The 45,194-nt window shown below is 40.6% G+C and carries 45 protein-coding genes and 1 riboswitch; of the genes, 5 read left to right on the forward strand and 40 right to left on the reverse strand.

The genetic code is table 11. The features are described from left to right. From AB5170_RS06220 to AB5170_RS06240, 5 genes are all read right to left on the reverse strand, one after another. The coding region (locus AB5170_RS06220) for a CHC2 zinc finger domain-containing protein (protein WP_368365049.1) at nt 1-478 on the reverse strand (478 nt) is incomplete at its 3' end. Between the two features lie 47 nt (nt 479-525). Further along, nucleotides 526-1,998 carry a MobQ family relaxase gene (gene mobQ / locus AB5170_RS06225; RefSeq protein ID WP_173700045.1) on the reverse strand — a complete coding sequence of 491 codons (1,473 nt, stop codon included), beginning with the start codon at nt 1,996-1,998 and terminating at the stop codon, nt 526-528. Nucleotides 1,999-2,000: 2 nt separating this feature from the next. Then, nucleotides 2,001-2,318, reverse strand: coding sequence for a DUF3847 domain-containing protein (locus tag AB5170_RS06230; RefSeq protein ID WP_009244701.1), 318 nt, complete (start codon nt 2,316-2,318; stop codon nt 2,001-2,003). Between the two features lie 286 nt (nt 2,319-2,604). Further along, entirely contained in the window at nt 2,605-2,808 is a 204-nt protein-coding gene (locus AB5170_RS06235) for a hypothetical protein (protein ID WP_004614949.1), read from the reverse strand. Between the two features lie 146 nt (nt 2,809-2,954). Further along, complete coding sequence (locus tag AB5170_RS06240; protein WP_120474617.1) at nt 2,955-3,179, reverse strand: helix-turn-helix domain-containing protein; 225 nt, start codon at nt 3,177-3,179, stop codon at nt 2,955-2,957. Between the two features lie 302 nt (nt 3,180-3,481). Here AB5170_RS06240 and AB5170_RS06245 point away from each other — a divergent pair, with 302 nt between their 5' ends. Beyond that, a complete protein-coding gene (locus tag AB5170_RS06245) occupies nt 3,482-4,522 on the forward strand; it encodes a DUF6076 domain-containing protein (protein WP_118392959.1) in 1,041 nt (346 codons plus the stop codon). A gap of 225 nt (nt 4,523-4,747) precedes the next feature. On the opposite strand, the gene AB5170_RS06250 is transcribed toward AB5170_RS06245, so the two are convergent. From AB5170_RS06250 to AB5170_RS06355, 22 genes are all read right to left on the reverse strand, one after another. Next, nucleotides 4,748-7,138 carry an ABC transporter permease gene (locus tag AB5170_RS06250; RefSeq protein WP_178068863.1) on the reverse strand — a complete coding sequence of 797 codons (2,391 nt, stop codon included), beginning with the start codon at nt 7,136-7,138 and terminating at the stop codon, nt 4,748-4,750. 14 nt (nt 7,139-7,152) lie between these two features. Continuing rightward, nucleotides 7,153-7,818, reverse strand: a complete 666-nt coding sequence (locus tag AB5170_RS06255) for an ABC transporter ATP-binding protein (protein WP_368361858.1) — start codon at nt 7,816-7,818, stop codon at nt 7,153-7,155. A 177-nt stretch (nt 7,819-7,995) separates the two neighbouring features. Then, a complete protein-coding gene (locus tag AB5170_RS06260; protein WP_055057048.1) occupies nt 7,996-9,027 on the reverse strand; it encodes a sensor histidine kinase KdpD in 1,032 nt (343 codons plus the stop codon). Continuing rightward, entirely contained in the window at nt 9,024-9,716 is a 693-nt protein-coding gene (locus AB5170_RS06265; protein WP_055057047.1) for a response regulator transcription factor, read from the reverse strand. Before AB5170_RS06265 ends, AB5170_RS06260 begins: the two co-directional genes overlap by 4 nt. A gap of 211 nt (nt 9,717-9,927) precedes the next feature. Next, the gene (locus AB5170_RS06270; RefSeq protein ID WP_226838131.1) at nt 9,928-10,065 is read right to left on the reverse strand and encodes a helix-turn-helix domain-containing protein; all 138 of its coding nucleotides are present in this window, start codon (nt 10,063-10,065) and stop codon (nt 9,928-9,930) included. A gap of 136 nt (nt 10,066-10,201) precedes the next feature. Continuing rightward, on the reverse strand, nt 10,202-10,600 hold the full coding sequence (locus AB5170_RS06275) for a mannose-1-phosphate guanylyltransferase (RefSeq protein WP_117854472.1): 399 nt from the start codon (nt 10,598-10,600) through the stop codon (nt 10,202-10,204). A 46-nt stretch (nt 10,601-10,646) separates the two neighbouring features. Next, nucleotides 10,647-10,886 (reverse strand): hypothetical protein, encoded by a 240-nt coding sequence (locus tag AB5170_RS06280; RefSeq protein WP_117854469.1) that lies wholly within the window; start codon nt 10,884-10,886, stop codon nt 10,647-10,649. Nucleotides 10,887-11,032: 146 nt separating this feature from the next. Beyond that, on the reverse strand, nt 11,033-11,689 hold the full coding sequence (locus tag AB5170_RS06285; protein ID WP_368361859.1) for a DegV family protein: 657 nt from the start codon (nt 11,687-11,689) through the stop codon (nt 11,033-11,035). 782 nt (nt 11,690-12,471) lie between these two features. Further along, on the reverse strand, nt 12,472-13,173 hold the full coding sequence (locus AB5170_RS06290) for a hypothetical protein (RefSeq protein ID WP_313719645.1): 702 nt from the start codon (nt 13,171-13,173) through the stop codon (nt 12,472-12,474). Continuing rightward, nucleotides 13,170-14,495: a hypothetical protein gene (locus AB5170_RS06295; protein WP_215660241.1), complete on the reverse strand. Its 1,326-nt coding sequence runs from the start codon at nt 14,493-14,495 to the stop codon at nt 13,170-13,172. Before AB5170_RS06295 ends, AB5170_RS06290 begins: the two co-directional genes overlap by 4 nt. 2 nt (nt 14,496-14,497) lie before the next feature. Beyond that, nucleotides 14,498-15,169: an ATP-binding cassette domain-containing protein gene (locus tag AB5170_RS06300; RefSeq protein ID WP_368365050.1), complete on the reverse strand. Its 672-nt coding sequence runs from the start codon at nt 15,167-15,169 to the stop codon at nt 14,498-14,500. Further along, nucleotides 15,147-15,875 carry an ABC transporter permease gene (locus AB5170_RS06305; RefSeq protein WP_368362011.1) on the reverse strand — a complete coding sequence of 243 codons (729 nt, stop codon included), beginning with the start codon at nt 15,873-15,875 and terminating at the stop codon, nt 15,147-15,149. The genes AB5170_RS06300 and AB5170_RS06305 overlap by 23 nt, the downstream gene beginning before the upstream one ends. A gap of 18 nt (nt 15,876-15,893) precedes the next feature. Continuing rightward, nucleotides 15,894-16,784, reverse strand: a complete 891-nt coding sequence (locus AB5170_RS06310) for a hypothetical protein (RefSeq protein WP_173767970.1) — start codon at nt 16,782-16,784, stop codon at nt 15,894-15,896. A gap of 1 nt (nt 16,785) precedes the next feature. Next, on the reverse strand, nt 16,786-18,300 hold the full coding sequence (locus tag AB5170_RS06315; protein ID WP_368362010.1) for a DUF6034 family protein: 1,515 nt from the start codon (nt 18,298-18,300) through the stop codon (nt 16,786-16,788). A gap of 99 nt (nt 18,301-18,399) precedes the next feature. Further along, complete coding sequence (locus tag AB5170_RS06320; protein ID WP_368362009.1) at nt 18,400-19,653, reverse strand: sensor histidine kinase; 1,254 nt, start codon at nt 19,651-19,653, stop codon at nt 18,400-18,402. A gap of 167 nt (nt 19,654-19,820) precedes the next feature. Then, nucleotides 19,821-20,486 (reverse strand): response regulator transcription factor, encoded by a 666-nt coding sequence (locus AB5170_RS06325; RefSeq protein WP_148463283.1) that lies wholly within the window; start codon nt 20,484-20,486, stop codon nt 19,821-19,823. Nucleotides 20,487-20,755: 269 nt separating this feature from the next. Next, entirely contained in the window at nt 20,756-21,043 is a 288-nt protein-coding gene (locus AB5170_RS06330) for a hypothetical protein (RefSeq protein WP_195983371.1), read from the reverse strand. Nucleotides 21,044-21,209: 166 nt separating this feature from the next. Beyond that, entirely contained in the window at nt 21,210-22,067 is an 858-nt protein-coding gene (locus tag AB5170_RS06335) for an Rpn family recombination-promoting nuclease/putative transposase (RefSeq protein ID WP_148463281.1), read from the reverse strand. 553 nt (nt 22,068-22,620) lie between these two features. Next, the gene (locus AB5170_RS06340; RefSeq protein ID WP_173774243.1) at nt 22,621-22,761 is read right to left on the reverse strand and encodes a hypothetical protein; all 141 of its coding nucleotides are present in this window, start codon (nt 22,759-22,761) and stop codon (nt 22,621-22,623) included. A 677-nt stretch (nt 22,762-23,438) separates the two neighbouring features. Beyond that, entirely contained in the window at nt 23,439-23,915 is a 477-nt protein-coding gene (locus tag AB5170_RS06345; protein WP_368365051.1) for an IS66 family insertion sequence element accessory protein TnpB, read from the reverse strand. 310 nt (nt 23,916-24,225) lie between these two features. After that, the gene (locus AB5170_RS06350; protein WP_255610632.1) at nt 24,226-24,357 is read right to left on the reverse strand and encodes a hypothetical protein; all 132 of its coding nucleotides are present in this window, start codon (nt 24,355-24,357) and stop codon (nt 24,226-24,228) included. Nucleotides 24,358-24,396: 39 nt separating this feature from the next. After that, entirely contained in the window at nt 24,397-27,462 is a 3,066-nt protein-coding gene (locus AB5170_RS06355) for a glycoside hydrolase family 2 TIM barrel-domain containing protein (protein ID WP_368361950.1), read from the reverse strand. A gap of 218 nt (nt 27,463-27,680) precedes the next feature. On the opposite strand from AB5170_RS06355, the gene AB5170_RS06360 reads away from it, so the two are divergent. Then, nucleotides 27,681-28,571 carry an AraC family transcriptional regulator gene (locus tag AB5170_RS06360; protein WP_173717388.1) on the forward strand — a complete coding sequence of 297 codons (891 nt, stop codon included), beginning with the start codon at nt 27,681-27,683 and terminating at the stop codon, nt 28,569-28,571. A 115-nt stretch (nt 28,572-28,686) separates the two neighbouring features. Here AB5170_RS06360 and AB5170_RS06365 read toward each other — a convergent pair whose 3' ends face one another. From AB5170_RS06365 to galE, 3 genes are all read right to left on the reverse strand, one after another. After that, nucleotides 28,687-30,120 (reverse strand): alpha-L-fucosidase, encoded by a 1,434-nt coding sequence (locus AB5170_RS06365; protein ID WP_368361951.1) that lies wholly within the window; start codon nt 30,118-30,120, stop codon nt 28,687-28,689. A gap of 60 nt (nt 30,121-30,180) precedes the next feature. Beyond that, nucleotides 30,181-31,551, reverse strand: a complete 1,371-nt coding sequence (locus AB5170_RS06370; protein WP_173772794.1) for an MFS transporter — start codon at nt 31,549-31,551, stop codon at nt 30,181-30,183. Nucleotides 31,552-31,794: 243 nt separating this feature from the next. Next, entirely contained in the window at nt 31,795-32,811 is a 1,017-nt protein-coding gene (gene galE / locus AB5170_RS06375; protein WP_173774249.1) for a UDP-glucose 4-epimerase GalE, read from the reverse strand. A gap of 194 nt (nt 32,812-33,005) precedes the next feature. Further along, nucleotides 33,006-33,103, forward strand: a riboswitch (THF riboswitch). 71 nt (nt 33,104-33,174) lie between these two features. Between galE and AB5170_RS06380 the strand changes: the two genes are divergently transcribed. Further along, a complete protein-coding gene (locus tag AB5170_RS06380) occupies nt 33,175-33,741 on the forward strand; it encodes a folate family ECF transporter S component (RefSeq protein ID WP_118583984.1) in 567 nt (188 codons plus the stop codon). A 152-nt stretch (nt 33,742-33,893) separates the two neighbouring features. On the opposite strand, the gene AB5170_RS06385 is transcribed toward AB5170_RS06380, so the two are convergent. The 10 genes from AB5170_RS06385 to AB5170_RS06430 all read right to left on the reverse strand — a co-directional run bounded on the left by AB5170_RS06385 (nt 33,894) and on the right by AB5170_RS06430 (nt 44,200). Continuing rightward, on the reverse strand, nt 33,894-34,049 hold the full coding sequence (locus AB5170_RS06385) for a helix-turn-helix transcriptional regulator (RefSeq protein WP_173719500.1): 156 nt from the start codon (nt 34,047-34,049) through the stop codon (nt 33,894-33,896). A 155-nt stretch (nt 34,050-34,204) separates the two neighbouring features. Beyond that, the gene (locus AB5170_RS06390) at nt 34,205-35,590 is read right to left on the reverse strand and encodes a DUF4179 domain-containing protein (protein ID WP_368361952.1); all 1,386 of its coding nucleotides are present in this window, start codon (nt 35,588-35,590) and stop codon (nt 34,205-34,207) included. Continuing rightward, nucleotides 35,587-36,144, reverse strand: coding sequence for an RNA polymerase sigma factor (locus AB5170_RS06395; RefSeq protein ID WP_148463265.1), 558 nt, complete (start codon nt 36,142-36,144; stop codon nt 35,587-35,589). The genes AB5170_RS06390 and AB5170_RS06395 overlap by 4 nt, the downstream gene beginning before the upstream one ends. A 349-nt stretch (nt 36,145-36,493) precedes the next feature. Next, the gene (locus tag AB5170_RS06400) at nt 36,494-37,363 is read right to left on the reverse strand and encodes a hypothetical protein (RefSeq protein WP_368362019.1); all 870 of its coding nucleotides are present in this window, start codon (nt 37,361-37,363) and stop codon (nt 36,494-36,496) included. 18 nt (nt 37,364-37,381) lie between these two features. After that, nucleotides 37,382-38,206, reverse strand: coding sequence for an AraC family transcriptional regulator (locus AB5170_RS06405; RefSeq protein WP_173772789.1), 825 nt, complete (start codon nt 38,204-38,206; stop codon nt 37,382-37,384). A 410-nt stretch (nt 38,207-38,616) separates the two neighbouring features. After that, nucleotides 38,617-38,952, reverse strand: coding sequence for a hypothetical protein (locus AB5170_RS06410; protein ID WP_173717381.1), 336 nt, complete (start codon nt 38,950-38,952; stop codon nt 38,617-38,619). Then, entirely contained in the window at nt 38,916-40,799 is a 1,884-nt protein-coding gene (gene asnB, locus AB5170_RS06415; RefSeq protein ID WP_173772788.1) for an asparagine synthase (glutamine-hydrolyzing), read from the reverse strand. The genes AB5170_RS06410 and asnB overlap by 37 nt, the downstream gene beginning before the upstream one ends. 231 nt (nt 40,800-41,030) lie before the next feature. Then, nucleotides 41,031-42,779 carry a M56 family metallopeptidase gene (locus AB5170_RS06420; protein WP_173717379.1) on the reverse strand — a complete coding sequence of 583 codons (1,749 nt, stop codon included), beginning with the start codon at nt 42,777-42,779 and terminating at the stop codon, nt 41,031-41,033. A gap of 6 nt (nt 42,780-42,785) precedes the next feature. Further along, the gene (locus AB5170_RS06425) at nt 42,786-43,175 is read right to left on the reverse strand and encodes a BlaI/MecI/CopY family transcriptional regulator (RefSeq protein WP_148463261.1); all 390 of its coding nucleotides are present in this window, start codon (nt 43,173-43,175) and stop codon (nt 42,786-42,788) included. A gap of 134 nt (nt 43,176-43,309) precedes the next feature. Further along, a complete protein-coding gene (locus AB5170_RS06430) occupies nt 43,310-44,200 on the reverse strand; it encodes a hypothetical protein (protein WP_173717378.1) in 891 nt (296 codons plus the stop codon). 178 nt (nt 44,201-44,378) lie between these two features. Between AB5170_RS06430 and AB5170_RS06435 the strand changes: the two genes are divergently transcribed. Both AB5170_RS06435 and AB5170_RS06440 read left to right on the forward strand, forming a co-directional pair. Beyond that, complete coding sequence (locus tag AB5170_RS06435) at nt 44,379-44,672, forward strand: autorepressor SdpR family transcription factor (RefSeq protein WP_173717826.1); 294 nt, start codon at nt 44,379-44,381, stop codon at nt 44,670-44,672. Beyond that, nucleotides 44,647-45,194 (forward strand): SdpI family protein (locus AB5170_RS06440; protein ID WP_368365052.1); only part of this gene is annotated, 548 nt, incomplete at its 3' end. The genes AB5170_RS06435 and AB5170_RS06440, both read left to right, overlap by 26 nt.

Genomic DNA, 45,194 nt, shown 5'->3' on the forward strand with positions numbered 1-45,194 from the left:
AGCTTATCCTCTGCAACGCTTCCACAAAAAGAGGATGCCAGATGGCATCCTGCGGCTGTGGGGCGTATGCTGTTTTCCAATGCTCCAGCAGGCGCAGATAATCGCATAGCACCCGGAAACAATACCGTTCCGTTTCCTGAAATCTCTGCTCCGCTGATTTTTGTCGGGGCTGTGACCTGTTGTGACGCTTCCTATCTGGCGGCGCATTGCCGGATTTCTCATAGGAAACGCCGAAGTCCTCCGCAAGCCTGACCGCAGCTTCCCGTTTCCCCAATCCATGCAGCAAAGCGGCAAAGTCGATCACATCCCCGGAAGCCCCGCAGCCGAAGCAGTAAAAGCGGCTGTCCACTTTCATGCTGGGCGTGCGGTCATTGTGGAATGGACAGCAGACCATGCCGTTTCTCCCCACCCGGATTCCATAGAATGAAGCAGCCTGCCGGGTGGTAACAGACTGTTTCACCGCTTCAAATACATTCAAATGCTCCCTCCATAAAAATACTGGTAGCGGTAAAGCTGCCGGTTATATCATAGCTCCATCTCATGTTTCTTTCTCTGTACTGCCTGTGGCTGCTCCCTCCGGCGCAGTGCGGTATCTACGGCGTTCTGCACCTGCCGTAGCCGTATGACTTCCTCCCGGAGTGGCTTGTGCTGCGGAGACAGTTCGGCATACTCTGTTTTTAACTGTGCGTATTCCTGTTTCCATGCTTTCAGGGCAATGGGTTTTCCGTCCAGTTTTTCTTTCAAAATACGGCGGGCGGCATAAAACAGCCGTAACTCCGCATCGTGGGATGTTTCAAATTTCTCCCTCTGTTTCTTAAACTTGATATTGTTCAATTCCGTATGAACAGGTTTTAGCCGCTGGTAATTCTCGCCCTCCCGTATCAATTCCTGCAATTCCTTTATCCGGGCAGATTTCTTTTTCATGGAGCCGCTTAACGCTTCAAATTCTTCGTTGACAGAGGAAAGACGCTCCTGCAAATCCTCTAATGTGAGCAGCTTATTTTCCGTCAGATAATTAACGGCTTCGGCAAACTGCTTTAAGTTTCCAGTTCTGGCTTTATTGCTCCATGCCCCTGCGTTGCGCTGGTTGTAATAAGCGATCAGCAGGTCGGCAAGGTTCGGTGTCTGCGGTTTGGAAAGTTCTTCTTTTACCTCTGCCATCCAGACAAACAGGGCTTTGATCTTCTTCCTCACATCCTGCATGAGCCGGTTGGTAGCTTTAATCCAGCGGTTCAGTTCCCCTTTCTCGGTGCGAATGCCCTTTACTTCCATCTGCCGGACATTAGCTCCCTCGTGGACAGTAGGTATCAGGTCAAGTCCCTGCCGCACATAGGAACGGTGGTCGATACGCACATCCAGCCCTTTTTCCTCAAATTTTGTATTAACGGCAGCCGCCCACTGCTCCCGCCAGTGTTCCAGCGTTTCCGGTTCATGCCAGTCTGTTGTATGGACAGCGTTAAACATATAATCGCCGTTTTTATCCCGGATTCGGTTTCCATCTTCATCAAGAAGATATTCCCGCCGCTGTTTTTGTCCCCATGTGCCATCCGGGTTCAAAGGGCGCATGGTTGTCATCACATGGAAATGCGGGTTAGGGATGCCGCCGTCCTCTTTCTCCGGGCTGTGAAAAGCAAGATCGGCAATCATGCCTTTTGCCACAAACTGCTCCTGCACAAACTTCCTCGCCAGTTCCATGTTTTCTTCCAGCGTCAATTCATTCTGCATGGCAATATCAAAGGAATAGGCAAGCTGTGCTTTTGGATGTTTCTCGCAGCTCTCCACAGCATTCCAGAGAGTCGCCCGGTCAAGATATATTTCCGGCGCATGGGGCGGCAGCATGATTTCCGAAGCGATCACGCCGCCCTTTTTGGTGTAATCGCTGACTTCTCCATAGTAGCTGCTGTAAAGACGCTCCCCGGCTCGGTAGGCTGCGCTGGCAATGGCGCTCTGACCGGCGCTGCGCTTGATCTGTGCGATTGAAAAATGATAAAGTGCTATCCTTAGTCACCGCCTCTCTCCTGCCCGGAAATACGAGCGTGGTTTTCTACGGCAGACCGGATGAAATGCTCCGCCTGCGGCAGATTCAAAATGCTTTCCATGAGGGAATAAAATTCCGTTTCGGTCAGCTCCTTTGTCTGTGGCGCAATGCTCTCAATGGCTGCCCCACGGGTAATCAGCCGGTGCGTCCTCTGTTTCCGGGAACCGCTTTCCAGATACGCCTGCCGGTTTTTCAAACGCTGCATTTTCCGTTTTTCCCGTTCCAGCAGGACAGTGGTTTTTTTATATTCCTGCTTTAACTGTTCCAAAGATTTTTCCATGTTCTCACATCCTTTGCCTATAAGATAAAGAAAGACCATCCGCAGACAGTCCGTGTGTCAGTGCTTCTATAAAACCCGATGGAAAGGGAAAACCGCAGAGCGGATTTCTCTTTTCGGCGGGTACACAGGGGATAGCCGCTTTAGCGGCGCAAGGGGGTGTAGCCACCTTGTCGGAGCGAAGCGAACGCAGACCTCGGATTGCTGATTTTATCAGCGGCAGAGGTAAGCTCCGCAGGACGCACGATACATGGTCTTTAGACTATGTATAGAAGTGCGCCCTTAGTTCCTAAGGGATTTTGCCGTTTCCGGCAGTTTTGTCCTTTTTCTTGGAACGCTTAGAAAGGTACTTCGGGCAGTCAACCACAACCGCCCGGAAGCTCTGTTTACATTCGTGCTGGCATTTCCGGCACAGTTCGTTGTAAGTGATACGGCTGCGGTCATTTAAGAAGAACGACCATTCCAGCCGCCGCTTGTTGCTCATTCTTGCCATAACCGGCTCCTTTCTCCGTTTCTATCTGATGTACGCAGATAGGCTGTTTTGGTGTAGCGTTTCGGTATCATTTTTAAGGTTTTTTCCCTCTGTATACCCCTTTGGAAAGGGCGGCAGTATTGCAGTCAGGGAATGATAACTCACGCTTATTTGTCGCTTCTCGGTACGGTTTCGGAGCCTTTTGCCATCCATTCAAAGAAAGCAATTTTGCTGACCTTGATAAGTCTGCCCCTGCGGAACGCTGGAAAGCCGGGTGTGTGTACCAGCTCATAGGCGCTCGCTCTTGAAATTCCCATAATCTGCTGAATGTCCGCCACATCCAGAACCAGCGGTAAATCCTCGTAGCTGTTCAATCTCTTTTTATCGTTCATTCTGTTCCTCCCATAAATCAAATAGGTTAAAATGCTTCCTGTTGCCGTTTTCCCCAAAAGCCGTTTTCCTGCCCCATTCCTGCGGTGTTTCCCTGCATTGGTGCGCCGGATGCGTCACTTCTCCTGCCGGTCATATCCCTTTTGGACGGTCATTCACTTGTCAAGGTACTGCGCGGTACGAAATTACCAACTGCAATCATCATAGCGTACTATCCTTGACAAAACAATGATTCTGCGATACCATGAGTGTAACGGATATAACTGAATTATATAATTACCATAAGCAAAGGCAGGGGATAGGGATGGAGAATCAGTTTATACGACATGAGCCATGTTTTGAGAGGATTTTGTTTGTCCTGACGCTGGACAGGAAGAAAATGAAAGAGCGGATTTTGATTGGGGAAGAACAGCAGATCCGCTTCCGGCTGAACGGGAGCCAAAACACAGAGGTGCTTTGTGATATGACACGCCCGCTGGGAACTTTTTTGATAAACTTTGAGCGTGACACGGACAGAGATTGGAACTTATACGGGCTTTCTCCACTGCGGCAAGCCCTCCACTCCAACCGATGGAAACAGCCGGAGCTGGAGCAGGCGGCAAGCGAATTTCTCTGGGGAAAATATCTTAGCAATGACCCTCTGAAAATGTATGTGGCGTTCCGTATCTGGAACAGCTATCTGCTTTCCAGAGAACCCCGTGACCGTAACGCTGCCTGTGACCGCTTCATGGATAAAATGAGCAGCCTGACCGGGGTATTCCATAACGAAGCCATGAGCTTTGACAGGGAGACAGGAAAACCGAAACATTTTCAAGCTGGCAGCCTTTATTTCAAAGGCGCACCATCAGAAGATACCCGGCTTGACCTCTGGTTCCCGGACAACCGTCGCACAGAAGAATGTGTGTCTGCCTATGCGTCCCTCTACCCGTTGATTACCTATTATCTGAACAGGCTGAATGACTGGGGGCTTTGCTTCCGGCAGTGCAAGGTCTGCGGGAAATATTTTCTGGCAAAGAGCCAGCGGTATGAGCTGTGCAGCGACAAGTGCCGCAAAGCACAGGCGCTTCAAAACAAGCGGGAATTTGACGAGAGGGCAAGAGAAAATAACTATGACCTGCTTTATAAAAATGAATGCCAGAACTGGCGCAACAAAATAAACCGGGTAAAAAATACCGCAGGCTTTCCGGCTGACTGTCTGGAAAAAATACAGGCTGCCTTTTCCGACTTTAAGAAAGAAGCCTTACAGAGAAAAAAGGCTGTAAAAACAGGAACAGCCAGCCCGAAAGAATTTGCGGACTGGCTGTATCAGCAGAGTAATGTAATTGTTGAGCTGACCGAGATATGAAAAACTTTCTATCGTCAATTTCGCATTATTGCAATAACAGATTGCTTCTTCCATGAATGGTAATATTATCATCAAACTTTTGGAAGAACTATAAATGTCCGAGGTGCCTTTGATTTCGACAGAAAAACAGGCTGAATTGTTACAACGCTCGGACATTTCAAAAATCTTTTTGAGAAATGGCGGAAAAAGCGGGGCAGCATACGCCGCCCCGCCGATCTCAAAAGGTCATTCCATTGCCCGCATTTGTTCTGTTAATGAACGCTTTTTCAAATCCCGTATTTCCCATACAGAAAGAATCAACTGTAAAAGAATCAATATTAGTAGATATCCACCTATCTGCATTGTTGGAAATTGATATGAGAGATTTGGCATACCGAATAGAATACCAACAGCTTTGCTCACAGGAATAGCTATGGGAATACCAACCAAAAGAACGATTCCAAATGAAACAAGTACATATAGCAATCCCTCTGTTATGAGAGAACGATATAATTGTTTTAGGCTTAATCCAACAGAGCGTAATGTACTGATTTCCTGTTTACGCGCTTGATGGTTAGAGAGCGTCATATTGATTAGATTGATTATTCCAAACAGCAAAATTAGTAATGACAGCATTTGCAAACTTCCAAACAATAAGTTCATAGAAGATTCCATGTACTCTACAACATCATTATAGCTGCAAATAGAAAGCCCCTTTTCTTTAGAGGTAATTTTCTGCTGAATGGCTGATTCTATTTCATCATTATAAGTTTTATCAGTTATGATCTCCCATGAGTAAGCAAAATTTTCTGTGTTTGTGAATAGTTGTTGTGCAAGTTCTTGTGTAATTATAAGATTCGCTGGATCAATAGCATCTGTACCGTTTTCGGTTCCGACAAAGCTCTTATCAAAGAAACCGGAAACAATACATTCTATTTCCTCTCCACTATTTGTAATCTTTATAGGTGTCCCTTTTGTAATCCCCAGTTCCATATATCCATCTGTCAATAAAACTTCAAACTGGTTCTTAGGCATTTGTCCATCTATCAAATGTTGTTCAACAAAGCTAAAATTACCTTCTGTACTTTGAACCGAAATTATATCACACATTCCCTCAGTAGCATTTCCATTGATAGAATAATGACACATTCCTACCGAATCTCTAAGTGGTATAATCTTTTGGATTCCTTTAGTATTCAAAAGTTCTTCTTTCAAAGATTCATTTAGCGGATTATTTGTTTCGTTTTTTCCAACTGATTCTTCAGAAAGATATATACGGAAGCTTCCGCCGTTTACAAAAAACTTTTCACGGACAAATTGCTCTGGCGTATTACTAACTGCTGCGGATGCAGATATAAATAAGAGTAATCCTCCAAATATCAAGGAAAGCAATGTACTGGCTGTCTTTTTCTTATCGCGTCCAAGATTTAATAGAGCTAAAGAGTAAGGTGAAATTTTCTTATTATGTTTTCGAGATTGCATCGGAGCATTTCGATAAGCTATATATCGTACTGCCTCAATAGGGGAAGTAGTTGCCGCAATTTTAAGCGGCTTGCGAACAGATAATTTCACCATAAGAGTGCAAATGATGGAAACACCTATCATTACAAAAGGAATATTGATAGGAGAAAATCCGCTGGAAAATTCATTACTTCCCAAAACAGTTCCGACAATCGCACCCAAAACAATACCCGGAGGGATTCCAAGCCATGATAAATATCTACTTTCATAGTTTATCATTTTCTTTATCTGTAATGCAGTTGTACCTAAAGTGCGTAACTGTCCGAAATTTCTTATTTTTTCATTGATAGAAATTCTGAAAATACTTTGGATTACCGTTATACCTGCAAATAATACCAACACGGACAAACTTACAAAAGTTAGTATATTTTCAAATGACAATCCCATATTCTCTCTAAAAAAGAGAAAACTTAAGCTATAATCAGCACCAATTTCTTTTCCAATAGAAGCAATTCTTTCTTTTAGAATTTCTTTTGATGTTGAATCTGCATCAGCAAAACAAACATAGCTTTGGTATTTTGCAGGATTATAATTAGAGCTATTTTCTACAAACGATTTTGATATATAGCACGAGTAATTGCCCTGTGATTCAGTCGAGCTTTCCGTAATCCCAGAAATCACAAAATCTTGTGATTTTCCGTTTATTTGAAAAGAAATTTTATCTCCGATTGCAGTATTAGAAAAATATTTGTTCACCATTTCACGGTCAACTGCAATTTCATTTTCTTTAGATGGCATAGTCCCATCTTTTAGTGTAAATTGATTTCGGGCAATATAGCATGCCGCATCATCCATATATGCCAAATACAATGAATATCCCTCTGGCATTTTTATTTCTCCCAGATTGTAAAGCGACGCTACCATTTCGATTTCTGGTTGATGACGAAGTTTTTCAATTTTATCCTCTGTCAGATTATCATAGCTGGCTTGAAAAGTGGCCATATTATTTTGAGATTCCTGAAAAGCAAAAAATAATGTTCCACACATTGACATCAAAAACGCTGCCAGTGAAATAGCAATTATTATCATAAAATTCCGGCGCTTCTCGCTTTTCAAACTCTCCTTTGCCAGCTTCTTTGTAATGGCGCTGGTATCATTTTCAAAAGGCCATGTCATAGCTTGCCACCTCCTTATTCCACAATCTTGCCGTCCTCAATGCGGACAATCCGATCTGCAAGACGGGCTATGTCGTCATTGTGGGTAATCATCACAACAGTTTGCCGGAACTCCGCACTGGTACGCTTGATAAGTCCCAGCACCTCGGCGCTGGTCTTGCTGTCAAGGTTGCCGGTTGGTTCGTCGGCCAGCACAATAGCCGGTTTGGTAATCAAGGCGCGGGCGATAGCCACACGCTGTTGCTGGCCGCCGGAAAGATTGTTCGGCATATTTTTCAGTTTATCTTCCAGTCCCAGCAGGTGAACGATCTCGTCCAAAAACTTCTGATCCACCGTGTCCCCGTCCAGCTCCACCGGCAGGACGATGTTCTCATACACATTCAGGATGGGAACAAGGTTATAATTCTGGAAGATAAAGCCGATGTTGCGGCGGCGGAAGATGGTGAGCTGTTCGTCGTTCTTCTTTGCCAGTTCTTCGCCCCGGACGATCACGGTTCCGCTGGTGGGAGTGTCTAACCCGCCCATCATGTGAAGCAGGGTGGACTTGCCGCTGCCGGAGGTTCCCACAACAGCCACAAACTCGCCGTCCTCCACGGAAAAGTTCACGCCGTCAAGGGCGCAGGTGATGTTCGGCTCTGTGCCGTAATACTTTTTCAGATCAATCGTCTGCAAAACGCTCATACTCAAAACTCCTTTCAAGGCTTTCTGCCTGTTGATAAGGTCATTGTAAAACCCAAATGTCCGCGAAATGTTACAGCGGCCAAAAAATTTCATTGAAAATCGGGGTGAAATGTTACAATGCTCGGACATTTCAAAAAAATTTACGGCGGGCAGCCGGAAATGGCCGTCCGCCGCGTTCTATTTTGTAGGCAGCATAATGGAAAATTCCGAACCCTTGCCCGGCTCCGAAAACACTTTGATATAGCCGCCCTGCCGCGTTACGATCTCGCGGGCCAGATACAGGCCAATGCCCACGCCCTGCTGTTCGTGTACTTCTTCCTCACGATAAAAGCGCCGGAAGATGGCGGCCTGATTGCTTTCGGAAATGCCCTTGCCGGTGTCGGTCACTTTGATCTCCACATACATTTCCCACAGCACCACAGACACCGTGATTTTCCCGCCTGCCGGGGTGTACTTCACTGCATTGTCCAGCAGGTTAAAGAGGGCTTCGGATGTCCACTTGCTGTCATGGGAAACGGTCAAATCCTCCGGGCAGTCCACGGACACGGCGATTTCCTTTTTCTCCGCTGCATACACGATCCCACTCATGGCCTGCGCCACGGTATCAAAGAGGCGGCCCGATTTCTTATCCAACTGGATCACGCCCGTTTCCAGCCGGGAGGTTTTCACAAGGGCCTGAAAGAGAAAGTCCAGTTTATCCGTCTGGCTGCGGATTCCCCGGATAAAGTCGGTGCGCTCTGCCTCGGTCATAGGCTTTTCCAGCAGGGTGTCCGTCGCCATTTTCAGATTGCTTACCGGCGTTTTCACCTGATGGGAAATATCCGATACAAGGGTCTGTAACTCCTGCCGTTCCTCGTCCACCCGGCGGCGGTTCTCCTGCATGATCTGGTAAAGCCTTGCCAGCCGGTGTCCGATTCTGGCAAGCTGGGTTTCGCTGTCCTCCGGGCGCTGGGGCGCTTCATTCCCGGCGATCATGTGGTCTAAAGTCTGGCACAGGTCAGCGGTAAACTGCGACAGCCGCTTTCCAAACGCCTGCGTCAGTACAAAAATCCCCACAAGGGCGCACAACAGCAGCGCCCCGCCCGTCAGCAGCACCGCAATCTGTTTTGTCACAAGAAACAGGGCTATGGTGATTCCGGACATGGAGAGGACAAGCCCCATTGCCACCCGGCCAAACAGCCGCTTTACCGAGAGGTTCTTAACCTTCATTTTGCCTCGCCTCCTGTCCATTGATAGCCCATGCCGTAAACGGTCTTGATGTAGGGCGCACCGCCGTCGGATTCGATCTTGCTGCGAATCCGGCTGATGGAGGTTGTCAGGGTGTGTTCGTCCACAAACCTCTCGTCTATATCCCACAGCTTTTCCAAAAGCTGCCCACGGGTCAGCACTTGCCGGGGATTTTTGCGGAACAGGTTCAGCATTTTATACTCCATCGGGGATAGGGTCAGGGGCTTGCCGTTTAGGGACGCCGTCTGCTCCGAGAAGTCCAGAAACAGCCGCCCGTCGTCGTAAATGTCCTTGGCTGGTTTGTGGTGTTCCAGCATAGCGAACATGGCTTTGATTTTTCGCTGCAAGGCCCCGATCACAAAGGGCTTTGTGATGTAGTCCACCGCGCCCACCTCATAGCCCCGTATCTGGTCGCTCTCCTGATCGTTGGCGGTCAAGAAAATTACAATAGTGTCCGGGTGCTGGGGCTTTATCAGCTTGCACAGCTCAAACCCATTTCCATCCGGCAGGTTAATGTCCAGCAGCACCAAATCAAATTCCCGCTGGCGGATGGCGTCGGCTGCGGTTCTGGCATTTAGAGTAGAAGTCACGCCGTAGCCGTCTGCGGTCAGGTTATAGGCTAACATCTTATTCAAAAAACTGTCGTCCTCGACAATTAAAATCTGCTTCATATCCTCACTTCCTTTGCTTTTTGCAGATAGTATAACAGGCAAATGTCCGAGAATTGTTACAAGGACAAATATATTTATCATTTTACAGCTTTTTTATGTGTACTGCAATTTTATAAAAGAAAGGACAGCAGTATCATCAAATTGCTGTCCTTGCGGTTTATTATAGCTGGTAGTGTATAAGCGTGGGTTCATCATATTTGGTGTGGTATCTTTAACTATGGGAAACTCCTGTTTCCCATCTGGAAACTGTTCTTGCAGACACTCTGAATTTCTCAGCAAGCTGCTCTTGTGTCAGATTTTTTTCCTTACGACATTGCTTTAAAAAAGCTCCGATCTTTTTTGTGTCCATGTCTCTACCTCTCTTCCACTTACAGTTTACCAATATGTAACAAAATTACCACGACATAAAATGAGAATCCACGAATTTTCAACCAGACATTGTATGTCTACGATATTCAAAGATACTTTCAACATCAAAAGCTGCTTTATGGACATTGAAAATTATCAATCTTTGGGTTCAACATCCGATTTACCCTTTCAATCGGGAATTTATCTTCAATATCAGTCACTTCAAATAAATTTAACGGTAGCGATTTTTCCCCAATCAGAGAAAGATATTCCTTAACAGCTCTGCGGTCGATCATGATTTTTCCATGCCCATCCCAATGACGATTACTCTCTTTCTTCTTCAACCCGGAAATCCAATATTCGTCGCCATTCTCAATATCTATATAATTGGAATAATTGCCATTATATTTTTGAAAAGCATGGTTATTAAAATAGATTGTTTTCTTACTCTTTGAAGTTTTCACATATCCGATCCATGCCGGACCATCATCTGAATATCCCGTTTTAAGTTCAATGTACATTAAATCATGAATCATTTTTAACATCTCCACCTAAAGGAACAGTTTTAGCCATTCTCATTTTTTAATGCTGCTTAATAAGCTCCCGGATTCCACAGATAAACGATAAAACAATTACTATAATGTAACAACTCCGGTTTACAACCGTATTCTCAGCCCAGTTGCTTACTGCGATCACAGTCCATAAAGCTCCCTGTACAACCATCAGCATTCCATTTGTTTTTGGATTACTTTTATTAGCAACCAGTAAGAAAATGTAAACGGCTAAAATAATGAGTGATATAATGATTGTTAATGTTGGCATAGGCTTGTTCTCCTTTGCTGTCCTGTTTTTTATTATTTCTGAGTCAGAATACCATTTTCTTCCAGTGCTTCTGTAAATACGAAATATATTCGTGTTACTGCGGGTTTATAGTAATGAAGCATATAGCAGATATCGCAATGCATTCTTTATTTTGCAATATACAAAACACCTAGCGTACCAGGTCCGCAATGACTTGATACAACACCGCCAGCCCTGGTTTCCAGTATCTCATCAAAAATGTCAAGTTCTTTCAGATAAGCCCTCACTTTTTCTACAGTTTCCTGTTCACAGCCAGAATGTGTTATAAATACGCGTTCAGGTCTCGCTTTTTTTAAATCTTTTTCCATATCTTTTACATAGTTCATGACAACAGAAGCAATTTTTCCACGGTATTTCTTAGATGCATTCATTGCACCATCCTCCACTACAATCCTGGGATGCAGTTTTAAAACACCTCCGGTCATAGCCGCTACTGCATTGCAGCGTCCGCCACGGTATAAATAAGTAAGGGTATCTACCACAAAGCTTGCTCTCACATTTGGTTTTAACTTCTCTATCTCAGAAACAATCTGGGAAGCTGTCCGGTTATTCTTTGCCATAATTGCAGCTTCTACTACAAGAAGGCCGATACCGGTAGAAAGGTTTGCAGAATCGATTACTTTTATTCGGTCAGAAGCCCCCAGTTCTTCAGCAGCAAGGCGCATCACATTTCCAGAAGTGGACATACCTGCTGAAATAGAAAAGCAGACAATTTTCCTTCCAGCCTCTGCATAGGGGCGAAAAAGCTCCATGGCATCTGCCAGGGCAGGTACTGTCTGAAATAGTTTTTACCATATATTCACACCCTTTTCCCGAACAAAGTCTGGGATATTTTCGGCTAAGGCAGGATAAAAGTTTCACTCTTACGCATAAATCCCGCCAGCTATTTCACTACTAATCGATATATTGTACCAAAAAACAATCGCAATTTCTACTCATTTACTATAAATTACATTCTTTCCCAAAACGGAAACAAGAGTGGGTATTGTTTTTGAATAAAAAAATCGCATTACCTACAACGAACTTTGCAGAAAATACAGCAAGGCGAATTGTTTAATTATATGACGGAGCGAAGGCTCAAAAGTTTTCAGCGTGGCAAATACGGAAGTACCGCATTGCATTTGACTTCCCTGCAATATCAAATTAAGCAAGACAGCCCAGACCTTTTTATTGGTGTTGATCTTGCTATAATTCATAAATGAAGTATAGCATGAAAAAGTGGTTTTTTGTATTGGATTTCCATCATATAAAAAAAACTGCTAAATTGTATCTAAAAGATCACAATTTAACAGTTTTTCATTATATGGTACAATTTACAAAAATACCAATTTATTATGATTAATACGTTGGAAGAAGGCCTCCATTGCCTGTCATGCAGACAATGGAGCAAGCCTTAGGGGAATAAAATACTTTTATTTACAAGAATAAAGTATATACTTTTCTTTTAAATAAGTACATGGATAAAATTACATAAAACATGCACAAAATACAATAGTTAGTCAAATGAATACCAGAGATTGATACAAATTAATTTTGCAAGAATACCTTATTCAAATAATTTTTTTGCCTTCTCCAGATTCATTTTTCCATTCACTTTCAAATAAATTTTTGTAATTTTAAGCGGCTCACCCATCTCACTGCAAAGCTCCTGCGCCTGTGATAAAGGAATATAGATATCTTCATTTTCCGTTACGGCAGTTACTTTACATGGAAGATAAACAGTTTGCTGTTCATTTTCTTCGTGCCCAGTCAAGGATACCGGATGATCTGCCGCGCCAGAAAGCTCTTTTGTATTTTCAGCAAGTGCATAAGAAATGGTTAGATTTTCTCCCATTTGCAGGAATTTTTCCTGTTGTTTTTTTGAAATGGAATGATTATTTGAGTCTTTCATGTTTTGCAATGATTTACTTCCAAGCAACAACACCGGTGTATTTCCTAAATCATTCTGCTCTGGATTTTCGCCAAACGCATTCAGATCTATTCCCAAAAAGGTGGCTGTTTCCGTATAATCTTCAATCTTGATGGTTACTGGAATTTCCACAACGGGCCATATCTCTTTTATCCCTTCTATTTTTTTTGCCTTTTTCAAAAAATCATCATCATAAGTAAGGACTCCAAGGGAAACCAGTGCTGAGTATTGTTTTTTCCCGTCCTGTATTCCTGAAAAAAGCTTTATAGAGAAAAATAATGCCAATATCAGAAGAAAACCTACAAAACAGGTAAAACTGTCTATTCTATTCTTTTTCAATGGGCATCCACCTTTCTGGTTTCTTCCAGAAGTATGTTTTTCTTATGAAGCTTACCCAAAAGAAGTAGGATCACAGAAACAAGCAGTACTGCAATAACTGCAATAACGGAATACCACCAGCTGTTTGTTTCTTCCTGGTCATCCTCTATTTTTAAAGACTGGATTTTAGCTTCTTTAATCTCAGACTCAAACTCTGTACTTTCCTCATAGGAATTGCCGGCTGCATCCTCATAAGTAAGAATCAGTTTTCCGGTAATCCTGCCAGGAAAAGAACCGTCCTCTTCTTCTGATTTTCCTTTTACATACACACGGAGACTTCCCTGTACTGCGGTTCCAGCTTCTACTGTTCCTAAAAAAGCGGACTCTTTTGGGTTCAATCCGTCTGCTTCCAGCCGGACACTTGCATTATATATCTTATCCCTTCCAAGATTCATTGCTTTCACCGGAATTTCTACCGTATCCATGGTATATAAAACGGAAGGAATATCAGAAGCTTCCAGTTTTGCACGCGCCGACTGAGTGATCTGAAAGGATAGCGTTTCTGTACCTGTCGCTCCCGTCGCTTTTGAATCTTCGTAATCCAGAGAAAAAGAAACTGTTGCCTGACCTGGAGTACAGTCCTCTGCTATAGTGACCTTTTGCTTCAGGGTAATTGCTTCTCCTGGAGTCAGTCTCTGAACATAAAAAGAGTTTCTCTCAAATTCAATTCCCTTTGTATCCGCAGAAATAGAAATCTTTAGACCAAATACATTCTGGCTACGGCTTTTATTCCGGAATGTCAGTGACATTTCTGTGACAGAGCCTGCTTTTAGATTTTGTCCGGAAAGATTGTTATCCTCTAAAAGAACCTGCGGTTTATGTAGTATTTTCTCACCAGACGAGCTGGCAGAAGAACCGCCTCCACTATACTCTCCAGCAGAATAATCCCCACTATCTATAACAGGATCTGTAATCTGTGTTCCATTATCTGTATCAGTATTTCCATTTTCTATTATGACATGGATTGTCTTCTTTTCGTCCTCAGCAGAAGCGTCTCCTGATATAAATCCATCCAGGTCAGAATTTTGATTTTCCGAATCCGTTTTTTCAGGAGTCTGTTCCTCAGTTTCCGGAATCTTCTCATCTGTAGGATTGTTTTTTTCCTCTTCAAAAGGCAATGTACTGTCTGCATCACTATAAGAAGCTGACTGATCTGCTTCCAGAACAGACTCTCCCACAAAAGCAGCTTCCATATTCCCTGCATCTTCTGCAAAAACAGATGTCGGCAGAAGCATCATGAAACTTAATATTGCGAATGTGGTTTTCACAAATTTTTTTCCCATTTTCAGGCTGTCCTTTCTCTTAAAGCTCCGCCATCCATCTCATATACGTGATCACATAAAATCCGGATATCCTCATCATTATGGCTTGCCAATAAAATGGTTTTTCCAGCTGCCTTTAAATCAAGCAAAAGTTCCCTGATCTCTGCCACGCCGTGTTTATCCAGACCGTTAAATGGTTCATCCAGAATCAGGAAGCGAGGATCTTCCATAATGGCCTGTGCAATTCCAAGGCGTTGCCGCATTCCAAGAGAGTACTTTCCAACCGGCTTTTTCATACCCGGATCCAGTCCTACTTTTTTTAGGATCAGGCGGATATCTGCCTTTGAAATCATTCTTTTCATATCTGCCAGTATTTCCAGGTTCTTTACACCGGTATACTGGGTAAGAAAGCCAGGCGTCTCAATGATGACACCAAGGCTTTCTGGAAAATCTACATCACGACCAATTTCTTTTCCGAAAACACGGATGGTGCCTGTGGTAACAGGAAGGAATCCGCAGATACATTTCATAAGTACTGTTTTGCCAGAACCATTATTTCCTACAACGCCGTAAACCTGTCCCACATTTAAGGTAAGATTTACTTCTTTTAATACCAGATCTTCCCCGAACCTTTTGGTTACGTGTTCTATTTTCACACAGGTATTTTGAAATTCAGATTTCTTCCACTTTTCCATTTAAAACACCTCCAAAAATTCCCATTAACACCAATAAAAATAATAGCAGAAATAACCACAATCCCGCTTTATCCGTTCCCCAGTTTCCATCTGCCAGAATCCATTCCACTGGGTAAAACCAGATCTGGTCTTTGAAATAGCGTTCATGAAGTATAATTCCAAAATAATAGCTGACAAAAGGAATCCCATATGCCATATAAGCTGAATTCCATAAGGTACCACAGATTCCACCAAAAGTGCTTAGAATACTTCCGATCAGTCCCATCCTAAGAGCTTTCATAAGCAGCTCCAGAAACTGTTCCTTTGGAAAGCTGCCTTTTATTTCCATAGGATAAAATATAACAAAATTAACAAGAAGTATGGTGCTTATAGCAAATATCCAGACTAAAAATCCAGATGTCATAACAGAAAAAACTTTTCCTTCCACATATAGCCTGCGGTTTGTCCTGGGAAATGCAGCTTTTAAAAATCCACTTTTATACTCCTGTAAAAAAGAATCACTCCACGGCAGTACCGCAGCTACAGGGATGGCAAAAGATACCATCTGACTTTTCAATGAACCATCCAGCAGGCTGATAAAAGTTCCACATGTTAATGCTTTTTTCAAACTTGGATAAGTCTGACCTGCTGCGATAGAAAAGCAGGCAATCAGCCATGCCACCAGGAAACTCCTGCCAAGAAGCATACGTTTTGTTTCTACCCGCATAGATATTTCCCTTTCTGATTATGTTTTTTCTCCCAGAAATTCAAAGGGATATTTTTTCATCCTGCGAAGTGCCAGAACCATAAGAACAAATAAAATACCTGCGAAGAACATACAGGATTGCCAGATGGTCGGAAGTAATGGATCATAGCCAAGGTTATGTTTTCCATATACAGCCTGGTTCAAAGGACTGATCCAGCAGATCAGTACATTCACCTGATACATTTCATATTTTTCCTTATGCAAAATTGCGGCTACCACACTGGGTTCCAGTAAAAATCCAAATACACTATAAAGTAGTCCAAACACCATGCCTTTTGTTTTTCCTTTATAAAGATTTCCAACAAGGATCACAAAACCAAGTGTCAGGGAATAGCAGAATAACAGGAGAAAAACCTGCAGCATACAGCCATACGGAGAGATACTCTCCATGACTCTTACTGTAGAGGGGACCTGCAAGTTTTTCCCCAGTTCAGAATATCCGAGCATGGCAGCAGTCTCGCTCCACAGGTTGCCCGGATAACTGTCCTTCATACACAGTACAGATGTAAATAGCAGCATCAATACTGTATAAAGAGCAGTCACAAGAATAATATAAATAAACTGTCCCAAAAGCCATTTTTTCTTTGTTGTTCGAATTAACTGATATGGAGTAACTGGTGTCATCTTTGGCAGGTCTGAGAACAGAAGAAGCAACAGAAGAGAACTGAGCAGTACTGCTGTTCCATCCCCAAAGGTCCAAAGAAATGGCTCTACGGCCTGTACCGGTGTATCATAGTTTTCCATAACAACCATGATTCTTCCAGTGAGAAGAAAGCTAAGTACAAATTCCAGAAGGAAGGTAAAAATGACTTTTGGATTTCGAAAATAGCCAAAGAAATTGTAATGTACAATTCCAAGTACCTGCTTCATATCAGTAGCCCAGATCCCTGTCTATAATACTGCCATCCACGGCGTTAATGGTAAGGAAACTCCAGCTTGGATAGTCTGTGATGTCCGAGTAACTATTCCCATCATAGTCACCTTCCACTTTTCTGCTTCCAAAGAAATCCCAAACGGGAACCAGAAGACCTGTATGCGGATCTGTGGATGGTTCATAAATTCTGGCATAGCCCAGAACAATCCGGTCAATGTCATAAACTCTTGATTTTTCATATTCCATATTATCTGCATTGGTCACTACCATCATTTTTTCATATGTTTTCATAATCTCAGAAAATGGAAGAAGGTTTAAATTTTCTGTTTTTGTCTCTCCTATGGTATAAGGGTTTGAATAAGACATGCTTTCAATTCCATCTTTATCGACAAAGAAATAAAGACTTTCATAAGACCAGGTTTCCATAGTGCTGTCCATATCTTCCAGAGCACCGCCATCTGCCATTGTCTGAGTAATCGGAACACCGTTTATAGTACGTGTGTAATAAATCGCATATCCGCTTCCAAGATTACTTAAACTATTATCCTCTTCAAGACTATTGCACAATGCATAACTCCAGTCTGAAAACTGCAGATCTGTAATCCCCATTTTATCTACTTTTTCCTGTACCATTTTTTTTGCTTCATCTAATGAAATCCCAATGGACTCCTCAGTAGGTTTTTCTCCTTCACTGAAAGAAGTATACTCAGACCAGGTCGTGTCCATCGGCAGCTTTTCCCCGCCAGATTTTGCCGTTTTTCGGATTTTGACAGATAAGGTATCGGATCCGTAGGAAGATGTCTTGTAAAAATATTCCGTTCCATCCGGCATCTGTGCAACACCGGAGAAGTCATTTTCCGCAGTACCATTTTCTGTCTCCTGGGAGCCTGCAACAGGTCTTCCTTCTACCAGAGTCTTCGTTTCCGGAGCAGACTCATATTCCTGCTCATACATCTCAATTTCTCCATAAATGTCATAAATATAATTTCCATCTTCATCTGTTCCATAGTTATAGGGATCCAGATTTCCGTTTGCTACATCTTCTTTTAGTTCATCCAACGTTTTTTTGATTTCATCCTTTGTCTGGGTATAATAGCTTTCCGCTATATACAGCTTTGCCTCTGAGAAAAAGGCATCTGTAATACGGTCAAGAAGATCCTGGGTAACTTCTGCAGGCGTGACAGAAATTGCGGATATCTTTTCTACGTCCGGTATTTCTACAGTGGCATCCGTGTTCACTACAAGTTTTGCACTATCATCTGTAGTCTGACTTTTATAGGTTTCCGGAGCATTGAGCAGGTCTCGAATAGTTGTTCTTACCGCTGTGTTCTTATCCTTTGTATTTTCAGAAGAGTCCTCCTTCACCATATCTACGTCTTCAGCTTCTGTATAAGCATCTTCTGCCTTGCTCCCTTTTGGTTTTACAAGGGAAGATTCCGGGGTCTGGGCACATCCTGTGAGCATTCCTATACAAAGTGTTAATCCTACAATTTTATTTATGTTTTTTCTCATGTTGAATAAATTCTCCTTCCTGTTTATGTCCACAAGTATAGCATCTTTCATTGCACCAAATCTTCCGCAAGTTGTAACTGTTCTGTAAATTCCAATTATTTACCATAAAACAGATACGATCGTTCCTTTTCCCAGATGACTTGTAATTTCCAGCTGAAATCCATGTATATCTGCAATTTTCTGGCATAGCGCAAGACCAAGCCCAACACTTCCCTTTACTCTGGAACGTGATTTATCGACCATATAAAAAGCTTCTGTTACTCTTTTCAGATCCTCCTTTGGAATTCCCTTCCCATAATCCTGAACAGATAAATGATTTTGGGTTGCCTCCAGTACGATTTTTGAATTCTCATCGGAAGCCTTGACTGCATTATCAATAAAATTTGTCACTGCACTCATCATAAGGTCCGGATCAAAAGTTTTTCTAAGCTCCTCTGGATTACAATGTATTTCAAGACAAATTTTTTTCTCCTGAAGCCTGTAAGTAACAAGTTTTTTTACATCTTCCAGAAATTGATTCATCTGAACTTCCACTGGAACAAATTCTGCTTCACCTGTTTCATATAATCCGGTAAGTTCCAGCATTTTCACTGAAAGCCTGGAAAGCCTTCGGCATTCATTTCTAATATAATCAAGCGCTATCTCCTGCCTCTTGGGAGATAGGCGTACCGTTAGAAGTGTATCTGCATATCCTATGATTGCAGTCATTGGGGTCTTTAATTCATGGGCCAAACTTCCAAGCAGCTGTCTCTGTGCCTGGTTTACGGAAGAAAGCTTTTCAATCTGCTCCCTTACTTTACCTGTCATAAGATTAAAGCTTTTCCCAACCTGTGCCAGTTCCGTTTTTCCCTCTGCTGGCACTTTTATCTCATAATTTCCATTTGCCACAGAAACAGCCGCTTCTTTTAGTCTTGTGAGCGGTTCCATAATTTTCCGCAAAGTCAAAAACAGGAAAAAGCCAACAAACAGAACCAGAAACAGGGTAAACCCTCCTGCCTGATAAAACAGTGTCTGACTCTGTTTTTGTACACTGGTAATATCTTTGTAGGTGACAATCTGATAGTTCATGTCTGTAGAAATGTAACTGGAAAAATAAAAGAGCAAAAATACGTTGCCATTTGTTTTGCTGAGCAGTGGTTTATCACAATAGATGTCATTTTCGAATCCATCATGTTTGTTTTTTGTTAGGTTTCTGATATTTTGCAGATCAAACTCATATTTTGTCCCATTATATTGTTCTTTTCCATCCTGATATAAAACGGCGCTGTCGTGGAATACCTGACGAAAAGCATAAATAATCATTTTTTCCCGGATTTTATCATCAGTGTCCTGTGTTTTACTTTTAATCCGCATTAGCATGTTTTCAAACTTAGAAATATTTGTTTGAAACCTGCTATTTTCATAACTGTTGATATTCTGTATGCTCTGATTTTTCCACCTGTAAGTTGTATAGAAAAAAATTCCAGATGACAGCAGAAGCACCACGCAGATTACCTGTAAAAAAATTTTTGTAAATAGCTTCATAAATCCACCTCAAGTCGATAACCAATTCTAGGAATGGTTTTGATTTTATCCTGCCAGCTTAGTTTTTTTCTGATGCGTCCAACGTGTGCATCCACAGTTCTTGTTTCTCCGCAGAATTCCTCCTTCCACAGTTCCTGCAAGATCTGGCTTCTGGTAAGTGCTTTATTTGGGTTTTTTACGAACACCATAAGGCAGTTATATTCCATAGGTTTTAAATATATTTCTTCTCCATTTTTCGTAACTATGTGACTTACGGTATCAATTATGACATCGTCTATCTGAATCTGTTTCGGTGCCGTTCCATAACGATCTAACACTTTTTCCAAACGCACCATTACCTCCAGCATTTCAAAAGGCTTTACTATATAGTCCTCGGCTCCGTCTTTTAACCCTTTTACTTTACTTGTAACATCAGCCTTTGCCGTAAGAAATATAACCGGAATACCAAACTTTTTTAATTCCGGTAAAAGGGTATAACCATCCTTTCCCGGAAGCATAATATCCACAAGTGCGCACTGAAATTCATGGTCCTGTACGACGCCTTCACTTGCATCATTTCCATCCAGATAACCTACTGTTTCATAACCAGCAGCTTCCAGATTCATACAAAGCAGATCATTGATTGCCATTTCATCTTCTATCACCAGTATTCTTGCTTTCATAATAATGTTCCTTTCATTTTACACAAACCCGATTATTTCTTTATTGTGCGTGATTTTTACTATTACAATTATACACTAATTTCAGTACTGCGAACGTAACCGATTTGTAAAGAAAAAGGAATCAAGAACGATCCATCTGGAAGTCGTTTTGATTCCTCAAATCCCACTACATTTTTGATTTCATTTTGTTAATTGTGTTTATATGAGTCACACCCTCCCTCTCTTAGAACTGTCTATTTCCCGACAGCCTCTTCCTATAAAATCATATGTTACACAAGTGTCTGTCCCATTGCCGCTGCAATTTCCTTTAACTTGTCGATAGCATAGCCTGTATATTTTGAAATCTTATCGACAGGTTCCTTTTCCTCGATCATCATCTGGGCCAGGGACATTTTTTCTTTTTCAACTCCCTGTTTCATTCCTTGTTCAATTCCCTGGTCTACAAGAGCTCTACTTAGATTACACATGTCTCTCACCTCACTCTCGAATTCTTCTGTCATGGCAATATCAAAATCTTTATGTAACCGCTTCTTTTTTTCTTCTGGCGTGGCGCTCATATATTATTTTCCCTAGCGGTAATCAACATTTCAAGTAATCCCTTTGGCTTGTTGTGTCCACCTTATAGGGTACATTATAAAAATCTTCATTTTGTGAAAGATTAGTAAGTTCTTTGAAAAATGAGCAAGCCCGAAACAGACCTGCCCATCAACAATATTATCCTACTTATTTCATTATGCACAAATTCTCATCAATCCATTTCTGGACATCTTTTTCGCTGAGATTTACGGCTTTCGCAATTTTATCAACTGGGATTCCCATTTCAGCCAGCGAAAGGATGGTTTCTTTTTTGGCTTTTAACTCGCCCATTTCTATACCACGTTTCTCTCCGCTTTCCATTCCTTCACTATAAATTTTCTCCATTTCATGGCACATAAGTTCCACCCCTTTCTGCGTCTCCTTCAATTCATATACTCGTTTTGCAAGAATCGGACTGTGCATCTCATCTGCCTTTTTACAGTGTAGATCATGCATCAGTCTTCCAAGTTCTGTATCATCCTGCTTCCTGGAATTTACATATATGATATGTGCTTCATCTTGAAAAGCCTCGTTCAGTTCTTTAATCTGCCGGTCAATGTGGTAAATGGGAAGTCCATATCCAAGAATATCGTCCCGAGTAATAAAAATTACATAGCTTTCCGGCAGTTCCTCAAAATCCTGTCCGGGATTTAAGGTATTCATATCCATCAGTCCACTATGGTACCGGGCTCTTTTGGGGGAAGCTCCTTCATTATCCTGCTGGATTTCCACATCAAATTGTTTGCTTGTGGAATCCCTGGCAACGCAGTCCATTACTGCGGAGCGTCCCTGCAAATTTTTATAATCTTTTTGGATTACCTGATCAATCACGTATAAATCCTGTTTCTCCATAATGACCTGCAGAACATATTCCAGACATTCTCTTTTCTTGAACACGTTTCGCATAAATATATCACTCATGAGTGTAAAATTCTTAATAATGCCTTTGTATTTTTCGTAGCGTGACTCTAAATCACTGTTTAATAGGGTGTTTTCATCAGTCATTTACAGCAATCACCTCCTGGCATTTTCGATTGATGAATGTGAAAGTGCTTTTATCTGATTCTATCTTAACATTAATGGAATTCCTTTACAAGATACTTTTTATGATGAGTGAACAGATGCAATAGAAAATAAATTTTAGTAACACTTTCTCGTATAAATACTATTTTGCGTTATTTGCGCTCAAATAGCACTATGTAACACAGTATGTAATTCCATAACACTATAAGGAAAATACCAGCAATAGCCGTCTGGAAACCGAACTGTAACCATAAGAAGTATTATTAGATAACTGACAGATTGCATAAAAACCTGTTTTTTACAAAAATATCAAATTTTGTCATATAAAAGGGCATGATCCGAAAGTATGAAACAGAAAATTGATTGCAAAAGGTGGTCAAAAATGGCCTTTTGTCAAAGGCTTATTTTGTGTTATTGAATCCCTTTTAAGCTTAAATAACACGAACTAACACAAAATAATACAGATAAAAAGGTAGGAAATAACGGCAAATAGCACTAAGTGATTTTAAAAGGGAGTAGGTAAAAAAATCGTGTCTTAGACATCCGGAAAGCAAAATGCGACCCGGGTGGTCACCTCTTTTTTATCCTTCATTATGGAGTTGACTTCACCGCCAATATATCTTGCAGCCTTATCAACCTGAAGTAAAATTTCATCACTTAGTGCTAATTTTCTCATATTTTTCCTTTCGTATTTTATATATATCTTACAATAAAGGCGGCAGAGTTTGCAAAACATAGATTGCTGCCATAGAATATCTGCCTGATTTAGAGCTTGTTGATAATCTGTAAAAACAAGCCCTATTTTTTAGCTCATTATGGGGCTAAAAAGTGGGTTTGGTCACTTTTTCGGTAAGAAACAGCTTCCTTATTTAGAAAATTGCAAAACTATTTCCCATATAATGATAGTAATGACCGTTAACAGTACCTTTTATTATATAACAGGAGGTAAGGGAAGCGCAAGCTTTGTTTGTGAAATCGGCTTGAATATAGAATCATGCTGGAAATATTATAGAAAAAGAGGCTTTTTTTAGCTTGCGATAGGATCAGAAGCCAGCCTTGGTCACTTAATATGGAAAAAATTCAAGTGTTTTTAGCTTGGGCATACAATTATAAACCAGTTTGGTCACAAAAATAGGGAAAGCCCTATTGATAAACAGAGATTTTTTTGCCTGACATGGAAAGAAAAACAGGTATGATTTTGGTAAATATGGTCTGTTTTTGTAAGAAAACATTTAAAACTTGATAAAAGGACAATCTGACTGGAATTAACTGTTCATGGGATAAAAGAAAAGGCGCACAATGCAATAGCTACATTATGCGTCTCATGAGAATAATTTGTTTCAAAGGATGTGCCTATTTAATAAAGAACCATTTTTTATAGATAGAGTCATCCGGAAGAAAAAGTATTTTGGGGTCGTAATCTTCCGGATGAAGGTGATTGGCAGAAACATACAGAAGTAACGGTTTGATTTCATTACTCATTCGTATAAGCAATCCGTCTGCTTCGATTTCAATTGTATGTGAATTGTCAAGGTGCATAGGTCTGTTCCCATTATCTGGGATCAGTCCTGCCGGAGAAGACTCCGGTTCTATAGCAATCTGGACTACATCCTGTTTATGGGATGTAAGGTCAAGAGAGCTGTCTTTGGGGGCTGGATCCGGTATCTGACAGGTTTTTTTGTGGAGACGGGTAACTGCATTGTAAAAACAGCTGGGAGATATCCCATGCTCATTACACCATGCAGCATCTATCAGGCCACTTTGTCTGCATTCGGTTATCAGTTCCATCCATTCGTCCAGGGAACGCCCTGGAGCACGTTTCTTACTCATAATGAAACCTCCAAATGTAGTAAATTTCTATCTCCTATCAAGCGGAGTGTAGTAAAAATCTATTTACTATCATTATGAGTTTAAAAACGTAGACAGCAAAGCTACCCAAGATCTAAGCGCTTACGGATATCGTGCTCAGATGAGCCGGAATTTGCACTCCAATTCATACTCTGTTGTTACAGAATTTTTTATGGATAAATTTTTACAGCAACTATCTGGTCAATATTTTATATGCAGCATACTTTTTTAGTTTGTAATACACAAATCCCCGGCATCTGTCATTATGATCGAATGCCAGGGATTATTAAAGTCAGCCTTTTACAGCACCCACCATAATTCCTTTTGAGAAATACTTCTGCATGAATGGATATAGCGCGAAGATTGGCAGAGAAGCAAGTACAGTAATAGTCATTCGGATTCCCTTCTGGGAAATGGCTGCCATAGCCTGCTCCGTTTAAGCTGGCAGTTTCTTTATTCTGTATTATTTAATTATCATTTTAATTTCAAAATTGAACTGTTCTGCATCAAGGCGGTACTGTTCTGACAACTCAGGCCCGCAACTGTTAGAACCAATTCCGTTTTGGACATAATCCAAGCACACGACCGTACTTCCACAAGGCTGTAATTCATAGCTATGTCTTTTTGCTGTCAGTTCCTCTTGAGTATATGGTGATACGTTAAAAGAAAATGTCCTTTCTCCTGCTGCTGCAAAAGTATTTTCCTTTCCTTTTAAGATAAGGTAGTCACAGTCGGTATGACTTCCATTTTCCTGTGGACGCAGGTAATCTTCATGCATTTCAAGTACATTAGCATCATATTTTCCATGACTGCCGGCTCTTCTCTTATCTGCGTAACTTTCCTCAGGTCCTATTCCGTAATATTCTACGTTGTCAAAATCTCTGTTAAGGAATAAACGGATTCCAAATCTCGGAAGCATTGGAAATTCCAAATCCCTCTTTACATCCATTTTTACCTGGATTGCGCCATCCGAAGTAATAATCCATTCTGACTTCACATCAAGAATTTTTTGTACGGTAGGTGCAGAAACACTTAACGTTCCTAAGATGTGTAGTTTCCCATTTTTGGTAATGCAGGAAGTTTCATATGCTCTTGCATAGCTCTGGTCATAATGAGCATTCATCCATTCTAATTTGATTTTCCGGTCGTTGTCAGTTGGTGCTCTCCAGATATTTAATTCCATAGGACGAGTCAGAAGTTCTTTTCCCTTTACAGTAATGCTTTCAAATAATCCTGTCAGTCGATTGAAGCGATAAGTATTTTCCTGCCCTACATGAATTGTAAAGTATCTGTCACACTCTTCCACAGTAAAACTATTATCAGTATTCATTTCAGCAAGAAGTTCAATGGCTTTCTGATTTCTTCCATCTATGTTCTTTAAAAGGATTTCATCAAATCCAAGAGACTCATCCGAATGTAAAATCTGAGTATTATTTTTCAAACAATAAGATACTTTTAGGTAACATTTTCCACTATCTGGTATTGAAACAGGAAGTTTGATTGTTTTTTCTTCATGAGCTGGTATACTTTCATCTAATTCAATTTGTCCTACACAGTCAACTTCTCCGTCAACGCTCACCTCGTATATAAGATAAATATAATCTTTAAGATCAACATAATTCATATAGTTATGAAGAACCATATCTCCAGTTTCCTGATCATAGTGAAGAACCCTTGCCGGTCTATATATATTTTTGTATTCTTTTAACCCAGTATGTGGTGTTCTGTCAGGATAAACCAGTCCATCCATACAGAAGTTTCCATCGTGAATTTCTTCGCCATGATCTCCTCCATAATAATAGATTCCCTTGCCATTTTCAGCCTGGCCTTTGTAAATAGCATGATCACACCACTCCCATACGAAACCTCCACAAAGACTGTCGTACTTCTGGATCAATTCAAAGTAATCCTCCAGGTCTCCAGGTCCATTTCCCATGGCGTGGCAATATTCTACCAGAAGAAGAGGTTTATCCGGATTCTTTTCCATGTATTCATCAATCTCAGAAAAAGCTGGGTACATTCTTCCAACTACATCAATATTAGAATAGTCATACTCACGGTCTGTACTCTGATAGAATGCACTCTCATAAGTCGTAAGACGGGTTGGGTCAAATTCCTTGGTCCATTTTAAGGATTCCTCAAAGGTACATCCATATCCACATTCATTACCCATAGACCACATTACAATACATGGGCGGTTTTTTTCTCTTTCCACACAAAGTCTGGTACGATCCATGGTTGTAGGAATGAAATCCGGGTTATTTGCAATTCTTTTATTCCACTGCTCAACTACATTTTCCCACTCTGAATTTTTCAAGTACTGTGTCTGGGTTCCATGGCTCTCATTATCAGCTTCTGCGATCACAAATAAGCCATACTCATCACAAAGCTGATAGAAATAAGGAGAATTCGGGTAATGGCTGCTTCGGACTGCATTAAAGTTGTGCTGTTTCATCATGATCAGATCTTTTTTTATCTGCTCCATATTTACTGCGGAACCGGTTATCGGATCGGAGTCATGACGGTTTACACCTTTAAATTTTGCTTTTACATCATTAATATAGATTACGCTTCCCTCACAGTGGATTTCACGGATACCGATACGGTCTGTGATCACCTCATTCTCGGAAAAGAAAAGCACCTGATACAGATATGGCTGTTCCTGATTCCAGAGTACAGGGTTTGTGATATCTAATACCGCTTTGTAAGCAAAATTTTCATCGTCACATTTCTTAAATGTACCTGTAGCCACCGTATTTCCCTCATGATTCCGGATTACAATTTTAGTATTTTCTGCTGCATTGCTCTCCCCAAGAAAATTCGCACGAATTTCAATTTCTGCACCATTTTCCCCTATAGATGTAGTGGTAAAATAATCATACAGTACACTTTCTGGTCGCTTTAACAGATATACATCACGGAAAATTCCTGTCATACGGAATTTGTCCTGGTCTTCTAAATAAGTTCCATCACACCATTTCAGGACAAGTACCGCTAAAGTGTTTGTTCCTTCTTTCAGATGATCGGTCACGTCAAATTCACTGGTTGCATGAGCCACCTGGCTGTAGCCTACATAGACACCATTGATCCATACATAGAAGCAGGAATCTACACCCTCAAAATTCAAGTATGCTTTTGGTGCTTTGGAATCTTTCTTATATTCAAACTGGTGTACGTACGCTCCGCAAGGATTCTCCTGTGGTACATATGGCGGATCAAGCGGAATTGGATAACGGACATTGGTATACTGATGGCTGTCATAGCCATAGTTCTGCCAGATTCCCGGAACTGGAATTTCGTCGAAGCCCTTAGTGTCATAACCTGCTTCGTAAAATTTTTCCTGAAGATCATAAATGCTCTTATAGAACTGGAATTTCCAGTTTCCATTTAAAAGCTCCATACGGTCAGATTTCTCTCTGTCATGTACAAGAGATCCCATATCCTTTGATGCAGGCATGTAGTATGCTCGATGGGGCATGGTGTTTTCATGTAACACATTCAGATTTTCGTAGTGTTTTGGTACAATCATATTTGCTCCTCCAATATTATATATTTTTCTGTTTTAACATCTGATATGATTATACCTGTTTTTTAAAAAATTTACATAAACTCTGTTCGACAAAACATGCACAAAATGATATAATTTAACAAGTAAAGACACAAAAATATACACTTTTTTATTAATTTTGAAATATGCACAATCTGTTCCGATAAAAATTGTGCATATTTACAAGGAGGTAATTTATATTGTACACAAACTCCGCTTACTGGCACCAGACACGCTTGGATTTTAAAGATAAAAAACATCCTATTTTTATAGGGAGCTGCGGTACTTACCGTCTGTACACAATAAAGAAGCTGCCAACGCACCGGCCGCGAGGTCGGCTTGATTACCAGCTTCTTTACGTCGCTTCTGGAAAAGCACATTTCTATTTTGATGGAAAAGAGGAAATTGTTTCTGCTGGAAACATGGTTTTGTACCGTCCAAAAGAAGAACAGCGCTACTACTATTATGGTGCCGACCATCCGGAAGTGTACTGGGTTCATTTTACTGGGAATAACGTCAAAAATATCCTCCGCAAATACGGCATTGTAGATGGCGTTCATGTGATTTATTCCGGGGTCTCCATGGAATACAAGCATCTGTACATGAACATGATTGAAGAACTGCAGCTACGGAAAGATGACTATGAAGAGCTTCTTGTGTATTACTTTATGCAGCTTTTAATCCTTCTTCACCGCCAGATTCTTGTAAAACCTCACAAGAAGAATCCGATGATCATGGATGACATGGCGCAGGCAGTTGATTATTTCCGAATGCATTACAATAAACAGATTAATATTGAAAAATATGCAGCTTCGAAAAATATTAGTGTTAGCTGGTTTATCCAGAACTTCAAACAATATACTAATACAACACCCGCCCAGTACATACAGAACCTGCGTCTTTCAAATGCGAAATCTCTGTTGGAAACCACAAACTACAATGTTACAGAAATTTCGAATCTGGTTGGATATGAAAATCCATTATATTTCAGCCGCTTTTTCCGGAAACAGTTTGGCGCTTCGCCGTCACAGTTTCGGAAACAACTGCGGCAAAATGAAGAGAATCAGATGACTGAACCAGAAAAGAAATGATCTGTATACGAAAGCCCAGGTTCAAAAACTGCCTGGGCTTTTAATTGATTTATTTTTATTACTAATATTCTACATACGCTCTCCCCTAGTCATATGTACTTCTTATTCTTCTATTTTAATATACTCCCACAAATGCCATCGCAGGTGCAACTCTGGAATCTTCAATTACGATTGCCAGACTATCTGTATGGATTCCCTTCAAATCGACGATTCTCTTATATCCGATAGTTGTTCCTTCATAGCATTTTTTTATGCTGCCGTTTTCTTCATAGCAGACATTAAATGCCTCAACTCTCTGGCTAAGCGGAATTGCTTCTTTCAGAACAAGATAATGTAGTTTTTTTCTTTCAATCCATTTGATCTTGATAACCAGTTTATTGGTTCCAGCCTCATTCAGGAAATAAGTCTCATAATCATCGGTTCTAAGAACTTCTGGGGACATCTCCCGACAGTCAAGTGGTGGAATGGTTGTAATACCAGCTTCTTCCACTAAATTATTGGAAAAGCTTTCTTTGATAAAGTCACCTAACTGCCTCAGGTTCTGAATATCCGTTGGATGGATCTTTCCGTTTTTCATCGGAGGGATGTTTAACAGAAGTGTAGTATTTCCACCAACTGATTTTAAGTAAATATCCTTCAGATTCTCAAAAGAACGTACCTTATCATCCTCTTCTTCGTGATAGAACCAGCCCGGTCTGATGGAGACATCTGTCTCAGCCGGATACCAGGCAAGTCGTTCTTCCTTCGCAAGACGTTCCCTGCTTCCCAGATCAGACTGTGTTTCATCCAATGGTCTTTCACGGAACTCTTCATTATCCTCCTGCTGGCTTAACTCTGCGGTCAGAGCCGGATCTTTCATATCTGCTGCTACCACGCTCCATTCACTTGGGCGTACCTCACCAGCTTCATTTCCACACCAACGGATATCAGGACCAGAAATAGAGATCACAGCATTTGGCTGCAGCTTGCGAACTACCTGGTAGTATCTTTGCCAGTCATATTTCTGTACCTTTCCGTTTGCGCCTTCCCCACAGGCACCGTCCAACCATACTACAAAAATATCACCATACTCTGTCAGAAGCTCTGTAAGCTGATTCACATAATAGTCATCATACTCTTTTCCTTTTCCATAGGATTCATTGTTTCTGTCCCAAGGAGAAAGATAAACACCAAACTTCAGGCCATATTCTCTGCAAGCCTCCATTGTTTCTCTTACAATATCACCCTTTCCATTTTTATATGGAGAGTTTTTGATACTGTGTTCGGTGTATTTTGATGGCCATAGGCAGAATCCGTCGTGATGTTTGCAGGTAAGGATCAGTCCCTTCATACCGCCCTCTGCGGCTGTTTTCGCCCACTGTTTTGCATCCAGCTCTGTCGGATTAAAAATAGATTCCGGCTCTGTTCCATCGCCCCATTCTCTTCCGGTAAAGGTATTTACTGTAAAATGAATGAAACAGAAAAATTCCATGCTTTCATATGCAATCTGTCTTGCGGTCGGTACTGCTTCAATTAATCTTTTGTCTTCTTTTAAGCCGCTATAGTTCATAATCATCCTCTAGACATTTTTATTGTTACATCCCATTGCTATATTTCGTTATTTTAATGCTTATTTTGTTTTCAGCATTTTACTGTTCTTTAATTCTTCATTTGCCTTTTCTACATTCATCTGTGACATAATAAAAGTAATGATTACACAAATCACAACTGGAATCCACAGATACATAGTATGAAGCATGCTAAGGCAGGAATCCGGCTGTACAGCAAGTGAACTGTTAAAGTGGCTGAATTCCAGAAGCCAGCCTGTAATCGCAGTTCCAAGTCCTCCTCCAAGTTTCACACCAAGGGAAGTACAGGAATACATGGTTCCGTCTACACGTTTATGCTTTGTCAGATAAGTATACTCTGAACAGTTAGCAATCACCGCATTCATATCACCCTGCCATGGTCCCATACCAAATGCAGCAACGGCTGTAAAGGCAATCATAAGCGGTACGCTTCCCATATAAGCAGCAACTACTACAAGGGCACGTCCAATGGTTCCAATGGTATATCCAACCAGATTCAGCTTATATAATCCTTTCCATTTTGCTACTAAAGATGGTGTAATAACCAGTGCAATGATTAACGGGATATTGATCGCCCAGGAAAATACCGGGAACAGATCCTCGTTTTTCAATACATACATCATGTAATAAATACCCATACTGAGCATTGCGGAATAAATCTGCTGCAGAATGTAGGTTACGCAGATCATAATATAAAATCTGTTGGAAAATAACAGTTTTGCAGCTTCAATAAGGCTATATTTTTCATCTACTGCGCTTGATGCATCTTCGTTTAAGACTTCTTCTGGAAGCTCTTTTACAGATAATGCAGAAACTGTATTTATAATAAGTCCAATGATGGCATAAATGATTGCTACAATTCTCCATCCAGCAGCTCCCCCTCCCATAATCTCAACAAACTTGATAGTAACAGACTGGATCAAAAGACTGGTAGAAAATGCAAAGATAAAACGGTAAGATCCCATTTCTACACGTTCTTTGCTGTTTTTGGTAATCAGAGCTGTAAGAGCTGAATATGCAATGTTATTTGCTGTATAGAACACTGCATTTAACAGGGAATATGCAATAAAGAACCACGCATACTGCGCTGTCTGTCCAAGACTTTCCGGAATTGCAAATACACCGATCAAAGTAACTGCACAGCCGATATAACCATACAGCATCCAGGGTTTTGCTTTTCCCATTTTTGTTTTTGTCTTATCAATCATAGAGCCGAAGAAAATATCGGTCACTCCATCAAACAGTTTTGATACTGCAATCAATGTTCCTACAATACCCGGGTTCAATCCAACAGTATTGGTCAGATAGAGCATTACGAAGGTGGAAAGGAATGCATATACCACATTTCCAGCCACATCTCCGGAACCGTATCCGACTTTGTTGTACCATTTCAAATATCTTTTTTCTTCCATGTTTTCCTTCTCTTTCTCCTGTTTTTTCAGGTTTATTTTCGTACTTCCTTAATCCGAATATAATTATATCTTTATCTTTCCCAAAATTACATAAACAACATTTAACAAAACATGCACAAAATTGTAGAATTTAAAAAAATAGAACATTTTAGGATAAAAATGCGTTCATTTATAACATAAGGTCAATTATTCAAAAAAATAAGAGGGCTGCATCTCACAGCTCTCTTATTTTAAATATACATCCTATTCTTCATATCCCTGCGGATTATTAGACTGCCATCTCCAGGAATCTTCACACATCTCACGGATACCGTTTTCTGCTTTCCAGCCAAGCTCTTTTTCTGCCTTAGATGCATCACAATAACAAGTTGCAATATCTCCGGCTCGGCGAGGTTTGATCACATATGGAATTTTCACACCAGTTGCAGCTTCAAAATTCTTTACAATATCAAGAACACTATAGCCCTTTCCGGTTCCCAGATTGTAAATCGCAAGCCCAGGATTTTCCTCGATTTTCTTAAGCGCTTTTACATGCCCCTTTGCCAGATCCACAACATGAATATAGTCTCTTACACCAGTTCCATCCGGAGTATCATAATCATTTCCAAATACACCAAGTTCCTTCAGCTTACCAACTGCTACCTGTGTAATATATGGCATAAGGTTATTGGGAATGCCATTTGGGTTCTCTCCAATTGTTCCACTCTTATGTGCGCCAATTGGATTAAAGTAACGAAGAAGCATAACATTCCATTCTGGATCTGCTTTCTGGATATCGGTAAGCACCTGTTCCAGCATGGATTTTGTCCAGCCATACGGATTCGTACACTGTCCCTTTGGGCATTCTTCTGTAATCGGAATCTGTGCCGGATCTCCATATACAGTTGCTGAGGAAGAGAAAATAATATTTTTCACATTATGTTTTCTCATTACATCAACCAGGGTTAAAGTGCCTGCTATGTTATTTTCATAATACTCCCAGGGCTTAACCACAGATTCTCCAACTGCCTTCAAACCTGCAAAATGGATGCAGGACTCAATAGTTTCCTTGTCAAAAATATCATTTAAAGCATCTCTGTCCAGAATATCTGCCTTATAAAACTTCACTGGTTTTCCTGTGATTTTTGATACTCTGTCCAGTGCTTTTTCACTTGCATTGCTTAAATTGTCCAGTACCACAACATCATATCCTGCATTCTGAAGCTCCACTACCGTGTGGCTTCCAATATAACCAGCACCACCTGTAACTAAAATTGCCATAATGATTCCTCCTGAACGGTTTTTTCTTTTATTATAGTCTGATTTTTGTAAAAACATATGGACAAAGTTTTAGAAAATATGGAGAAAATGCCACGATTTCTTGTCTGTTTTCTTAATTGCAAAAACTTATATTTTTATATATTTTTTTCTTGCTTTTTCCAATAATCTGTTATATACTGCCCCATGTAAAGTAATGCAGAGTAAATTCATGAGCGTAAAGTGCCTTCCGGATGGAGAGTTGCCGGAGGACGAAAAGAGAAATCTTGCGGTTCGTGGATTGCTTCTCGCTGCAACAGAAGATAAATATGAATCCATAAATTATCTCCTATTGTGAGCGAAAAAAGAAAAGGAGGTAATTTTTTTATGGAGAAAACAAAGAACATGTTTCTCACCTCAGCCAAAGAGCTGAAAACCACTTCTACACTGGCAGTCTGTGCAATGCTTGCTGCCCTGGCACTGATTTTAAATTCAGTTGCTTCTATCAATATCGGTCCCTATGTAAAAATTGGATTTTCCGGTATCCCAAACCAGATTGCTGATTATCTGTTTGGACCCATTACCGGATGTCTGTTTGCCGGTGTGCTGGATATTGTGAAATTCTTTATCCGCCCTGATGGTCCATTTTTCTTTGGGTTCACCTTTAACGCAATGCTCGCAGCATTTATTTATGGATGTTTTTACTACAAACATAAGCTCACCTTCCGCCGCGTGCTGATTGCAAAATTGGTTGTCGTTCTGATTGTAAATGTTCTGTTAAATACCTTATGGCTGGACATGCTCTACGGAAAAGGATTCCTTGCAATCCTCCCAATGCGTACTGTAAAGAACTTGATCATGTGGCCAATCGATTCCTTTATCTTCTTTACCATCACAAGATTGATTGAGCAGACAGGAATTTTTAATCTTTTTAGAAAACCGGCTGCCAACTGATTACATATATTTGAAAATATAAAAACTTTGCGATATCAAATAAAAAACGCGAATATTCCAGTACTAAATAAGCCACTGATATTCGCGTTTCTTATTATCCTAACCACTTAAAAGAAGGATAGTATCTTACAACAGCTTTCCCCACAATCTGGTCAAATCGCACGAATTTGTTTTTCCATGAACGTGAATCTCTTTTCATTCTCCCAATTAGACACAGTCTGTCTGGTAACATGAAATATTTTTCCAAATTCCTCCTGAGTCAGCGCCTTTTCTTTTCGTATTTTTAATATCTGCGTTCCAATGTTCATATTTGCTCTGCTCCTGTTCTTCCAATCGGTTTTGCTTCTCACTTGGATTATATAAAAAATTCTGCCTAATGAAAAGCAATTTACCTTTTACAGTGGAAAAAACAGGTATGCAAAGCTTCTTTGACATGGTATTTTTTAAGAAGATTCACGTTTCTCTACTTAATCTGAATCCTTATTTTTTCACCGACAGGTGTCCAGTCAGATTCTGCAGTGATTTCACCTGTAGTTCCATCATATGCGCTTTCTTCGGTTCCATAATCTTCATCCGTTTTATCTGCTGCGTCGGTATTTTCTTTCTGGTCTGTATCGTCTTGAAGCCTTACTTCTGTGGGAGCATCTGCCCCTCCGATAATTTGAGTTTCAACCGGCTCCTCTGCATCTGACGGATTTTCTCCCTCCAAAGTATCCTCTGGAACTTCTTCTACTTCTTCTGTAGTCTCACCAATTTCTACAAAATCGTCATCAACCCAGACAGTGTCTGCAGCAGCCATGTAAGGTTCTCTGGTATAAAGCTGTAATTCCAGATAATCGCTGTCAATATCCGGGAGCAAAAGAACCGGGCCGTCAGAATCCAGCTGATACATACCCCAGAAACTGGTTTTAAAACTCCATTGAGATTTACCATCTGCTGAATTACTGCGCAGTTCATACTGTACCTGATTTCCTTTACTGTCTGTCCCCATAAGCATCATCTCATTACCATTATACAGCTTTTCCTCAAGTTCTTCCGGAATTTCTGCCGTAATTATACTTTGCAGTTTATTCATGGAAAAGTCTGTTAATTTTACGGTTCCTTCTTTTGTTTTAATAGAAACATCTTCCAGCTTTTTATGAACTGTCTGTTTCATAAGCTCCTCATGGGGAATAGAAAAATCAAACTCAAACTCTGCGAAATAATCTTCGCCAAGATTTTCATTTTGATAGGCACCGAGTACCAAATGTACTTCCGGATTTTCTCCCAAATCACCATCAAGGGAAAATCGAGATTCCAGAACAGCATCATAGACATTTTCATCCAGTCCAATATTTAGCAAATCCTCATCCGAATACGGCAGATAGTGTCCGCTTTCGTATTCTTCAATTTTCTGTCCATTTATTGTAGTTTTCTGATAATCAATGTCAAGCTGTGTATTGGCAAAGGTCCAGGCATCCTGACCATCATCCGTGCCCTTTTGCCCGGAAGATGTTTTTTCTGCATGCACCTTTGTTAACAGAACCCCATTATCCAAAACAACTTCTTTTAATGTTACAGTAATTCCTTTGTCTTCTTTAGAGGTATTCAACACTTCCGTATAAGATTCAATGCTTTTGGGGAAACCAAGGGTTTCTCCTATGGACAATGTAATATTTTTTATTGCAGCCTGGATATGTGGATTAGAAAAGATAACAGAACCCAAGGTGACGATCACGCAGGCAGCTGCTGCTTTGCTCCACCCTTTCGGTCTCCGGTTTTCCTTTTTTTCACTCCATTCCCGCTCTGCTTCCTCTATATATTTCGGATCAATATTACCAAATTCTTTTGAAAAATCAAACTTTTTCATATGCGTCCTCCTTCTTTTTCCAACAGTTTCAACAGCTTTTTCCGGTTTCTGTATAAATTCATTTTCACGCTTCCCGTTGACATATGATGCCTTTTGGAGATTGCAGAAACAGGATCTAAAAACCAGTATCTTCGTACAAAAATATTTCTGTCCTTTGGAGACATTTCTTCCAAAAAACGATTTATGGTTTCCATCAGTTCTTTTTCCGCCAGCTGTTCTTCCACGGTATAAGTTACATTTAGCTGATCCATTTCCTCTATAACATCTGCCATATGAACATCCGGGCGCTTGCCTGCAAACTTTTTCCTTAAACGGTCGATACTAAGATTTCTTGTAATCCGACCGCAAAAGTGTGCCAATACAGGAGGATGCGTAGGAGGAATCTGTGACCATACTGAAAACCAGGTATCATTCAGACATTCCTCGGCATCTTCTCTATTTGCCAATAAATTCCAGGCAATCTTGTAGCAATAGGGATGATACTTAGTACTCAATTCTATAATTCCATTCTCATCTCTTTTCAAAAACAGGTTTATAATTTCATCATCATTCATTTACAGGTTGTCCTCCGGGTTTCTTTAAGATAAAAGTCACTGTCCATAATCTGACCAGCAACAGATAAGGCGCCTTTTTGAATAAAAATATTTCCATTCATATTATATATCGTAAAAAATAGTGGATGGTAACAGAAAAATTAAATTTTTTCAGTTGAGATCCAAACTACAGTTTTGGTTTTCAGCAGATTACCTTTTTAGGGTAAAAATAAATAATGAAAAGCAGCCGATATTCTCATTTTATATATCATGAGATACCGGCTGCAACTGCTGTTATAAAATATTTTCTTGTTCTGTAGTTTTGAACTTCATACCACAGCATTCATTATAATCACGGTCAAAATACGTCCTATAAACTGTCCACAAAACGCATAAAATCTTCTCTTCCTTTTGGTGTGCATTTATAAACTCCGGCATCTTCCAGCACATGTACAAACACTAGTCCTACTTCTTTTTGAAGAATTGCATGAATGTTCTCTGCATTAATATCCGGATATTTTTCCAGCAATTCCTTCACCCAATCCTCATGCTTTGCTATTTTTTCATTTGAAGAAATATCTTTTCCAGATAAAATGTGTTCCTCTAAAAGCTCCAGCTCTTCTTTTAATCTGGCCGGAAGAACTGCAAGCCCCATTACCTCGATCAGCCCGATATTTTCCTTTTTAATATGATGGTACTGTGCATGTGGATGATATACACCAAGTGGATGTTCTTTCGTCGTAATATTATTGCGAAGTGTCAGATCCAGCTCGTATACATCCCCCACTTTACGGGCAATTGGGGTTATAGTATTATGTGGCTCTCCGTCCGTATTGGCAAATACAAAGGCTACTTCATCTGTATAACCTCTCCATGCCTGCAGCACATGTGTTGCAAGGTCAATCAACCGTTCTGGATTTTTATGACGGATACGGAGCACTGATAACGGCCACTTTACAATTCCCGCTTCCACATCCTCAAATCCAGGAATGGTCACATGCTTTTCAATCGGTGCCTTAGCCATTGCGAAGGTATAATGTCCTCCCTGGAAATGGTCATGGCTTAAAATAGAACCGCCTACAAGCTGCTCAATGTTCTGAAATTCCTGTTCCGGTGCAGTGTAATCATCCTCGTAAAATACATCCAGCAGAAGATTTGTTGTGTAATTTCTCTCACATTCTGGTATCAGTTCCGTCTCGACTCCATACTGTACCAGTTTTGCAATACTCTCACTCAGCATATTTTTATCCTCTCTTTTCTATATGATTTCATTTTGCAGAACAAACTTTTCTCTGTACAGATTCCGGTATTCTCTTGGTGTCATTTTGTAGCGTTCCCTGAAAACCCGGTTAAAAGTCCGCTGACTTTCAAATCCTGCATCCATGGAAATGTCCGTAATGCTTTTGTCAGTACACTCTAAATGAACACAGACATAGTTTAATCTCTGTTCATTTAAATATTGGTTAAAATTTCTATGAAAAGTTCCGGAAAAGACACGCGAAAGTGTAAATTTACTTACTCCCATATCTCTTGCCATCTTTTCCAGGGACATTTCTTCTTTAAAATGTTTTGCAATATAGGAGACCGTCTGATAAATGATATCATTGCTCTCCACACTGCTCTTTTCCTGTAAGTTAAATACCGGGATACTTCTGGCCAAAAGGATCTGCACATAAGCCTGTTCTACAACAAGGTTAGGATTTTGCTCCTTTTTATCGAGCTTCAGGCACCGAATTGCATTTACAATATCCCGGTGGACCTGCGGCTTTTTAATCACAGGATTTTTCGGACAGTATTTCTGCATAACAGAAGCAAATTGTCCGCAAAGTATGGGCTGCGCCCACAGATAGCATGCCTTATTATTCTCTCCTGAAAAGACCTGGCAGTGATGGATCACTTCCGGAAAAAGGACTGCAAAATCACCTTCCTCCATGTGAAAGAGTTCCTGGCCCATTCCAAGCTCCAAGCATCCTTCTGTAAGATAGATGAATTCAACTGAATTGTGCAGATGAGGGGATTCATGTCTGGCAATGCGGGAATGTAAATGCAGGTTTTCTTTTTTCTCTTCATAAACCGGAAACATAATTTCTCTCCTCTGCAAATTTTGTCTGTTTTTTCTTTTCATTTGGCACGTAATCCGCTTTCAGGTGATCTATAATGCACTTGTAAGTTAAGAAAAGAGGTGAACGAAATGAAAAATTTAAAAGCTTATATCTTATATGTGATGAATTTCTACGCAAACTATTATAAAGTTTGCCGCTAATGCCAGAAGAGAATTCCGGTATTCGGCCGGATTTTCTTCTGCATAAACTATCACATCCGCTTTTTATTAGTATAACCAACTAATGAACCCCTGTACATGAACAGGATTCTTTAAAATATAGACAAAATGATACAAAAAAAGATATGCTGCAAAAAATGACTGTATTTCCTGCCTCATATCTTTCCTTAATCCAATGACAGACAGCCCGAAAATATCGGGCTGTCTGCTTTTTAGATGGTATCAATCAGATCACTTCCACTAATGATCTGGCTCCAGCGGTTTTCACGTTTGTCCGCATTTTTCTCAAAGTATGGAAGTCGCGTTTCTTCCAATTCCTCCAGGCATGGGATGCTTCCATCCAGATACTTTTTGATTCTCCGTATGGTACTGTTAAGTCTGGTAATCACAGCTCCAAGTTTAATCTGTTTCTCAGCTTCTTCTACAGGTACAAATTTATTTTTCTTAAATTCTTCCAGACACCTAATTAGTGCATTATTATGAATATAAAAAAGAATATATTGAAGTTTTATTATTGCAGCCTTGTAACCAACTCTCCCTTCGAACATGTAGCAAAAAATCTATCGTACCAGATAAGGAATGTTAAAACTGTCCAGATTTTACGACTGTTATCTGCCTTTTTATTTTTATGGTCCTTCAGAAGCTGAAGCAGTTCCTCTGTACGAAAAAATTCTTCTGCCGCTTTTGAGGTAAATAAATCCGTTACCATCTGATACCAGTCATCCTGCCGCAGCCACACACGGATTGGAATGGGAAAACCAAGTTTCTTACGTTCATCGGTTTCCTGTGGAAGAAATTTTGAAACAGCTTTACGGAAAATATATTTGGTTGTACCTGCTGCAATCTTAGTTTCTTTCGGAAGCTTTGCTGCAAAGTCAAAAACTTCTTTATCCAGAAATGGTACCCTGACTTCCAGGGAATGTGCCATACTCATTTTATCTGCTTTCTGCAAAATATCGCCAGGAAGCCAGTAGTTCAAATCTACAGACTGCATTTTTTCCATGTCTTGAAGTGATCCTCTGTTTTCTGCCTCAAGCTCTTCATAAAATGGTCTTAAATATTCCTGCGTGGAAGGTCCTGTTACTTTATTTTTCAAAATCTGCGCTTTCTCTTTTTCACGGTAGATATACGCATTTCCAATGAAACGTTCTTCCACTTTCATTCCCGCGCGGATAAGAAAATCCCGACCTTTCACATCTGGCAGCTTTGCGGCCAGTTTTCTAACAGCACGTCTAAGCCTGAATGGAATCCAGGCAACTTTCTTTAATGCTTCCGGTTCTCTGTAAATATTATATCCACCGAAAAGTTCATCTGCGCCTTCCCCGGAAAGGACTACCTTGACATGCCCTGCGGCCTCTTTGGAAAGAAAATAAAGTGCAACTGCAGAGGCATCCCCAAGGGGTTCATCCATATGATACATCACATCTGGAAGGGCATCCCAGAATTCCTGCTTGGATATGATTTTCACATGGTGTTTCAAACCTGCTTTTTCTGCCACTTTGGCAGCTTTGTTTACTTCACTATATCGATCTCCCTCATCAAATCCCACTGTAAATGCCTGATCTGCACCGGAGGAAGAAGCCAGATAACCGGAATCCACTCCACCTGATAAAAATGCGCCGACTTCCACATCACTTAACATATGATGCTTCACTGAATCCTTTAAAATCTCGGAAAGCTGGCTCCGCAGCTGCGCCATATTCGTCTTATGGTTCCACTGACCTGGTGTAAGCTTTGGTTTGAAATAAGTCTTTATTTCATAGCTTCCGTTTTTATATAAAAGCATATGTCCAGGCATCAGTTTATAAATTCCCTTAAAGAAGGTCTCTTCCAGAGGAGAATATTGAAATGACAAATACTGCTCCAGTGCCTTCTGATTTACTTTCCTTTCATAGCCTGGAAATGCAAGGATACTCTTAATTTCAGAAGCAAATACAAAGTGCCCATCTATTTCGGCATAGTACACAGGCTTAATTCCAAAGAAATCCCTTGCAAGCATCAAAGTCTGCTCTTTTTCATTCCATACTGCAAACCCAAACATTCCCCTGAGTTTATCCAGTGCCTTCTCCCCATACTGCTGAAGGGTATTTACCAGAACTTCCGTATCGGAATGGGTGCAAAAAGAAATGCCGAAAGTCTCAAGTTCTGCCCGCAGTTCTTTATAATCATAGATTTCTCCATTAAAAACAATATGCAGATTTCCATCCGCACTTTCCATAGGCTGCTGCCCATCTTCTAAATCAATAATACTAAGTCTTCGAAAGCCCAGCGTAATCTTCTCCCTGCAAAAGGAGCCCTCACTGTCCGGGCCTCTATGCTCAATGGCTTTCATCATCCTTTCAATTACTGTCTTCTGATCCTGTCTGTAACCTGTAAATCCACAGATCCCGCACATTTCTTCCTCCGTATCCATTTGATGTAGTTTAGACACTGCAACGACTTTTGTTACAGTCCAAAATTTTTTTCCGATATTTTATCATAAAAATATCTGTTTGTTGTAAAATAAAAATGTCTTTCTTATCAAATAATTATATTTCCAAATAGCTTTTATATCTCATATAACATTTTACAAGAAAAGAAACGTTTTCCAGTCTCTTATTTGCTTCCGGAAAACGTTTCTTTTCATTTACTCTTCATAAAGATTTCCGTTCTCATCGGTCCAGGTTCCGTCACCATTATCTGTGTATCCTACACCTTCTGAATCACAGTAATAATAATCTCCGTTTGTAGTCTCTTTTACATTAACGGTGCCGCTGCTGCCCTTGAGTTCATGCTTTTCCAGCTGTGTTCCGAAATTATAGTCTTCGTCATTCCAGGTACGATATGAATTTCCATTGGCATCTGCCCAGTTTCCATCTCCCTGATAACTGTATCGGCTCCCATAAGCATCAGAATAGGTCCCATCTCCGTTATCGTAAAGAACTCTGGATTCTTCATCTCCTCCACCCGGTGCTACAATTGATGCTACACCGGAAGCAGTAGTGAATCCACTGGTATATGGTACGCCTGCTGGCAGATTCTCATAAGATGAAACAGACTCGTTGTTGTCAGAGGTAATTCCATCATCGGTCGTTTCACTTACCTGTCCGCTGTTTTCCATGGCAGGTTCATCGTTTGTTTCCGCATCTGCTTTTTCCTCTTCGTCTACAGAATCCTCTGTATCTGCATTCTCTGTCACTCCTCCTTCGTCCTGTGTTTCAGCAGCTTTCTGCATAGTTACCATTTCAGAAAACGGTGCATAATCCGGTACATTATTTTTCTCTGGATCTGCATTTTTTTCAATACCAGACTTCTCCGTCTCTACTGAAACTGTATCTGTCCCGGCAGAGACATTAAATACCAGATTACCGCCTGCAAGCAGCAGCGTCACAAGAATTCCCGGAAGAATCCCTCTGCGGAGTTTCCGAATGTTCACCATATACAGAATCCGATCTTTAAACACCATTTCGCTGTCATTAAGACTTGCTGTCACATATGGAATCTGATTTTCCATGGCCACTGTCCTGAGAAGCAGCTGTCGATATAATTTATGTTCCTTTTTATTAACTCTGCGAACAACTGCTGTATCACACAGATTCTCAATATCCTTATCCGCTTCTTTCAGCATGATAAGAAGAAAGGGGTTGAACCAGTATATTGATGCACAGATTCGAAGGAGCATCTTATACCAGAGATCCCGATGGCAATAATGTGTGAGTTCATGGTAAAAAATAAGTTTTCTTTCTTCTGCTGAATACCCGGTTGCTGGTAGATACAATTTTGTATGTAAAAGTCCTGCAAGAAGCGGTGTGGTAAGACCTGCGTTTTGCCTGAGCTCCGGTATTCTGCGTACGTGCTTCTTTTGACACGCTGCACGGTACATCTGAATACTCACCGTATCACTTACCTGCAGACTCATCCGTTCCAGATTCCTTATAGAAAAATAATATGCCAGCAATTCTCCTGTCAGTTTAAGTACCGCTACGCTCGGCCAGACAACAACAAAAATCACAGCCACAATTCCCAGCCATTTATCTGATTCGTACCTGACAGTTCTCTTTTGTTCCGGAATTTCTGTCAGATTTTTCATGTCATTGCTCGCAGATGATACGGTTTCTGTTATCTTCTGACTTTCCTCTGGTCTGACTGCGTAATCCGTTATCTTCGGGTTTTGCGTATTCTGTTGACTGCTTCTAAGTACTTTGAAATCCACCAGTGCCAGATTCTCCGGAAGGCGCACCGGAACACAAAGGCTTATCGTAATCAACAGCCAGATAAAGTACTTCCATCTCGCTGATACACGTCCTTTAAACAGAGTCGCAAGCACTTTTACCAGTAAAATTACTATTGCTGCAATAATGTTCAGTTTCAGAATGTGCAGAATGAAAACCTCCATAATTAGCTATTCCTCCCTGTCCTCCAGGTTCTTAAGAAATTCACTGAGATCCTGGACTTCTTCTGAGCTGATCTTCTTTCCATGATAAAGTGAAGTTACAAACTTTTTTAGTGAATTCCCATAAAGTTTCTCAAGAACACTCTGGCTTTCATGTGCCTGATAATCTGACTGCGAAACCATGGGTGTATACAGATTCATTTTTCCCTGTTTCGTCACTTCCACGAAATTTTTGTTCTCCAATCTGGTCAGCAATGACAAAATTGTTGTTGATGCAAGCTTTTTCTTCATATTGATCACTTTCTCAATCTCCGGTCTGGTCATCGGCGGAGTATTATTCCAAAGAACGAGCATAATATCCAGCTCTGAGTCCGGAAGTCTCTGGTAAGTTTTTTTCACTTTTTCATACCTCCCCTGTTACATATTTTCTACAAATGTAGGAATGATTCTATTTTACCACGGTTCACGGAAATGGCAAGGGCTTTTGCACAATTTGCAAATGCCCTTGCCATTCCTGCAGCTACTGACCACTATCAGTCTATTTCTGTATAGCTGCTGCCATTTTCATCACTCCATGTCCCGTCTCCGTTGTCCGTAAATCCTGTACCATTTTCGTCCTGGAAATAATAATCACCATTTGTAGTTTCCGTAACCGTCACAGTATTACCGTTTGCATCCTGAAGGTCATGCTGTTCCAACGTATGTCCCAGATGATGAGTGTCATCATTCAGAGCTGAGTAGGTATTTCCATTTTCATCGGTATAAGTTTCATTCCCATTATCAGTATATTTCATTCCATCATCTCCACGGTATTCGCAAGAATAATCTTTGTGAAGAATGTAATTGATCTCAATTGTATTTCCATCACTGTCAACTAATGTCAGTGGTGAGGTGGAAATAATATCTGAACCATCACTGTTATCTGCGGAAGCATTCACTTCTGTATCGGAAGAATCTGAATCTCCCTTGCCTCCCGGATTGGAAGTATCGGTATCCTCCTGATCAGAATTCTCTGTTGAATCTTCATCTGCCTGTCTGGTAAGGGAGGGATTTCCTGGATAGGAAATATATTCTACGAATTTTCTGACATCACCGATATCATCTGCATCTTTTGCATATCCCACCGTCATATATAAACTGTTCCCCTCTGAATAAACTGTCTGATAGCAGGCTTCATACGTATCATTGCATTTTGCAATTGCTATATTGACATCATCAAGTGAATATTTGTAAATGTTTACATAATCACTTCCATTCGTGTAGCTGGCATAAGTACCTTCCGTATCTGCCTTTTCCCAGTCGGAATCTGCTGGCGGCTGTGTATAAAAGTCATTATTTTCTGCTGCCAGAACCGTTCCTGCTGAAAAAGTTCCCAATACCGCCGTAGTGATAAGTGTCATTAACTTTACTGTTCCTGTCTTCATAGTGCATTCTCCCTGTTTATTATTTTCTACTTTTGTAGAAGTTGTTTATATTCTACATCTGTAGAATATAAATGTCAACCATATTTTGAAGTAACTGGTTCTTGACACATAATATTCCTTGCATTATAATACGTTTAACAATTAGGTTAAATGTTAAATGAAGGGATGTGATGAATTATTGGGTATACAGGATACATTAAAAGCACTGGCTGATCCAATACGACGTGAGATTTTGAACTTATTGAAAAATGGGCGGCTTTCAGCCGGAGAAATATGCGAACATTTTTCAGTGACGGGAGCATCCATATCAAGACATCTGGCAATATTGAAGGAAGCTGATTTGATCCGAAACCAAAGAGAAGGAAAGTTTATTTATTATGAATTAAACACTTCCGTATTGGAAGATGTCATGTTGTGGATCACAGATTTGAAAGGAGCATCGAACGATGAAGGAAATGATAAAAAAATATAGAGGTTCATTAATTAGCTCTATACTGGTAATTCTTGCAGGAGTCCTGGTGGGTTTTACGAGTACACACGGTAAATGGATAAATGTATTTTTTGTAGTAACGCACTGTATATTTGTAGCAATCATATTTTATGATAACAGAAGCCGACAACAGAGTCCAAAAGTTATAGGAATGACTATATGGATGATACCTGTTATTACATTGCTCTATAATGGCATTGCCAGATTGGTAAATACCGGAGCAGGCATGGAGAACCTGTTCATGGCATTCATGTATTATGGAACAGGCTTACTATTCATGGTTATAGGAAATTATCTGCCAAAGGTAAAGCAGAATAATACGATAGGAATCCGGGTTATATGGACATTGCAGGATGAGGAAAACTGGAATGCAACTCATAGATTCAGTGGGAAACTATGGATGGCATCAGGTATTCTGTGTATGCTCTGTGGTCTTTTTGAGGAAAGTATGGCTGCTCTTGTTTTGTATATCGTAAGCATTATGGCAGCTGCAATCATCAGCAT

The sequence above is a fragment of the Ruminococcus sp. RTP21484sp1_RTP21281st1_A8_RTP21281_210402 genome, from assembly GCF_040914025.1.
In the GTDB taxonomy this organism is placed as follows: Bacteria; Bacillota; Clostridia; order Lachnospirales; family Lachnospiraceae; genus Blautia_A; species Blautia_A faecis.

What these genes read in the sequence shown, in the direction of transcription:
- AB5170_RS06230 (WP_009244701.1), bottom strand. Translation starts at nt 2,318, where the DNA reads ATGGAAAAATCTTTGGAACAGTTAAAGCAGGAATATAAAAAAACCACT.
- AB5170_RS06235 (WP_004614949.1), bottom strand. Translation starts at nt 2,808, where the DNA reads ATGGCAAGAATGAGCAACAAGCGGCGGCTGGAATGGTCGTTCTTCTTA.
- AB5170_RS06240 (WP_120474617.1), bottom strand. Translation starts at nt 3,179, where the DNA reads ATGAACGATAAAAAGAGATTGAACAGCTACGAGGATTTACCGCTGGTT.
- AB5170_RS06245 (WP_118392959.1), top strand. Translation starts at nt 3,482, where the DNA reads ATGGAGAATCAGTTTATACGACATGAGCCATGTTTTGAGAGGATTTTG.
- AB5170_RS06250 (WP_178068863.1), bottom strand. Translation starts at nt 7,138, where the DNA reads ATGACATGGCCTTTTGAAAATGATACCAGCGCCATTACAAAGAAGCTG.
- AB5170_RS06255 (WP_368361858.1), bottom strand. Translation starts at nt 7,818, where the DNA reads ATGAGCGTTTTGCAGACGATTGATCTGAAAAAGTATTACGGCACAGAG.
- AB5170_RS06260 (WP_055057048.1), bottom strand. Translation starts at nt 9,027, where the DNA reads ATGAAGGTTAAGAACCTCTCGGTAAAGCGGCTGTTTGGCCGGGTGGCA.
- AB5170_RS06265 (WP_055057047.1), bottom strand. Translation starts at nt 9,716, where the DNA reads ATGAAGCAGATTTTAATTGTCGAGGACGACAGTTTTTTGAATAAGATG.
- AB5170_RS06270 (WP_226838131.1), bottom strand. Translation starts at nt 10,065, where the DNA reads ATGGACACAAAAAAGATCGGAGCTTTTTTAAAGCAATGTCGTAAGGAA.
- AB5170_RS06275 (WP_117854472.1), bottom strand. Translation starts at nt 10,600, where the DNA reads ATGATTCATGATTTAATGTACATTGAACTTAAAACGGGATATTCAGAT.
- AB5170_RS06280 (WP_117854469.1), bottom strand. Translation starts at nt 10,886, where the DNA reads ATGCCAACATTAACAATCATTATATCACTCATTATTTTAGCCGTTTAC.
- AB5170_RS06295 (WP_215660241.1), bottom strand. Translation starts at nt 14,495, where the DNA reads ATGGGAAAAAAATTTGTGAAAACCACATTCGCAATATTAAGTTTCATG.
- AB5170_RS06300 (WP_368365050.1), bottom strand. Translation starts at nt 15,169, where the DNA reads ATGGAAAAGTGGAAGAAATCTGAATTTCAAAATACCTGTGTGAAAATA.
- AB5170_RS06305 (WP_368362011.1), bottom strand. Translation starts at nt 15,875, where the DNA reads ATGCGGGTAGAAACAAAACGTATGCTTCTTGGCAGGAGTTTCCTGGTG.
- AB5170_RS06310 (WP_173767970.1), bottom strand. Translation starts at nt 16,784, where the DNA reads ATGAAGCAGGTACTTGGAATTGTACATTACAATTTCTTTGGCTATTTT.
- AB5170_RS06315 (WP_368362010.1), bottom strand. Translation starts at nt 18,300, where the DNA reads ATGAGAAAAAACATAAATAAAATTGTAGGATTAACACTTTGTATAGGA.
- AB5170_RS06320 (WP_368362009.1), bottom strand. Translation starts at nt 19,653, where the DNA reads ATGCGGATTAAAAGTAAAACACAGGACACTGATGATAAAATCCGGGAA.
- AB5170_RS06325 (WP_148463283.1), bottom strand. Translation starts at nt 20,486, where the DNA reads ATGAAAGCAAGAATACTGGTGATAGAAGATGAAATGGCAATCAATGAT.
- AB5170_RS06330 (WP_195983371.1), bottom strand. Translation starts at nt 21,043, where the DNA reads ATGAGCGCCACGCCAGAAGAAAAAAAGAAGCGGTTACATAAAGATTTT.
- AB5170_RS06335 (WP_148463281.1), bottom strand. Translation starts at nt 22,067, where the DNA reads ATGACTGATGAAAACACCCTATTAAACAGTGATTTAGAGTCACGCTAC.
- AB5170_RS06340 (WP_173774243.1), bottom strand. Translation starts at nt 22,761, where the DNA reads ATGAGAAAATTAGCACTAAGTGATGAAATTTTACTTCAGGTTGATAAG.
- AB5170_RS06345 (WP_368365051.1), bottom strand. Translation starts at nt 23,915, where the DNA reads ATGAGTAAGAAACGTGCTCCAGGGCGTTCCCTGGACGAATGGATGGAA.
- AB5170_RS06350 (WP_255610632.1), bottom strand. Translation starts at nt 24,357, where the DNA reads ATGGCAGCCATTTCCCAGAAGGGAATCCGAATGACTATTACTGTACTT.
- AB5170_RS06355 (WP_368361950.1), bottom strand. Translation starts at nt 27,462, where the DNA reads ATGATTGTACCAAAACACTACGAAAATCTGAATGTGTTACATGAAAAC.
- AB5170_RS06365 (WP_368361951.1), bottom strand. Translation starts at nt 30,120, where the DNA reads ATGAACTATAGCGGCTTAAAAGAAGACAAAAGATTAATTGAAGCAGTA.
- AB5170_RS06370 (WP_173772794.1), bottom strand. Translation starts at nt 31,551, where the DNA reads ATGGAAGAAAAAAGATATTTGAAATGGTACAACAAAGTCGGATACGGT.
- galE (WP_173774249.1), bottom strand. Translation starts at nt 32,811, where the DNA reads ATGGCAATTTTAGTTACAGGTGGTGCTGGTTATATTGGAAGCCACACG.
- AB5170_RS06380 (WP_118583984.1), top strand. Translation starts at nt 33,175, where the DNA reads ATGGAGAAAACAAAGAACATGTTTCTCACCTCAGCCAAAGAGCTGAAA.
- AB5170_RS06385 (WP_173719500.1), bottom strand. Translation starts at nt 34,049, where the DNA reads ATGAACATTGGAACGCAGATATTAAAAATACGAAAAGAAAAGGCGCTG.
- AB5170_RS06390 (WP_368361952.1), bottom strand. Translation starts at nt 35,590, where the DNA reads ATGAAAAAGTTTGATTTTTCAAAAGAATTTGGTAATATTGATCCGAAA.
- AB5170_RS06395 (WP_148463265.1), bottom strand. Translation starts at nt 36,144, where the DNA reads ATGAATGATGATGAAATTATAAACCTGTTTTTGAAAAGAGATGAGAAT.
- AB5170_RS06400 (WP_368362019.1), bottom strand. Translation starts at nt 37,363, where the DNA reads ATGCTGAGTGAGAGTATTGCAAAACTGGTACAGTATGGAGTCGAGACG.
- AB5170_RS06405 (WP_173772789.1), bottom strand. Translation starts at nt 38,206, where the DNA reads ATGTTTCCGGTTTATGAAGAGAAAAAAGAAAACCTGCATTTACATTCC.
- AB5170_RS06410 (WP_173717381.1), bottom strand. Translation starts at nt 38,952, where the DNA reads ATGTTCGAAGGGAGAGTTGGTTACAAGGCTGCAATAATAAAACTTCAA.
- asnB (WP_173772788.1), bottom strand. Translation starts at nt 40,799, where the DNA reads ATGTGCGGGATCTGTGGATTTACAGGTTACAGACAGGATCAGAAGACA.
- AB5170_RS06420 (WP_173717379.1), bottom strand. Translation starts at nt 42,779, where the DNA reads ATGGAGGTTTTCATTCTGCACATTCTGAAACTGAACATTATTGCAGCA.
- AB5170_RS06430 (WP_173717378.1), bottom strand. Translation starts at nt 44,200, where the DNA reads ATGAAGACAGGAACAGTAAAGTTAATGACACTTATCACTACGGCGGTA.